The sequence below is a fragment of the Mesorhizobium sp. B283B1A genome, assembly GCF_020165735.1.
GTDB classification, from domain to species: domain Bacteria; phylum Pseudomonadota; class Alphaproteobacteria; order Rhizobiales; family Rhizobiaceae; genus Mesorhizobium; species Mesorhizobium opportunistum.
The window spans coordinates 1-44,922 of sequence record NZ_JAIUIQ010000047.1; the positions used below are offsets into that span (position 1 = coordinate 1).

The window sequence follows — 44,922 nt, forward strand, 5'->3', positions numbered from 1 at the left end:
GCGAGGTCGGATGAGGGGTGTTCCAGGGAACGCCAACGCCTCACTCCGTCACGCACCCCTCATCCGTCTCGGCGCTGTCGCGCCGATCCACCTTCTCCCACAAGGGGAGAAGGAAGAGACGCGCCCCCAACTCATTTGGAGTATCGTCACGATTGCTGCACTATATCCGTGCATAACGGGGTGCTTGGAGAGACGGGCGTTTTGAAGGAAGCAAAAATCCAGAAACCGGAACGGCAGCAGCGCCTGTTCGGCCTGTCGACGCCACTGCGGTCCGCGGTCATTCCGCCGCTGTCGGCGGCGCGCTGGCTGCTGGTGCTGATCGTCGCCGCCGGCGTCTATTTCTTCCACGGCTTCCTGTTCCCGGTGCTGGCGGCGCTCGTCATCGCCTTCGCCAGCTGGCCGCTCTACCGTCGCCTGCTGGCCAGCGTCGGCGGCAACCGCACCATTGCCGCCACCTTTGCCATTCTGTTCATCCTGGCCTTCCTGGTCATACCGATCGCGCTTGCCGGCACCTACGCCATCAACGAGGTGCGCGAGTGGGTCGGCTGGGCGATCGAGACCAATCGGTACGGTGCCACCACACCGCATTGGATTGCCACGCTGCCTGTCATCGGTGAGTGGCTGAACGAGCAATGGACGAACAATTTTGGCCATCCCGGCGGCATCGGCGAGCTGATCCAGTTGATCAGCGGCGCCAATATCGGCAGCATCTATCGCGGCGTGCTCGCCGCCGGCGGCAGTGCTTTCGGGCTGTTGCTGACGCTGCTGTTCATGATGATCGCGCTGTTCTTCGCCTATCGCGACGGCGAACACTTTGCCGGCCAGGTCGACCGGCTCGGCGAACGCATCCTGCCGACCCGCTGGGAGCGGATCTCGCGCGTCGTGCCGGCGACGATCTCCTCGACCGTGACCGGCATGACCGTTATCGCCATCGGCGAGGGGCTGGTGCTGGGCATCGCCTACTGGCTGGCCGGCGTGCCATCCCCGGTAACGCTCGGCGCGCTGACCGGCGTCATGGCGCTGATACCCGGCGGCGCACCGCTGTCCTTCACGCTGGTCTCGATCTACCTCGCTGCCAGCGGTTCGCCGATGGCCGGCCTGGCGCTGTTCCTGTGGGGGGCGGTCGAGCTGTTCATCGTCGACAAGACATTGCGCCCGAAGCTTGTCGGCGGCCCGATAAAGCTACCCTTCCTGCCGACCTTTTTCGGCCTCATCGGCGGCGTCAAGACCATGGGTTTCCTCGGCCTGTTCATCGGACCGGTGCTGATGGCGCTGCTGGTGGCGATCTGGCGCGAATGGCTGCGCGAGGTGGAGCTGGCCGACGAGACGGCCGCCGACTCGGCGGCCGAAATCGAGGCCGGTCCGCAGATCGAAGTCCTGCCGGAATCCAGTGCGGCGAAGAAAGCCAGCGCCTGATAAGGACCGGCTTTGCGCCGTAAGCCGAATTGTCGCTAGACCGGGTGATGCACCGCGAAGTCGACCCGGCGCTTGCGACCGTCATGCAGCTGCCAGAGCGAGTGCGCGACCAGCGTGACGATCAGGATCGCGCCGCCGATCAGGCTGTTGCGGGTCGGTGCCTCGGCAAAGATCATCCAAACCCAGACCGGCGCCAGCACGGTTTCGAGCAGGTAGAACATCGCCACTTCCGGTCCTGAAATGTATTTCGGCCCGGCGGCGAGGCAGAAGAACGAGATCGGCATGATGACGGCGCCGTTGAAGACGATCCACCATGGCGCGTTCACATGGAAGCCTTCGCCTGACACCATGAAGGCCGCCAGCGCGAGCGGCAGAAGGACGCCGACGAGCGAGGTGAATCCCATGTCCTTGCCGCTGGCGCGCGAGATGGTGATGGCCACCGCGATGAAGAAGGCCGAGCACAGCGCCATGAAATCGCCGAACAGCTTGCCGGTGCCGACCGAGCCGCCGACGATGACCAGCACGCCGAGGATCATGGTCGCCATCGCCGCGATGGTCACCAGCCGCGGCCTTTCCCGCAGGAATATCCACGACAGCAAGCCCGCGAACACGGTGTTGAAGGCCAGGATGAACACCAGGTCGGCGGTCGAGGTGTGATAGACGGCGGTGACGAAGGTGATCCCCGTCAGCCCGTAGCATATCGCCACGATCAGGCCGGACCAGCCGGGGATGAGCGGCGGGGCGTTTCGGCTGAGTGCCCGCCAGACCGACCAAATGACCATGGCCGCGACGAAAGTCGTGCCGGTGCGCAGCAGCATGATCGTCCATGCGCCACCGTCGGCGAGGCGGATCAACGGTATGTCGACAGTTAGCGTCAGCCCGCCGATGGCGGTTATCAAGAGACCCTTTTGGTGATCGTAATGAGAGGACATGCAGGAACTTTCGCAATGAAATGCAGGCTGGCGGCCAGCCGGTGCAATGGCGCACTCTCTCCAGCCAACCGGCTGAAAGACCAGCATCCCCTGCCTTGAAACAGTTTAAGGGTGGGCCGTGGAAAAACTCAGCGTGAAACCGCTTCGTTGATGTAGCGTTCCCAGCCCTTGGGGCCGAGATGCTCCTGCGGCATGAAGCGCATCTTATAATTCATCTTGCGCGAGCCATTGACCCAGTAGCCGAGGTAGACATGGGGCAGGCCCATCGCCCTGGCGCGGGCGATGTGGTCGAGGATCATGAACGTGCCGAGCGAACGCTCCTCGAAATCGGGATTGAAATAGGAATAAACCATCGACAGGCCGTCGGCCATCTTGTCGGTAAGCGCCACGGCGATGAGTTCGCCCTGGCCCTTGCCGGTGATGAAGGTATCGGGGCCGCGGCGCCGGTACTCGATCACCTTGGTGTCGACATGGGTATCCTCGACCATCATGGCGTAGTCGAGCACCGTCATGTCGGACATGCCGCCGCGGCGATGGCGGGCATCGAGATAGCTGCGGAACAGCGAATATTGTTCAGTCGAGGGCTCGGCATTATGCATGGCGCCGACGAGGTCGGAATTATGCTGTAGCACGCGCTTCATGTTGCGGCTGGCGGTGAATTCCTGGGCGAGGATGCGCACGGACACACAGGCGCGGCAGGTCTCGCAGGCCGGTCTGTAGGCGATGTTCTGCGAGCGCCTGAAGCCGCCTTGCGTGAGGAGATCGTTCATCTCCGACGCCTTGTCGCCGACCAGATGCGTGAACACCTTGCGCTCGAACTGACCGTCGAGGTAGGGGCACGGCGACGGCGCGGTCAGGAAGAACTGCGGCGACTGGGTCGGGTGCTGCGTCATCGAGCCTTGGAAACACTCCTTCGAGTCGCTCTACCTTTGGCGCGGAAAGCGAAAAATTCAACAGGATTGTGAAGGTGCGGACGAACAGACGCCTTCACATTTGCGCCGATATGGCGGTAGCGCTTCCAGAAAATGCCGTCAACGGCCTGTGCGGCTGACCACGGTGCCGAGCAAAAGGTCATGCAGCGTGCGCTTGCGGTCGGCAAACAGGGTCACCAGCAGGACGAGCGGCGACAGGATGACGTTGCCGGCCCAGAACAGCACGGAATGGACGACCGCGGTGAGGCCGTCGATCGGCCTGCCGTCGAGCCGGTCGAGGCGGATGCCCATCATCTTCATGCCCGTGGTGGCCTGGTCGGTGCTGCCCAACGTGTTCCAGATGTAGAGGATGGCAACGGCCGGCACGAGGACGCCAAACAGCACCCAGCCAAGGCCGAGGGTCAACAGCCCGAGGAAGAACACCAGTATGGCGAACGGAATGCTGAGCAGCGCGACGATGATATAGTCGAGCACGAAGGCCAGGATGCGCCTTGTGCGCACGCCTTCATAAGCCCTGACATCGTCGAGCCTGGTGTTGATGATTTCGCCGTCGAGAACGCGCGCGTTCATGTCATTTCCTCGTAACAGGGCCCGACATAGGGTGCGGGCCGCCCGACAATGAAATGGTGAAGTCCCGTGCCGGAATCAAGATCGGGCTTCATTGCGGGCGCGGGGACGGAACGGCGTCTGGCGCAAGCTGAGCCGGTTGAATTTGCCGCGCGAATGGCATTAGCTTGCTGCGGCGCACCAAAGCGCCGAGGGGCAGGGGAACGGGGCACTATGGACTACGACATGCTGGTCATCGGCAGCGGCCCTTCCGGCCGCCGCGCCGCGGTGCAGTCCGCCAAGCTCGGCAAATCGGTGCTGGTGGTCGATCGGGGCCGGCGTCTTGGCGGCGTCTCGGTGCACACCGGCACCATCCCTTCGAAGACGTTGCGCGAAACGGTGCTCAATCTCTCGGGCTGGCGCGAACGCGGCTTTTATGGACGCGGCTACCGGGTCAAGCAGGATATTTCGGTCGGCGACCTGGTCGAGCGGCTGCACAAGACGCTCGACCATGAGGTCGAGGTCCTGCAGCACCAGTTCATGCGCAACACGGTCAAGAGCGCACGTGCCGCGGTAAAATTTCTCGGTCCAAACAAGGTCAGCCTGACGACCGACAATGGCGACTACAGCGAAGTCGGTTTCGCCAATGCGCTGATCGCGGTCGGCACCAGGCCGCACCGGCCGCGCGACGTGCCCTTCGACAAGACGCGCGTCTTCGACAGCGACGAGATGCTGGAACTCGACCGCCTGCCGCGCACGCTGACGGTGATCGGCGCCGGCGTCATCGGTGTCGAATACGCCACGATCTTTTCCGCGCTCGACGTGCCGGTGACGCTGGTCGAGCCGCGCAACTCCATCCTCGATTTCGTCGACCGCGAAATCGTCGACGATTTCATCCATCAGATGCGTGATCGCGGCATGACGATAAGGCTGGGCAGCGCGGTGAAGGAAATCCGCTCCAAGCCCGAAGCCGCCGAGGTGGAACTGGCCGATGGCCGCACCATTCGCTCCGAGGTCGTGCTCTACGCCGCCGGCCGCACCGGCAATGTCGGCAGCCTGGGGCTGGATGTGGTCGGCATCGATGCCGATACCCGAGGCCGCATCAAGGTCGATCCGCGGACCTTCCAGACCAGCGTGCCGAACATCTATGCCGCCGGCGACGTCATCGGCTTTCCGAGCCTCGCCTCCACCTCGATGGAGCAGGGCAGGGTCGCCGCCTGCCATGCCTTCGGCGTGGCATTGCCGCCGCCGCCGGAAACGTTCCCCTATGGCATCTACGCGGTGCCGGAAATCTCGACCGTCGGCCAGTCCGAGGAACAGGTACGCGAGAGTGGCGCCGCCTACGAGGTTGGCGTGGCGCGCTTCCGCGAGACGTCACGCGGCCACATCATGGGCGTCAACACCGGCTTCCTGAAACTGTTGTTCTCGATCGAAACGCGTCGCCTGCTCGGCGCGCACATCGTTGGCGAGGGCGCTACCGAACTCATCCACATCGGTCAGGCGGTGATCAATCTCGGCGGCACGGTCGACTTCTTCGTCAACAACACCTTCAATTACCCGACGCTTGCCGAGGCCTACAAGATCGCGGGCCTTGATGCCTGGAACAGGATGGGGCGAGGGTAGACGCTGCCTCTCCACGCGGATTCCGCAGGCCGCACGGCCGAGCGCAGATCGACACTCTGACCGTTCGGGACAGAAGCCCTCAGCTTCGCTGTATCGCCGCCGGTCCCGCCAGCCATTGCCTGACGATCGCCGCGTCCGGATCGCCGATTTCATGGCCCGATGGAATGATCCGGGCATCGATCTCGCTGCCGTGGCGGCTGAGCAGCCTCACCAGCGCCGGCGCGAAGGGCCCATAGGTCTCGTCGGCTGCTCCGGCGATGATCAGCGTTCGCGTCCCGATGAGGGTCGCCGCCGGCGCCGGGTCGAGTACAGGCATTTCGGGCTCAGGCATTTCGAGCACGGGCATTGGCCTCAGCAGCGCCGCCCGGCGCACGATGCCCGGATACAGCAGCATCAGGGTTGAAACCAGATTGGCGCCGTTCGAATAGCCGAGGAATGTTGCCCGCGCGAGATCAAGCTCATGGCGCTTGGCCGCTTCGCCGGCGAATGCCGCGAAGGCGGCGGTTTCGGCAAGGATGCTCTGCTGTTCGAATCGCGTCGGGGTGATCCGCTCGAACCAGCGAAAACCGTCCTCCTGGGGGATCCGGCCACGCGCCGCGATCAGCACGGCGTCGGGCGCGATCTGTCTCGCCAGCGGCACCAGGGTGGTCTCGTCGACACCGGAACCATGGAGCAGGAACAGGCATTCACGGCGGCTCCCGCCGGCACCCTGAAGCCGGTAGGGAAAGGCCAGATCCATGAGCAGCGGGCCGTTTTCGACGCTGTCGCCCATCATTCCGCATCCTCTTGATTATATGAGGTTTCGCTGAATTTGCCGGCTTCAAAACGCAATATTTTCATGCTCCGCGAAAGTTGATTGAACCGGGCGCATTCCAGCCCGTTTCTGCGCCGATACACTCCCCTGGGAGGAATCGAAGCGGTGCGCCCCGGGGGTCGCATTGCTGGACATGAACAACCAGCTTTGAGGCCTTTTGTCGATGACCACCCCCATTTCGCCGGCCCCCATTTCGCCGGAGCGCGATACGCGTATCGATGTGCTGCGCGCGCTCGCCCTGCTCACCATCTTCGTCGACCATGTGCCGGGCACGGCTTTCGAGGTCCTGACCTACAAGAATTTCGGTTTCTCGGACGCCGCCGAAGCGTTCGTGCTGATATCCGGCATCTCGGTCGCGCTCGCCTACGGCACGAAATTCCGGCAGGGCGGCCGGCTTCTCGCAACCTTGAAGATGTGGCGGCGGGCGGGTGTGCTCTACGTCACCCACATCGTGACGACCATGGCGGTGATGGCCCTGTTCTGCGCCGTGGCGGTGTTTGCCAGGCGGCCGGACCTGCTGAAGCTGATCAACATCGAGCCGCTGATGAAGAACCCGCCGGAAGTGCTGGTCGGTATCGTCACGCTCGGCCATCAGCTTGGCTACAACAACATCCTGCCTGTTTATGCCGTGCTGCTTTTGATGGCGCCGGCCTTCGTCCTGTTCGTCAGCTACAGGCCCGTCGCCGCACTTGTCGTGTCCGGTGCACTGTGGCTCGTCGCCGGCATCTGGCAGATCGCTCCGCCCAACTATCCCGAGCCTGGCTTCTGGTTCCTCAACCCGCTGTCCTGGCAATTCCTGTTCAACATCGGCCTGGCCGCCATGCTGCATGTCAGGCGTGGCGGTGTCATCCCGGTCAATCGCTGGCTGGTCGGCGCCGCCGCGACCTATGTGCTGACGGCGCTCGTCTGGGTGCACAGTCCGCTGTGGGGGCAGATAACCTGGTTCAAGCTGCCGGTGGTGATCGGCGGCTTCGACAAGACCTTCCTGTCGTTGCCGCGGCTGTTGCACATCCTGGCGGTCAGCTATCTCATCGTCGCCCTGCCGGCGCTCTCCAGCCTGTTCCGGACCAGCCCCGACCATCCGCTGGCGATACTGGGCAAGCGCTCGCTTCCGGTCTTCATCGCCGGCACGCTGATTGCCATGCTCGCCCAGGTGATGAGGCTGATCAATCCGGGCGGGCTCGTCTATGACAGCCTGCTGCTATCGGCCGGCATCGCCATGCAGTTCGCGCTCGCCTTCTATCTCGAATGGCTGTCGACCATCGCAGGCTCGGGCAAAGCCCGTGCGACGCAAAAGGATGTCACGCCGGTCCGCGCGCCGTTCGGCATCTCCGCCGTGGCAAGAGCCAATCGCTGAGCTTGGCCGCGCGGCTCAGCCGCGTGGCGGAGCCGACGAGGCCCGCACGATCAGTTCGACAGGCAGAAGCTGCCGGCTGACCCCGCCGTCGCTGTCCAGGATCGCCTTGACGGCAAGGCGGCCGATCTCGGCGATCGGCTGGGCGATCGTGGTCAAGGACGGTTGGGACGTCGCTGCTTCAGGGACGCCGTCGAAGCCGACGACGGACACATCGCTGGGCACGGCCAGCCCGCGCGCGCTCAGCCATTCGAGCGCCACCAGGGCCGTTCTGTCCGACATCGCCAGGATGGCCGTGGGCGGCTCGCCGGAAGCGAAGATGGCTTCGAGCCCTGCTTTCGTGGTGGCCGCATCGTTGGCGGTCTCGTAGACGGGCACTTTGGATATGTCGACGCCAACCCGAGAAAGCTCCTGGAGATAGCCGGTGAGGCGGTCGCGCGTTCCCGCATAGGTCGCGGCGCGAACCTGTTCTGGCGACACAAGACCTGTCCTGTTGTCGGCGAAAGGCAGCGCCAGGACGGCAAAGCGGCGATGTCCGAGATCGGTGAGATGGCGCGCCGCCAGGCCGGCGCCGGCGATGTTGTCGACGCCGATCGCCGCGACCGAACCGTCCTGCGAATCCAGATCGAGCGCCACGAACGGCAGTTTGCGCTCGCGTGCCAGTTCCACCAGGCGCGAGCCGCCTTCGATGCAGAAGACGATGAAGCCGTCGACCAGCGCGCTCTGGATGTTCCAGGCAAGCTGTTCGTTGTTGGCGGCCGAGACCAGGGAGATCCCGGCCCCGGTTGCGTCGCAGGCCTGCGAGATGCCCGCCATCATGACGCGCGCGAAGGGATCGTCGAAGAAGTAGGAGAGGGGCTCGGCGGTGGCCACGCCGATGGCATTGACCTTGCCGGCCCGCAGCAGCCGGCCCTTCGGATCCGGCCCGCCATAGCCCATCGCCTCGGCAGCCGCCTTGACCCGTTCGCGGACTTCCTCGCGCACGATCTCGGGGCGGCTGAAGACATTGGACGCGGTGCCATGCGAGACACCTGCGGCCTTGGCGATGTCGGCCAGCCGGACGGGTCGTCGATTGCCTGCGGTGAGTGACGCCATTTTGCGCGTGCCTCCTGACATGCATTTAGCACGTTCCGGGCTTGCATCTAGCACTTTCGTTGGATCGATTCAAATTCTGCTTGACCAGCGGCGGCCGACGGCCTATATTTGAATCGATCCAAGTCGGCAGATTCAAGCTGGCGAAACGACCGAAGGGGAGGTGCGCCATGCATCCCGTCAACTATCTTTTTCAAGACATCTATCGCAATGACTGGAGCGTTGCGCCGGCCGCCAGCAGGTCCAGACGTCGAAGTCATGCCGGGCCGTGGATTCGGGACCTTCGCTTTCTGGTGGAGCGCAAGCGGAGCTGATCGGCGCTGCCTTTTTGTGCCTGCCGATTGGATCGATTCAATTCAAGAGAGAGAAAAACCATGCATCCCGTCAAGCATCTGTTCGAAGACATCTATCGCAACTATTGGGGCATCGCGCCGGCCGCCGAGCGGCCCGAGGCGCCGCGCCGGACAAGGCGAGCCTCGCGCCGTCGCGATCTTTGGGTCCGATCCGAACGTCATCGGGACTGACCGTTCGGCATCTCAGGGTCTTGGGCGCGCCAAGGCGGAGGCGGCAATCGCCAGCCAGCCTGCGATGAGCAGGGTGCCGCCGATCGGCGCCGACATCGGAAACAGTCTCGATCCCAAGAAATCGCGGGCGAGCAGATCGCCCGCGAAAAGCACGAGCCCGACAAGCAGGGCCAGGCTGGCGATCCGCAGCAAGCGGTTCGCGCCGGCAAGGCCGACGGCGAGAAACACCGGCGCGTGCATCAAGAGGAACGATGCGGCCGTGCCGGTAAAGGCGCCGCCACGGTGCGCGGCCGCCGCCGACAGTGCCACACCTGCCGCACCGACGAGACCGCCGGCAAGCACCAGGATGCGGTTGGCGTTGGATTCAGCGAGATTCATAATAGCGCCGCCCTTCGACTTTTGACTTGGGCGAATCCCTCAAGGCTCGCCCGCCTCCAGCAGCATATGCCGTGTCCTCCGCGACTGGACAATCCAGTTGTAGACGGCACCGCCGGCCATCAGCGCCGATGTGCCGAGAAACACCGCCGGCATGCCGAAGCGGCCGCCGACGAAGCCGCCGGTCAAGGGGCCGGCGACCTGCCCGACATATTGCGCCGAAATCGCCAGGCCAAGCACGTTGCCGCCGACACCGTCGGGGACGTTGTGGCGGATGACGCTGGTGATGCAGGGCAGCAGGCCGCCGAGCGCCAGGCCCATCAGGAAGCGCAGTCCTATCAACTGCCAGCTGTCGGTGACGAAAGCCTGCGGAATGAGCAGCAGGGCCGAGACGGCGAGCGCACCCACGACGACGTTCCAGTGACCGACGCGGTCGGCGAGCTTGCCGAGCCAGGAGGCCGACAGGATGGTGCCGAGAGCCGCCGCCGACATCACCACGCCGGCGACCAGCGTCACTCGGCTCTGGTCCTCGATGAGCTGCTGGACATAGACGGTGATGATCGGCTCGATCGACATGGTGGCGAACGCAAGCAGCATACCGGTTGTCAGCATCGCCACGACCGGACGTTTGTCCGGGATCTGCGACCAGCCGCTCTTCGCCTTTGCCGACGAAGCGGCTTTGGCTGGCTTCGGGCGGGGCATCTCCTTGATCAGGAAGGTGGTGGCCAGGAAGGCGAGGAAGATGACGCCGCCGGACAACAGGAAGGTGGCGCGGATGCCGATGACCGGCGGTAAGGCGCCGCCGAGCAGGGGGCCGACCAGCGAGCCCGCCGTGATCCCCGCCGACAGGACGCCGAGCGCCCAGCCAGAGCGGTCCTTGGGCGTCTGCATGGCCACCAATATGGTCGAACCCGAGGAATAGCCGCCGGCAAAACCGATCAGCAGGCGCAGCAACACCAATTGCCAGACCGTTTCGACCATGCCTGTCAGCGACATGCAGATCGCCATGCCGAAACTGGCGCGCACCAGCATCACCTTGCGGCCGTAGCGGTCGCCCAGGCGTCCCCACAGCGGCGCAACCATGGCAGCGGCGAAGAAGGTGGCGCCATAGGCGATGCCGGACCACTGCACGATGGCCGCATGTCCCTGCGCGCCGAGCTGTTCGACATAGAGCGGCAGGAAAGGCAGCAGCAGGGTCATGGCGATGAGCGTACTGAACGAGCCAGCGAAGCAGACGGCGAGATTGCGCCGCCAGTGGATGTTGTAGCCGCTTTGTCGGGTGTCTTCCTTCGTCATGTCCTGCCTGCTCGATACCAGCGCTTGTTGCGGATACCGTTTTGGGATACCAAACTGGTATACGTCATGAACTTCAACCCCGCTGCTGTCAATGCGGCTTCGGAAAGGCGAGCGCGATGTCGCAGATGCAGAATGTCGAACGGCGGTTGCGCGAGATGATCCTTGGGCTCGAGGTCGGACCGGGGGAGCGGCTGACGGAGCGTTGGATCGAAGGTCGCTTCGGCGCCTCGCGCACGCCGGTCAGGGCAGCGCTTCTGCGGCTGGAGACCGAGGGGCTGGTCGGCAGGGACGGGCGCGGCTGGACGGTGTCGCCCATCAACCTTGCCGAACTCGAGCAGATCGCGGTCTATCGCGAGGCGGTCGAGGTCGCGGCTCTGCGGCTGACATGCACGCACGTCGACGGGAATGCCATCGATGTCATCGAGGCGATGCTCGATTCCTGCGACGAAAGCACGCTGCGCGAGGAGTGGCATCGCGTTGGCATGGATTTTCACATCGAGCTGGCGCGCCTGTCGGGCAATGAATTCCTGTTCCGGGCCGTTCGCGATGCCATGACGCGGCTGTCGCGCGCCCGCTGGCTTGAGGTTCGCGACGAAGCCGCCCTTGGCCGTGCCTGGGCCGAGCATCGCGCCATCCTGGCGGCAGCACGCCTTGGCGATGCCGATGAAGCGGCCCGCCGGCTTTCAGCCCATATCGTTGGCAGCCGTGACCGACTGGTGACGTCGCTCGCCAACGATAGACGTGGGCTTCGCGCCAGGGGTTTTGCCGTGGTCGCTGCTTAGCGCGGCCTGCACAAGGCGGGGGCAATCGCTGCGAAACGGCGGCGTCCCGACACAAAGCGCACTTTCGGCCTCGCTTCATGGATGCCGATGGCGTAAGAGCGGCGATGGAAAACAACCGATTTGAAACACCCGTGACCGTCAAGTCCGTCACGGCGGGAAGCACTCAGCTCTTGCGTTCGGCCCGGGAGGCTTCCGATTACCTCCTCAACAGCTGGCCCGGCAAGCGCAGCCCCAAGCACCGCGCAGCGCTGCAGGCCTGTCATGACGCGCTGGCCGGCGACAAGCCGGCCATGAATGCCAGGCGTGCCTTCATCGCGGCGGCGCGTGAGGTCGACGTTTTCGTCAGCGACAAGGCGCCCGCTTGACGCAATCCAATCGGATTGAGACGGGCCAATCGGGATTGAGACGGGCCAGCGACGAGGCCCGCATTCGCGGGCCTCTTGCCGTCATTCCTCTGTTTCGGTGTCGGTCTCGGTCTCCGGCTTGGACCGTTCCCGCGCGGCGACCTTGGCGGCCTGCTTTTCGGCCTTCTTGGCTGCTTTCTGCCGGTCGCGTTCCTTGCGTTCCTGATCGTAGTTTGGTGCTCGCGCCATATCGGCTCCTTTTTGACCTGCCTTGCGGCTCAAACCTTGCCTAGGAGCATTAGCCGCCAAACACAACAGCCGACGCAAAAGTACCGCGGCGTTCGCTTCCGCGGTTGGGAGGGCTTGCCAGATGCGCAGCACAATGGTGTAGGAAGCGTCGGGGCGCCAACGAATTGAGAGCTGCCTGTTTGTTTTGATCAAGTGAACCATGGCCACAATTGCGCGGACGACGGCGAGGGTGTTCTATTATGCGCGAAACGTCGCGCGCGACATCATTCCCCAAGCCCTGTTTCGACGCAGGCTGGCCGCTCGTCTCGAAACGGCCAGGCTTTCCGGCGAGCCGGCGCGCCGGCGGCTGAATTACTACAACAAGCTGCAGGATGATTTCACGCCAAGCGCAAAGGCCGTGCGCATCAGCGAGCTGCCCTTCACTCCGACCATGTATTATTACGACCTGAAGGAGTTTGCCCGCTACTTCGATCCCGGCCTGCTGATCGACGTCGAGTTCGGAGACGTCATGAAGGTGCCGAAGGTGCCTTCGATCGTCAAGGATCGGCCGATCCGTGACGACGACGGCAACGCGGTCATCATGAAGCTCGACAAGTTTCGCCATTTCCAGATGCCGGCCGATACGATCCCGTTCGCCGACAAGCTGCCGGCCGTGGTCTGGCGTGGCGATCTCAACAATCCGATCAGGACACGGTTTCTGGAAGCAGCGCGCGACCTGCCGTTCTGCGACGCCGGCTCGCACAAGCCCAACGCGCCGGCAGAGTATGCCAAGCCCTTTCTCACCATCGCCCAGCACCAGCGCTATCGCTACATCGTTTCGCTCGAAGGCAACGACGTGGCGACTAATCTCAAATGGATATTGAACTCGAAGTCACTCTGCTTGATGCCGCCTCCGACATACGAGACATGGTTCGCGGAGCGGCAGCTCGAAGCCAACGTCCACTATGTGCCGCTCGCAGCGGACTTCTCCGACCTTGCTGAACATGTGGCCTTTTTCGAGCGGCACCCGGCGAAGGCCGAACGCATCGTCGCAGCCGCGAACGCCTATTGCCGGATATTCGACAATGAGCAGACCGAACAGGCGATCTCCCTGCTGGTGCTCTACAAATATTTCGTGCTCAGCGGCCAGATCAAGCCGGATGCCGATGTCTGGCGCTACATAACGGGATAGTTGCCGGCGACATAGCCGGCCCCTGTGGCCAAACGCGCCGTTGCCATTTGGAGGCGCCGCCTATTTTTGCGAAATCTCTGACACGACCACGCGGGAGCGCGCGAGGAACTATTTCGGCTGTCGTGCGTTTGCTGGCGCTTGTTTTGATCAGAGAACGATGGCCACCATACAGCGAACGACCCAAAAGGTTTTCTACTATGCGCGAAATGTCATCCGCGATGTCGCACCACAGGCAATCTTCCGACGACGGCTGGCAGGTCGCCTCGAGCAGGCCAGGCTCTCCGATGAGGCCGTCCGCCAACGATTGAACGACTACAACAAGCTTCACGACACGTTCTCGCCCAGCCCCGATGCCGTCCGTATCGACAGCCTGCCGTCGACACGCAGCATGTATTACTACGACCTGAAGGAATTTGCCCGTTACTTCGATGCCGGACTGCGCCTCGACCTGGAGTTTGGCGACGTCATCGAGGTGCCCAAGGTGCCGTCATTCGTCAAGGATCGCCCGATCCAGGCCGACAACGACAATGCGGTGCTCATGAAGTTCAACAAGTTCCGCCACTTCTACATGCCTGTCGACACGGTTGCCTTCGCCGACAAACTGCCGGCCGTGGTCTGGCGTGGCGATCTCAACAATCCGCTCAGGACAAGGTTTCTGGATGCCGTGCGCGACTTGCCGTTCTGCGATGCGGGCTCGCACAAGCCGAACGCGCCGGCAAAGTACAGCAAGCCCTTTCTCAGCATCGCCCAGCACCTGCGCTATCGCTACATCGTCTCGCTGGAGGGCAATGACGTGGCGACCAATCTGAAGTGGATCATGAATTCGAACTCGCTCTGCCTGATGCCGCCGCCGACCTACGAGACGTGGTTCAGGGAGAGCCAGCTCGAGGCCAATGTCCACTATGTGCCGCTCGATCCGGATTTCGCCGATCTGGCCGAAAAAGTAAGCTATTTCGAACGGCACCCGGCCGCGGCGGAGCGCATCGTCCTCGCGGCCAATGCGCATTGCCGCAAGTTCTCCAACCAGCGAGACGAGCAGGCGATCTCCCTGCTCGTGCTCTACAAATATTTCGTGCTCAGCGGCCAGCTCGAACCCTATCCCGAACTCTGGCGGTTCATCGGGGGTTAGATCCTGATGTCCGTCAGATGGCGCTGCGGTCGAGAACCGTGTCGGCGGGGCTGAAGCGATCCTTTGCCGTCAGTTGCTGGTGCCAGTAGGGGTAGAGCAAAGGCGGCCGGCTGACCGCGTCGAGGCGCTGGCGTTCGTCGGCACTGAGTTCCAGGGCTGCGGCTGCGAGATTATCCTTGAGCTGGGCATCGTTGCGGGCGCCGATCACCAGGGAGGAGACGGCGGGGCGGCCGAGCAGCCAGGCAAGGGCCACCTGCGCCGCGGAAACACCCCGGGCCTTGCCGATTTCGACCAGCACGTCGACGATCCGCCAGAGCCGGTCCTCGTCCCGGATCGGCGGCTCGGACCAGCCGGCGAGCTGTCGGGCGGTGGGGCTGTCGCGGCGGTATTTCCCGGACAGCAAGCCGCCGGCGAGCGGGCTCCACACCAGCACGCCGAGCCCCTGGTCGACCGAAATCGGCAGCAATTCATACTCTGCCTCGCGTGCCTCCAGCGTGTAGTGGATTTGCTGGGTGACAAAACGCGGCTGGTGATGGCTGTCGCTGACGGCAAGCCCCTTCATCACCTGCCAGCCAGAGTAGTTGGAGCAGCCCACATAGCGGATCTTGCCCTGGCCGACCAACGTGTCGAGCGCGGCGATGGTTTCCTCAAGTGGCGTCAGGCCGTCCCATTCGTGCAGGAAATAGATATCGATGACATCGGTCTTGAGCCGCTTCAGGCTCCTCTCGCACTCGCGGATCAGGTGATAGCGCGACAGGCCTTCGTCGTTAGGACCTTTGCCGATCCGCATCCTCGCCTTGGAGGCGATCAGCACGTCGTTCTTGCGCTTGCCGCCGAGTGCTTCGCCAATGATCTCTTCCGAGATGCCGTTCGAATAGACATTGGCGGTGTCGAGAAGATTGATGCCGGCATCGATGCACATGTCGATCATCCGTTTGGCTTCGGCGAGATCGCTGTTGCCGACAGCGGCGAACGGGCCGGCGCCGCCGAAGGTCATGGTGCCCATGGTCAGTGTCGAAACCTTCAGGCCGGAACGGCCGAGAGTGCGGTATTCCATGTCAGTCCTCGCGATTGTGTTGAATTGGGGCCGTATTGAATTGGGCCGTGTTGAACTGGGGCTGAGTTGAATTGGGGCGGCGCGAAAGGGCAGCCCGGAATGCGACCGGAGATTTGTAGGACAATTCGGTCCGCTTGTCGCCATGCCAGGACGACGATCGATCATATCTCGCGGGATTTGCAGCGCCGGCGATCGCGCTCGGGCTGCAATAAAACCGTCACTGCCGGCCTATATTGAATTCGGCTAAGGTGTTCCGTTCCAGGCCGCGGGCCAGCAGGGACGTGAACCGACAGGCTTGCAAGCGGAGCAACTGATATGACCGAGGTGAGACAGAATTCCCCTGCAAAAGACTGGCTCGAAGCCGAGCTCGCCGACACGCTCGACGAAGACTATGAGCTCGAAATGTCGGAACCGGCGCTGTCGATGGAGATCGCCAAGATCTACAAGAACTCGCATCCGCCATCGATCGACCGCATGCAGTATTTCCGCGACCTGATCACCTTGCAGTCGGAGCTGATCAAGCTGCAGTCGTGGGTCGCCTATCACAGGAAGAAGCTGGTGGTGATCTTCGAGGGCCGCGACTCCGCCGGCAAGGGCGGCGTCATCAAGCGCATCACCCAGCGGCTCAATCCGCGCATCTGCCGCGTCGTGGCACTGCCGGCGCCGACCGAACGCGAGAAATCGCAGTGGTATTTCCAGCGCTACGTCCCGCATTTGCCGGCCGGTGGCGAGATCGTGCTGTTCGACCGCTCCTGGTACAACCGTTCCGGCGTCGAACGGGTGATGGGTTTTGCCGGACCGGAGCAGGTCGAGGAGTTCTTCCACGACGTGCCGGAGTTCGAGCGCATGCTGGTGCGCTCGGGCATCACCGTGGTCAAATACTGGTTCTCGATCACCGACGAGGAGCAGCAGATGCGCTTCCTGATGCGCATCCATGACCCGATGAAGCAGTGGAAGCTGTCACCGATGGACCTGCAGTCGCGCGTGCGCTGGGAACAGTACACCAAGGCCAAGGAAGAAACCTTCGCCCGCACCAACATTCCCGAGGCGCCCTGGTTCATCGTCGAAGGCAACGACAAGAAGCGCGCGCGGCTGAACTGCATCGATCATCTGCTGAAGCAATTGCCGTATGAAGAGGTACCGCACGAGGAGATCACGCTGCCCGAGCGCGTCTTCAATCCGGAATACGAGCGCCAGGTTCTGCCGCGCGAACTCTACGTGCCGGAGAAGTATTGAGGCGGATGAGGCTGCGGTCTCCCCCACGTGGGGGGAGATTACGCTCCCCACCTACGCTCGATCGATGATCACATGCGTGGCAAGCGCTGTCGCCACCTGCTCCGTGCATCGATAGCCAAGCTTCACCATATCCAGGCCCGCTAAGAGATGCTCGCCTGTTCCCAGCAGCATCGGCGAGATCGCTAGGTGCATGGTGTCGATAAGTTTTTCCTGGAGATATTGCCGGACGGTCGAGACACCGCCGCCGACCCGCACATCCTTGCCGCCAGCCGCCGACCTTGCCTGCTCGAGCGCCGAATGGATCCCGTCGGTGACGAAGTGGAAAGTGGTGCCGCCCTCCATCGTGATCGGCGCTCGCTTGAAGTGTGTCAGCACGAAGACCGGCACATGGTAGGGCGGGTTGTCGCCCCACCAGCCCTTCCAGGTCTCGTCGGGCCACTCACCGCGGATCGGTCCGAACATGTTTCGCCCGAGGATCCACGCGCCGACATTCTCGAAGCTGCGTGCCGCGAACGCCTCGTCGGCGTCAGTGGTGCCGCCGTCTTGCCCGAGCACCATCTTGCGGAAGGTGCGGGTGTCGACAAACCACTTGTGCAGGGATTCCCCACCAATGCCGAGCGGATTTTGCAGATCCTGGTCGGGACCGGCGCCATAGCCGTCGAGCGATAGGGTGAAAGCGTTGACACGCAGCTTGGACATGAAAACCTCCTCGATAACCAGTTGTATTTTGCAAGTGGTTGCCTTGTAGCAAACCGATTGCGAATTGCAAGTGGTATTTTCTACGGCGAAGAAACACGTACCCGGACCTCTCCGCCAGCAGCGGGAAGTCCTTGCCTGTAAGTTCCTTATGGAAGTCGCGGATGCCGTTCATGGACGACCACGTCGCTGACTGGCCGGGGGAGGGCGAGAACCTACCCCTTCAGCATCGTCGCCACTTCAGGTGCGAAATAGGTCAGGATGCCGTCGCAGCCGGCGCGCTTGAAGGCAAGCAAGCTCTCCAGCATCGCTTTCTCGCCGTCGATCCAGCCATTGGCGCCCGCTGCCTTGATCATCGAATATTCGCCCGACACCTGGTAGGCGAAGGTCGGCATCTGGAATTCGTCCTTCAGCCTGCGGATGATGTCGAGATAGGGCAGGCCGGGCTTGACCATCAGCATGTCGGCGCCCTCGGCGATGTCCTGTTCGGCCTCGCGCACGGCTTCGTCCGAGTTGGCATGGTCGATATAGTAGGTCTTCTTGTCGCCCTTGAGCAGCCCGGCGGTGCCGACCGCCTCGCGATAGGGGCCGTAGAAGGCCGAGGCGAATTTGGTCGCGTAGGACATGATCGCCACGTCCTGAAAGCCGTTGGCGTCGAGCGCGTCGCGGATGGCGCCGATACGGCCGTCCATCATATCGGACGGCGCGATGATGTCGGCGCCGGCCGCCGCTTGGATGACGGCCGCCGCCGCGACCTGATCGACCGTCTCGTCGTTGACGATGATGCCGTCGCGCAGGATGCCGTCATGGCCGTGGCTGGTGAACGGGTCGAGCGCGGCGTCGGTGATGATGCCGATCTCGGGCACCGCGTCCTTTATGGCGCGGGTCGCGCGGTTGATGACATTGTCGGGGTCTAGGATGTGCGAGCCGGTCTGGTCGCGTAAGGCCAGATCGACATTGGGGAAGGTGGCGAGCGCCGGAATGCCGAGCTTGGCGGCGCGTTCCGCCTCCCTGACAGCCAGATCGATCGACAGGCGGAAGACGCCCGGCATGGCCGCAATCGGCTCGCGCACATTTTTGCCCTCGACGACGAAGATCGGCCAGATCAAATCATCGACGGCGAGCCGGTTCTCCTGCACGAGCCGGCGCGACCAATCGGCCTTGCGCATGCGGCGCAGGCGGCGGCTGCCGGTGACGTCGTCGACGCTGCGCGCGCCGGCTGGCTTTGTCGGGGTGAATCTGTTCATTGCCAAAACTCCGGATCAACGGCTTTTACCACGAGCCCTCGATGCTCACCAATGCGACACGTTTGTGCCAGCGGTCGAAGCTGCCAATTTCCCCCCTTGTGGAGAGATGCCCAGCAGGGCAGAGGGGCGCGCTATCCCTCCTGCCTATCCAGTCAAGGCTGCCCATTACCCGAAAGAATCTGCACCGCGCCTCTGATGGCCACACGAAACGCCTCGTCGAAGCTGACGCCACGCGCCTGCCAGCGATAGGTCTTGCCGCGGTCGGCTAGCCGCCAATCGGCGATCCAGCCGAGCTCCTTGTCGCTCCATACGATGCTGCCGGCGAGCGCTTGCGCGCCACCTACTTGTTTGGCTTGCCGATCCAGCCTCGCCATGTCGGCGGCGCGCAGCGCTTTTTCACCCAGGCCGGCAAGCTGCGCAGCCTTCGGAAATGCGACGTGCATCAGCATTGGACCGGCAGCATTGACGAAGGATTCGCGCATCGTTTCGCCACGCTGCTCCTCGGCGCTTAGGACGAAATGTCGGGCACCCTGTTCGGCAACGAGAAAGACCGCGAGCGTCGGCCGGTCGCCCAGCCAGGGCCTGCTGCCCAGCGACGCCAGCACCTTGTCGATCACGTCAGGCTTGTAGAAGCAGGTCAGATCATGCGGCCGGTCATGCGTGCCTTGCTCGTCATGGATCGGAATGCCCTCCAACCGGTCATGGTAGCGGAAAGCATCGACGAAACTGCCGGCTTTGTCGCGCAGATCCGCTATCTCTGGTTTGTCGAGCAACCGCTGATCGCCCGAAACCCTGACCAGGACCCTGTCCAGGCAATCCCTGAAGCCTGTCTGGCGGTTCTCCTCGCCTTGGCCGGTGACGATGGTCTGCGACTGGTAGATCTCGTCCAGCGTGGTTGCCAGCACAGGATGGGCGGCCAGGCATCGACCGATCAGCCCAATTGCCACCAGCGCAAGGCGTAAAAATCGAGCCATGAACAACGTCCGCCGTCCAGCATTTGCCGGTCGATTTCTAACATCGACCACGGACGCGAGCCAAGAGGCGGTACCGGCCGTGTGGCGTTGACGCGTCCTTGCGGCACGCTAGGTCCGCATGGCGACGGAAGGAGCAAGCCATGGTTTTCGTCTGGTCCATCTATGCCGCCTGGCTCGTGCTGATCGTCTACCTGACCGTTTCGGCGTTCGGTGTGAAACGGGACACCGAGGAGCACATCGCGCAGCGACTGGGGCTGATGTTCGCCATGATCCTCGCTTTCCTGCTTCCGCGTGTGCCGATGTTCCGGTTCGTCAACTTCGCACCCGTGAACGCCGTCTTGAGCAGCATCGGTGTCATCGTGGCCGTTACCGGGATGGCCTTCCTGGTCTGGGCGCGGCAAACCCTTGGCAGCAATTGGAGCCAGATCGTCTCCGCCAAGCAGGGCCATGAACTGGTGACGTCAGGCCCTTACCGCTATGTCCGCCACCCCATGTACACAGGCGGCCTCGTCGCATGCATCGGTTCGGCGATCGTGGTGGGCGGTGGTTTCGTCTTTCTGCTGATCCTGCTGGGCGTGATCTTCCTATGGCGTGTCGGTGCGGAAGACAGGCTTCTGGCACGGCAATTTCCCGACGAATTCCCAGACTATGCGCGTCGCACGAAGGCGTTGATCCCGTTCGTGTGGTAGCAATTCCAACCGATCATGCTTCTTGTCCCGGCACACGACAATTGACGTTCGCCCGGTCGCCGCTTAGCACTTCAGTCCCGCAGGCGCGGGGGAGGGATTCTCTGGCGATGGATTTTGGTGGAGGCGACGAAATTCGCTTCGAACGGTTGGGCAGGGCTGGTGTCGTCACGTTGACGCGGCCGCAGGCGCTCAATGCCGTCACCCATCGCATGGTCAAGGCGCTGGGCAAAGCCCTGCGTTCCTGGGAGCGCGACGACGGCGTCGACGTCGTAGTCCTCAAGGCCGAGGGCAGGGCGTTTTCGGCCGGAGGCGACATCCTGGATATCTACGAAGCCGGCCGGGCCGGAGAGCCGCCGGTCGCATTCTTCGCCGACGAGTACCGGCTCAACGCCTACATAGCGCGCTTCAAGAAACCCTACGTGGCGCTCATCGACGGCATCGTCATGGGCGGCGGCGTCGGCATTTCGTTCCACGGCTCGCATCGGGTGATGACCGAGAATGCCCAGTTCGCCATGCCGGAGGTCGGCATCGGGTTTTTCCCCGATGTCGGCGCCAGCCATCTGCTGCCCGATCTTGGCGGCTCGTTCGGCATGTATCTGGCGCTGACCGGCAACCGCATCCGCTATGGTGACGCGCTGTGGTCGGGGCTGGCCACTCACACCATCAAGGCCGAGGACCAGGCGAGCTTCCTCGATCGGCTGGTACTGACCGGCGATCCGGAATCGGTGCTGCGCGGTTTCTTCGTCCAGGCAAAGCGGGAGACCGACAGGTCGATCCTGGAAGCGATATCGCGTCATTTTGCTCAACCGTCGCTGCAGGATGTCGTCGACAGCCTGGAACGCGCGGCGGGCACGGACGAATTCGCGGCAAAAACGTTGGCGACGATCCGCATGCGCTCGCCGACCAGCCTTCGTGTCACCTGGCGGCAGATCAACGCCGGGCTGACATTGTCGATGGACGATTGCATGAAGATGGAGTTCCGCATTCTCAACCGCATGCTAGCCGGACACGATTTCTATGAAGGCATCCGCGCCGCCATCATCGACAAGGGGTCAAAGCCGCAATGGCGGCCGGCAAGTCTCGACGCGGTCAGTGAGGCCGATGTCGAGGCCTATTTCGCCCCGCTCGGTGAACGGGAACTCCTGGCATGAGCGAGGTGACCTCGAGACGCGTGGTGCTTCAGCCCTCGACGGTCGAGGTCATCTTCGCCTGGTTCCAGCGCGTCATCGCCGGCTACTGCCTGCTGTTCGGCATCCTGTACTGGGTCAAGCTGATCGGCTTCTATCCAGGTTCGCTGTGGCGCTTCGACCTCATGCCGGTGCATTGGCAGGTGGCGGCGGTGATGCTCGCCGTGTTCTTCCCCTTTGCCGCGGCGGGGCTGTGGATGCTGGCCTCCTGGGGGCCGGTGATCTGGTTCATTTGCGCAGTCACCGAGACCGTCATGTATGCCGGCTTTCCCGAGCTTTTCGGCCATCGATTGCTGATTGTCGTCTCGCATGCGGCGGTGGCGCTGCTCTATATCGTCTTTCGCGTCGTCATCTGGCTGCAGAAACGCCCCGTACGGCACTAAGCCGTTGAGGGCATTGATGACTTCGTGACAGCCCCGAACCGGCCCCGCGACAAGCGCCTAAGCCTTTAGGTTAATTATCCTTACTCGGGTGACCGTTCGTTAAGCCTCTTCCGAAACCTATTACCGGTAAGCTCTTGTTAGCCCTAGCGTTTAAGTCGAATTTTATGAGTATTCGATAGTGTCGCAATCAAGGTGAAAAACAAAAAATCACCAGGGCGACAAACGAGAGGCAAAGACAATGATCAATTCGCGTCCGGCGGCGAAGACCGCCAACGTATCCGACGATCGCCGCGAGGCTATCCGTTCCCTGTACATGGAATCGCTGCAGCTTGTTGAGCGGCTGCACCGCCGGCTGCTTGATGTCATCAAGGACGAATTCGACCGCAACGGCCGTTCCGACATCAATGCCATCCAGGCGCTGCTGCTGTTCAACATCGGCAATTCCGAACTGACCGCCGGCGAACTGCGCTCGCGTGGCTACTATCTCGGCTCGAACGTGTCCTACAATCTGAAGAAGCTGGTCGATCTCGGCTTCATCAACCACCAGCGTTCGCGCATCGATCGCCGTTCGGTCCGCGTCTCGCTGACGCCGAAGGGCAACGAAGTGGCCGATGTGGTCGCCGGTCTCTATGAGCGCCATGTCGGCTCGATCGAGCAGGTCGGCGGCATCAACACCGACGAGTTCAAGCAGATGAACCGTGCCCTGCAGCGGCTCGACCGCTTCTGGAACGACACCATCGCTTACCGGATGTAAGGCATCCGCCGCAGCGGATCTGGCCCGCGCCAAAGAAGCGCGGCCGCACGAGCGACCTTCAGTCAGGGCCGGTGCCGAAAGCACCGGTCCATTTTCTTGTGGCGCACGGCCGTCCCGGCCCAAGCTTTGCTTTCGCCTCCGCAGTGCCTAATGTCACCACACGAGGGAGGCATGATGGGACGAGAGGGGCGTTTCAGGATCTGTTCTGTCGCTGCGGTGCTTGCGATGGTGTCGCAAATGGCTTTCGCCGAGGACTGGTGGAAAGATTCCTTCGCCACCGAGGGCAGCAGTCCGTGCGACAACAATGACTCGATCGTGACAATTACCGACAAGTCCGTGGACATGTGGGAGGTCGGCTGCAGGCTGGACAAGGTTCAGAAGATCAATCGCCTGGATGCCGTCATTCTGGACATGACCTGTACGGACGATGAGCAGGGCGCTGAAAAGAGGCGGGAATTGCTGCTCAAACTGGACAACAAAGTCCTGCGTTATCCTCAAAACGAAGTGTTGCAGCGCTGCTCGGAACTGAAGGCGCAGCCAGGTCTGACGCCAAAGCCAGGTCTGGATCCAAAAGCACGTCCGGACCCAAAAGGCTGAGGCTTCTCGCACGACGGTGATGGTCGAGGACGAGACTGGCTTCGGACTGGATATCTGCGGATCGGGATATCTGGATTGTCACCGGTGCCGAAAAAGCACCGGTTCTTTCTTTTCGCGGTGTCGCCCGAAGCATATTGCGGGCCAAGGCCACGTTGCCGCCATAATCGCGGTGGAAGCGAGGATGCGGGTGATGCTGCCGGCCAGCGCTTGCGCTCACTTGAACCCGCATCGCGACAGCGCCTTTGACGCCTGTGCGATGCAGGTCATGGTTGGCTAATTCTTAACATTGCCAACCCTAGACTGCGGGCTCAATCGCCCGTTGAGAGCAAACCGAGCGAGATCGAACACAGCAAGAATGTCTGGAACGTCCATGAGAACCAGCCGCCGTTTTTTCCTTTCTGGAGCCTCAGCGCTCGCCGCCGCCATGGTGGCCGGCCGCGCGAGTGCGCAGGATGTGATTGGGGATATCCTGAAATCCTCGGCTCGCGGCAATTGGGATGATCAGTTCGACGCCCGCGCCAGCGAAGGCGGCAAGGTGGCCTCGACACTCCCGATCTTCAGCCTGCAGACCGTTGCATTCACCGAACAGGCTGTGGCGCAATACCAGAATATTGTCGGTCAGGGCGGCTGGGTAGATGTTCCCGCCACCAAGAAACTGGAACTCGGCGTCGATGACCCGGACGTCGTGCCGCTGCGCAAGCGCCTGATGATTGCGGGCGACCTGTCGCAGAGCGCCGGCATTTCGACGGCCTTCGATTCCTATGTCGATTCCGCGGTCAAGCGCTTCCAGTTGCGCCACGGTCTTCCGGCGGACGGCTCGATGGGCAAATACACCTATGCCGCGATGAATGTTTCGGCGCAGATCCGGCTCGGTCAGTTGCAGACCAATCTGCAGCGGCTGAAGGAGAAGGCTGGCACGCTCGGCAGCCGCTATGTGCTGGTGGACATTCCGGCGGCGCAGATCGAAGCGGTCGAGAACGACCGCGTCGTGCTCCGCCACACGGCAATCGTCGGCAAGATCGATCGCCAGACACCGATCGTCAATTCCAAGATCAACGAGATCATCGTCAACCCGTACTGGAACGCGCCGGTCTCGATCGTGCGCAAGGACATCATTCCGCTGATGCGGAAGGATCCCGACTATCTGAAGAACAGTCATATCCGCCTGTTCGCGCCGGATGGCAGCGAAGTCGATCCGATGAACGTCGACTGGTCGACCGACGATGCCGCCAAGTACCGTTTCCGCCAGGATCCCGGTTCGGAAAACGCCATGGCGTCGGTGAAGATCAATTTCCCGAGCCCGGATGGCGTCTATATGCACGATACGCCGCAGCAGAGCCTGTTCGGCAAGATGATGCGTTTCGATTCCTCAGGCTGCGTGCGCGTCCAGAACGTGCGCGACCTCGTCACCTGGATCCTGCGCGACACACCCGGCTGGGATCGCCAGCATTTCGAGGCGGCGATCAAGACGGGACAGAACACGCCGATCCAGGTCACCAACCCGGTCCCGGTGCACTTCCTCTATCTGTCGGCCTGGTCGACCGGCCCCGGTGTCGTCCAGTTCCGCGACGACGTCTATGCGCTCGACGGCAACAGCGAGCTGCAGATCACGTCTTCGCTCTAAGCGCCTGATAATTTGACGAAAAGCCGCCTTCGAGGCGGCTTTTCTGTTTGCGGCGCAGCCGCTGATTGGCCAGCGGCGCCAAAGCTTCCGCACGATTGACGGCGCCGAGCTCGGGGCTGGCCTTTGGTCATCTCGGTGCCGGCGCGGCCTGGCTGGACGCGGCGCCGGCGATTGCGCATGGTCCCCCGACAGCCGGAATCGCGCCATGCAAACCGCCATCTTCATCCTTGTCGTGCTCGTCTTCGTCGCCGTTTCCGGCGCGCTGGTGCGCCTGGTGCGGGTACCGCTGCCGGTGCTGCAGATCGCGATAGGCGCAGCACTTGCCTGGCCGGTGCGCGGCATCCATGTCGAGATCGATCCGGAACTGTTCCTGCTGGTGTTCATTCCGCCGCTGCTGTTCAGCGACGCCTTTGGCGCGCCCAAGCGCGAACTCATCGCCTTGCGCCGGCCTATACTCGATCTCGCCATCGGCCTCGTCTTCTTCACCATCGTCGGCTTCGGCTATGCCTTGCACTGGCTGGTGCCGAGCATTCCGTTGGTCGTGGCCTTCGCGCTCGCCGCGGTGCTGTCGCCAACGGATGCGGTGGCCGTCTCCTCGATCGTCGACAGGAACGTGGTGCCGGCGCGGCTGATGCACATCCTGGAGGGCGAGTCGCTGCTTAACGACGCGTCGGGCCTGGTGATGTTCCGCTTCGCCGTCGCGGCGGCATTGACCGGCAGTTTCTCCTTCGCCGCCGCTTCGTTGAGTTTCCTCTATGCCGTGGCGGTCGGCATCCTGGCCGGGGTGGCGGCACTGTTCGTCGCCGCCAAGATGCTGCAACTCTTGAACCGCATTGGCGGCGTGCCGGCCGAGGCACAGGTGCTGATCACCATCCTGCTGCCCTTCGTCGCCTATCTCGCGGCCGAGCATTTCGGGGCTTCGGGTATCCTGGCCGCGGTCACCGCCGGCCTTTTGACCGGGAGCACGGGCATATTCCGCTTCCTTGGCGTCTCGGCGCGCATGCAGACCATCTCGCTGTGGACGACGTTTTCCTTCGTCTTCAACGGCGCGCTGTTCATTGTGCTCGGCCTGCAGCTTCCCGAGATCGTCCGCAAGGTGCCGGCGGAGCTCACCGGCCACGATCCCATCATCCAGCCGGTGCTGACCGTCCTGGCGCTGACGCTGTGCCTGATCGCGCTTCGCTTCGTCTGGATCTGGATCGGCGACATCACGGCGGGGATCGCGGCCCGGCTCGGCAAGCGTGAGGCCGAGCCGTTCGGCCTGCGCGTGCGGCTCGCCGGATCGGTGGCGGGCGTGCGCGGGGCCATCACGCTGGCCGGCATCTTGTCGCTGCCGCTGGCCTTGCAGGACGCCTCGCCATTCCCCGCGCGCGACCTGGTCATCTTCCTCGCCGCCGGCGTCATCATCTGCTCGCTGGTGATCGCCAGCCTTGCCTTGCCGGTGATCGCGCGCGGGCTGGTCGAGCCGGGAGAAGATGCCGGCGCCGCCGAGGAACGCATGGCGCGCGTCGGCGCGGCGAAGGCGGCAATCGCCCACCTCGAGAGCATCACGCAGACGGACGAGGAGGAGGGCGACGTGCCTGGCATCAGGCTCGCCGCCGCCAACGGCATTGTCGCCGCCTATCGGCGGCGCATCGCGGCGGCCGACGAGGCCGACGAGGCGCGCGCCGAAGTGCGGGAGGCTGGCAGGCTGGAGATCGACCTCAGGCTTGCTGGCATCGCCGCCGAGCGCGATGCCCTGCGCGCCATGCTGCGCCGTGGAGAGATCAACGACCACACGGCGCGTGCCTTGTTCACCGAGATCACCCTCACGGAAGCCCTTTTGAACGGCAGACAGACACGGAAGTAGGAATTGCGGAAGCCTGACGCCGCGGATTTGCAGGCTCTGCCGCAAAACGGCCAGCAAATTTCGCGCTGCAAACGTGGCGAGGCCAAAACAACTGTGTTAATGGCGCGGCAATGCGTGTCGCCCGGAACTGCGCAGCGATTTTGGGGCAACGACATGCAGAAACAAATTGCCCCGAACCAGAGGATTTTTCAGGCCATGGCAACTGCAGCGGCAGCGTCGAACAAATTCGAATCTTTCTTCGAGACCACGCTTGCCGATGCCGATCCGGAGATTTTCGGCGCCATCCGCAGCGAACTCGGTCGCCAGCGCCACGAGATCGAACTGATTGCCTCGGAGAACATCGTCTCCCGCGCGGTGCTTGAGGCGCAGGGCTCGATCATGACCAACAAATACGCCGAGGGCTATCCGGGCAAGCGCTACTATGGCGGCTGCCAGTTCGTCGACGTGGCTGAGGAACTGGCCATCGAGCGGGCGAAAAAGCTGTTCGGCTGCAACTTCGCCAACGTCCAGCCCAATTCCGGCAGCCAGATGAACCAGGCGGTGTTCCTGGCGTTGCTGCAGCCCGGCGACACCTTCATGGGCCTCGACCTCAATTCCGGCGGCCATCTCACGCACGGCTCGCCGGTCAACATGAGCGGCAAATGGTTCAAGGTCGTGTCCTATGGCGTGCGCAAGGAAGACCATCTGCTCGACATGGACGCGATCGAAAAGACCGCGCACGAGACCAAGCCGAAGCTGATCCTGGCCGGCGGCACCGCCTATTCGCGTATCTGGGACTGGAAGCGTTTCCGCGAGATCGCCGATGCGGTCGGCGCCTATCTGATGGTCGACATGGCGCACATCGCGGGCCTCGTCGCCGGCGGCGTGCATCCCTCGCCGCTGCCGCACGCGCATGTGGTGACGACCACCACGCACAAGTCGCTGCGCGGCCCGCGCGGCGGCATGATCCTGTGCAATGACGAGGACATCGCCAAGAAGATGAACTCGGCGGTGTTCCCCGGACTGCAGGGTGGACCGCTGATGCATGTCATCGCCGCCAAGGCGGTCGCCTTCGGGGAAGCCCTGAAGCCGAGCTTCAAGATCTATGCCGAGAGCGTCGCCGCCAACGCCAAGGCTCTGGCCTCCAGCCTTCAGGAGACGGGCCTCGACATCGTGTCCGGCGGCACCGACAACCATCTGATGCTGGTCGACTTGCGCCCCAAGAACGCCACCGGCAAGCGCGCCGAGGCAGCCCTTGGCCGCGCCAACATCACCTGCAACAAGAACGGCATCCCCTTCGATCCGGAAAAGCCCTTCGTCACCTCGGGCGTGCGGCTCGGCACGCCCGCCGGCACGACGCGTGGCTTCGGCAAGGCCGAATTCCGCGAGATCGGCAAGCTGATCGCCGAGGTGCTGGACGGGCTCAAGGTCGCCAATTCCGACGAGGGCAATGCCGCGGTCGAGGCGGCCGTCAAGGCCAAGGTGGTGTCGCTGACCGATCGTTTTCCGCTCTATCCTTATCTTGGTTGACCATCCTTATCTCGATTGACCAGCCCCTTATCTCGATTGACCAGCCCCTTATCTCGATTGACCAGCCCCTTATCTCGATTGACAAGACCCTTATCTCGATTGACCGGACGCGAAGCGTCATCTTTTATCCGCCGGCAGCGGGCCACCCCTGGTCGGGTGGCGCATGGAACTGGAGAATTGATGATGCGCGATTTTCGTCTTGCCTCACTCGGCGCTCTGGGCTGGCTGGCTGCTTGCGGGTCCGCCTTGGCGCAGACGCAGCCGGCCCCCGACATGCCTGCCACCAGCACGTTCGGTCTATGGACAACCATGGTCGATACGCTCGACACCGGCCAGGATGCGCGCAAGACCTGCGCGGCTTCGACGGCGTTCTACGATGCGGGTGGCAATTCGGGCACGCTGACCTTGTCGATCTCGAACGGCGATGCGCTGCCGCCGGATGCCTATCCGGCCGTCATGATCACCATCGACAACAGGAGCCTGCAGACCGGCAAGAAGATCGCGGCGATTTTCGGCGATCCCGGCGTCAAGGTTTCGACGACTGTCTATTCCAACGACGCGGTCAACGGCCGTCCGACCTGGACCGTCGACAATCAGCCCAAGACCAGTCTCGCGCTGCTGCGTGCCATGCGCCAGGTCACCTCGCTCGACGTGACCTTCGGCAAGCAGGCTATCGCCAGCATCCCGATGGACGGCTTCACCAAGGCCTATCGCAGCCTCGGTGTGTCCTGCGGTTTCCCGACCAAGGACGTCGCGCCGTGACGCGGTCGACCGGATCGGCATAGGCGCCGCTGGCAATCTTCCTCGTGCCTCGCTATCTCTGGTGCGGCGGGCCGTCGAAGACACGGAACCGCTTCAATCCCGGCCGGAAAGGCTCTAAGCCTTTCGCCTCACCAGATTCGCGAACCCAAGGCTCTCCATGCGCTGTCCCTATTGCCAGTCCGAAGATACGCAGGTGAAGGATTCGCGCCCCGCAGAGGACGGCGCGGCGATCCGCAGGCGGCGTGTCTGTCCCGATTGCGGCGGCCGGTTCACCACCTTCGAGCGCGTGCAGCTGCGCGACCTCGTCGTGGTCAAGAAGTCGGGGCGAAAAGTGCCATTCGACCGCGACAAGCTGCTGCGCTCGGTCGAGATCGCGGTGCGCAAGCGCAATGTCGATCCCGAGCGCATCGACCGCGCGGTGACCGGCATCGTGCGCCAGCTCGAGAGCTCCGGCGAGACGGAAGTGGCCTCGGGCGAGGTCGGCCGCCTGGTCATGGAGGCGCTGAAGTCGCTCGATGATGTCGCCTATGTGCGGTTCGCCTCGGTCTACCGCAATTTCCGCGAGGCCAAGGATTTCCACGAGTTGCTGGGCGAACTGAAGGGCGACGAAGACAAGAGTGAAGAGGAAGCCGGCTGAGCATGGCAGGATCGCGACAGGGCGAGGCCGCACAAGCGGCCCTTGATCACCGTTTCATGGCCGCTGCGCTACGGCTGTCGCGCAGGAATGCCGGCAGAACCTCGACCAACCCTTCCGTCGGCACGCTGATCGTGCGCGATGACGGTGCTGGGCCGATGATCGTCGGCACCGGCGTCACGGCAGTCGGCGGCCGGCCGCATGCCGAGACCGAGGCGCTGGCCGAAGCGGGCGAACTCGCCCGTGGTGCCACGGCTTACGTCACCTTGGAACCCTGCGCCCATCACGGCCGCACGCCGCCTTGCGCCAGCGCGCTGGTCAATGCCGGCGTCGCGCGTGTCGTCGGTGCCGCCAGCGATCCTGATCCGCGCGTCTCCGGCAAGGGCTATGCTATTCTGCGAGCCGCCGGTGTCGAGGTGATCGAAAAGGTGCTGGCGGCGCAAGCCGCCGAGCAGATGGCCGGCTATCTCATCAGATCGCTGAAAAAACGTCCGGAAGTGATTCTGAAGCTTGCGCTTTCCAGTGACGGCAAGATCGGCAGGGAGGGCGCCGGCCAGGTCGCGATCACCGGCGAGATGGCCCGCCGCGAAGTCTATCTGATGCGGGCCGAGGCTGACGCCATCCTGGTCGGCATCGGCACGGCGCTGGAGGATGACCCAGCGCTGACGGTCCGCTTGCCGGGGCTCGAGAACCGTTCGCCGGCGCGCATCGTGCTCGACCGGCAGATCAGGCTGCCGGAGGCTTCGAAACTGGTTTCGGGCGTGGATCGCGTGCCGCTTTACGTTGCGGCTTGCCTGGAGGCCGATCCGCAGCGCAGGGCGGCCCTCGAGCGCGCCGGCGTGCGCTTCATCGGCACCGAAACCCATGAAGGCGGCGTCGCACTGCCGGAGCTGCTCGAGGATCTGGCGGCGCTCGGCATGGCAAGCGTGCTGGTCGAGGGCGGCGCCAGGGTGGCGAGCGCCTTCCTGGCCGACGGGCTGGTCGACCGCATCGTGCTGTTCCAGGGACCGGAAGCGATAGGTGAGGGCGGCATTGCATCGCCTATCGACGCTGACCATATCCCGGCAGGCTTTCGCAAGCTGCGCGAGATGCGTTTCGGCGAAGACGGTTCCGCCGAGTGGATAAGAGACCTCTAGACCATGATGCCGAAAAGTGGGACCCGGTTTTCGGACAAGGTCATGGTCAAACGGGATAGACCATGATGCCGAAAAGTGTCACCCGGTTTTCGGGCAAGATCATGGTCAAACAGGAAGACAACATCGATGTTTACCGGAATTGTCACCGATATTGGCACCGTCGCGGCGATCAAGTCGCTGAGCGAAGGCGTCGGCTTGCGCATCGACACCGCCTATGATCCCACGACCATCGCCATCGGCGCGTCGATCTCCTGCGGCGGCGTTTGCCTGACGGTCACGGCTTTGCCCGACAGCGGCTCGAACGCGCGCTGGTTCGAGGTCGAGGCGTGGGAAGAAGCCTTGCGGCTGACCACCGCCTCTGGCTGGAAATCCGGCACCAAGGTCAATCTCGAACGGGCGCTGAAGATCGGCGACGAACTTGGTGGCCACATCGTTTCGGGCCATGTCGACGGCACCGCCGAGATCGTCGAGCGCAAGGATGAGGGCGACGCGGTGCGCTTCACGCTAGAAGCGCCGCGCGGGCTGGCGAAATTCATCGCGCCGAAAGGCTCCGTCGCGCTCGATGGCACCTCGCTCACCGTCAACAAGGTCGAGGGGACCCGCTTCGACGTGCTGCTGATCCACCATTCGCTGACCGTGACCACCTGGGGCGAGCGCAAGGTCGGCGACCGCGTCAATCTCGAGATCGACACCATGGCCCGCTATGCCGCGCGGCTGGCCGAAGCGGCGAAAGAGGGACTTTGAGTGCTGCCTGCTTGAACCTCGACTTAGTCAGTATTAATCGCTATGATTAAGTCTGATTGTGAGGCTCAGATGGACACAAAAGTAATCACCGCTCACGTTCCGCTGCCGCTAGCAGAAAAGGTGGATCAGCTAGCTGCTCGCCTCGATCGCCCGCGCGGCTGGATCGTCAAACAAGCTCTTTCCGCGTGGGTGGATTTGGAGGAGGAGCGCCGACGTCTCACGCTTGAAGCACTGGCCGATGTGGATGCAGGACGGGTCATCGATCACCAGGCCGTGCAGGCGTGGGCTGAGAGTCTTGGCACCGACAAGCCACTACCGGTGCCTCGTTGATGGAGCTGAAATGGACCAATAAGGCTTTGTCCGACTTGGTCCGGCTCCACGATTTTCTCGCGCCAGCAAATGGCCCGGCGGCCGCACGCGCCGTGCAGGCGCTTGCTGCCGCGCCGGCACGGTTAGTCGAGTATCCGCGCATCGGTGAGAGACTAGAAGAGTTCGAGCCACGAGAAGTGCGCCGCATTTTGGTAGGCAGCTACGAAATTCGTTACGAAATACAGAACGCGACAATTTCTGTGTTGCGCCTGTGGCATACGCGAGAGGATCGATAGGCCCGGCGGCCCTCCGCCAATCTTCCGCTTGCGATCAACCCGGCTTCGGCCTAAGTCACCGGCAACCCCCCGGAGACTTTTATGGCTGGCACATCCCAACACGGCAAAGCCTTCATTCGTCCGAAGACGAAGGCGCACTTGCTTATCATCGAAGCGCGCTTCCACGATGGCCTTGCCGACGCGTTGCTTGACGGCGCGACAAACGCGCTCGATGAAGCGGGCGCGACCTACGACGTCGTCACCGTTCCAGGCTCGCTGGAGATTCCCGCGGTCATCACCTTCGCGCTGGATGGTGCGGCGGAAGGCGGCACAAATTACGACGGCTTCGTTGCGCTCGGCACCGTCGTTCGCGGTGATACATATCATTTCGACATCGTCGCCAACGAATCCAGCCGCGCGCTCATGGACCTGTCCGTGCAGGATTCGGTCTGCATCGGCAACGGCATCCTGACCACCGAGAACGATGCGCAGGCGTGGACGCGGGCCAAGCGCTCGGAAGGCGACAAGGGCGGCTTTGCCGCGCGTGCGGCGCTGACCATGATCGCGCTCAAGGAAAAATTGGGAGCGCAATCGTGAGCGAGCCCGCTTCGCCCGGCCAGCCGGCGGTGCGCCACGCCAACAAGCGCGGGGCTGCCCGTCTTGCCGCCGTGCAGGCGCTCTATCAGATGGATGTCGCCGGCAGCGGCGTCTTCGAGATCACCGCCGAATATGAGGCGTTTCGCCTTGGCAAGGAAGTGGACGGCGCGCTCTACCGCGAGGCGGATGCCCAATGGTTCCGCGCCATCCTGACGGGCGTCGTAGAGGACCAGAAGACCATCGATCCGATCATCCGCCAGTCGCTGACCGAGGACTGGCCGCTGTCGAGGCTGGATTCGACGCTGCGCGCCATTCTGCGCGCCGGCGTCTATGAACTGATGAAGCGGGAAGACGTGCCGGTGGCGGTGATCGTCTCGGAATATGTCGACATCGCCAAGGCCTTCTACGAGGAAGACGAGCCGAAGCTGGTCAATGCCGTGCTCGACCGCGTGTCACGCCGGGTGCGCGGCGAGGGACGCGGCAAGGACGCATCGTGACAGCCATCGCCGTCGAGGTGGGCAAGGGTGGGCGGCGCACAGCGCTGATCCTCGCCGCCTCGCAGGCGATCATCGGCTCGGCGGCACCCATTGCCATCTCCATGGGCGCGCTGGCCGGGCAATATCTGCTCGGTGCCGACAAATCGCTGGCGACGGCGCCGATCACCGGCTTCAACCTTGGCGTGGCGCTCGGCGCTCTGCCCGCCGCGGCCATCATCCGCAAGATGGGCCAGCGCGGCGGCTTTATGACCGGAACCGTCGTCACCGCGCTTGGCGGCCTGGTTGCCACCTTCGCGCTTTTCCATGGCAGTTTCTGGCTATTCGCGTTCGCGCTGCTGGTGATCGGCATCGGCGGTGCCTTCGTCCAGCAGTTCCGCTTCGCCGCCGCCGACAACGCACCACCGGAGTTCAAGGCGCGCGCCATCTCCTTCGTGTTGGCAGGCGGCATCGTCACCGCCATCCTTGGGCCGCAGATCGTCATCTTCACCCGCGAACTGTTCGCGCCGGTGATGTTTGCCGGATCGTTCGCCGCCATCCTGCCGCTTGCCGCGGCCGGCGCCATCATCCTGTCCTTCCTGCAACTGCCGGCGAGGGCGCCCGGCAGGGTGGAAATCGTCGACAGCGACGCAAGACCGTTGGCGGAAATCGTGACCAAGCCGCGTTTCGTCGCGGCGCTGTTCTGTGCGGTCGGCAGCTATGCGCTGATGAGCTTCGTCATGACCGGCGCACCGCTGGCCATGGTCGGCTGCGGCCTGTCGGAGGATGATGCGACGCTGGGCATCTCCTGGCACGTCATGGCGATGTTCGCGCCGAGCTTCTTCACCGGCTCGCTGATCCATCGTTTCGGCGCCGAACGCATTGTCGCCATCGGCCTGCTGCTGCTGATCGGCTGTGGTGCCGTAGCTTTGTCGGGCCTGGCATTATGGCAGTTCTGGACGGCGCTCATCCTGCTTGGCCTCGGCTGGAACTTTGCCTTCATCGGCGCCACCGCGATGGTGGCGGCCAGCTACCAGACGTCGGAAAAGGGCAAGGTGCAGGGCTTCCACGACTTTGTCCTGTTCGGCTCCGTCGCCTGCGCTTCGCTGATGTCGGGCATGGTCTACAACGCCTGGGGCTGGACCATGCTGAACTGGATGATCTTCCCGGTTGCCGTGCTCTGTTTCGTGGCGCTGGGCGCGCTGAAGATGACGAGCGCGCGCCCGGTTTGACGCCAAATCTATGCGTCCGGCGGCAGAACCTGAAGCACCCGCGCTATGAACATGTGGAACTCGGCCATGTAGTTGCGCAGGAAGTCCTCGGTGGATTCGACTGTCACTTCGCCGTCGTCCGTTATCAGTCCCGGGGTGAACTGGATGTAGGCCTCCGGGGCATTCATCTGGGGTGAGTTGCAGAAGCTCAGAACGCTGCGCAGGCTTTGTTGGGCGACAGCGGTTGCGATGGCGCCCGGCGATGTTCCGATGACGGCGGACGGTTTGCGTGCGAATGAATTCTTTCCATAGGGGCGGCTGGCCCAATCGATCGCGTTCTTCAATCCGCCAGGGATCGAGCGATTGTACTCCGGCGTGACGAACAGCACGGCCTGGACGGACGCGATCGCCTTCTTGAAATCCTGGGCGACCTGCGGGAAATCGGCGTCGTAGTCGTAGCTGTAAAGGGGCAGATCCCTGAAGGGGATTTCGGTCATTTCAAGTTCCGGAGGAGCCAGTTGAACGAGCGCCTTCGCGAGCTTGCGGTTGATGGATCCCCGGGCAAGACTGCCGATGAGGTAACCGACTTTGTGTATGGCCATGACACGCACTCCGTGTTTGCCACCCGCACCCTCACTGCATTATCCGTCAGATGGCGCCAGATCGCCAGCGTCGCCTCGAAATTGAACTTCCCAACAAAAATATTGCGCCTGTGCCCATTGTTATGAAACCGTGTACCCCGACTGGCCGTTGAAGCCATGCTCATATGCGGCGGCCGCATTACGGTTCACAGCAAGGGATTTTCACGATGTTTTCAGTCAAGGTTCTGGCCGGCGCGGCATTGGCGCTCGGCATCACCATGGCATCCGCCAGCGCCCAGGTGGTTGTCTCCTCGAAGATCGACACCGAGGGTGGCGTGCTCGGCAACATCATCCAGCTCGTCCTCAACGCCAACGACATCAAGACGACCGACCGCATCCAGCTCGGCGGCACGCCGGTGGTGCGCAAGGCGATCACCGCCGGCGAGATCGACATCTATCCCGAATACACCGGCAACGCCGCCTTCTTCTTCGAGAAGGCCGACGACCCCGCGTGGAAGGATGCCGCCAAGGCCTATGAGACGGCCAAGAAGCTCGACTACGACGCCAACAAGATCGTCTGGCTGTCGCCGGCGCCCGCCAACAACACCTGGGCGATCGCATTGCGCAAGGAAGTGGCCGACACCAACAAGCTCGCCACGCTCTCCGACTTCGGCAAATATGTCGCGGGCGGCGGTCAGGTGGTGCTGGCGGCATCCGCGGAGTTCGTCAATTCGGCGGCAGCCTTGCCGGCCTTCCAGACCACCTACGGCTTCAAGCTGAAGCCCGAGCAACTGATCACGCTCTCCGGTGGCGACACGGCGGCGACCATCGCCGCGGCCGCCAACCAGACCAGCGGGGCCAACGCCGCCATGGTCTACGGCACCGACGGCGGCATCGCGCCGTCCGGTCTTGTCGTGCTCGAGGACGACAAGGGCGTGCAGCCGGTCTACCAGCCGACGCCGATCGTCCGCGAATCCGTGCTCAAGCAACATCCCGAGATCGAGACGCTGCTGAAGCCGGTCTTCGCCAAGCTCGATCTCGTCACCCTGCAGGAACTGAACGGCCGCGTGCAGGTCGGCGGTGAGCCGGTCAAGGGCGTCGCCGAGGACTTTTTGAAGAAGAACGGGTTCTTGAAGTAGTCAGCGCACCCGGAAGCGACGTTGGTGCGAGGCGCCCCTCTCTGTCCTGCCGGACATCTCCCCCTCAAGGGGGGAGATTGGCAGCATCGGCGTCGGCACTCACCTTGCATCGCTGGAGATTGGCGAAAGCCGTTAGGATATCCGATCTCCCCCCTTGAGGGGGAGATGGCCGGCAGGCCAGAGGGGGGCGCCTCGCGCAAAGGGGCCGCCGCTCTGCACGGCCGCGTATCATGACCCTGCGCTTCGACAAGCTCGGCGTGGTCATTGCCGCGATCGCGGCCTGCGCGGCGTTCCTTGCCCCCTTCGCCACGTTCCGCGCCAACCGCATCGTCCCCGGCCAGGCGCGCTCGATTCTCGAGGCGCTGCCGGCAATCACCGGTCCATTGCTTTTGGCAATCGTGGTCGCGGCAGCGCTCATCGCACTGTTCAGGACGCCGCTCGTGCTGCGTCTTGCCGCCAGCGTGGTGGCGCTGGCCGCGCTCGCGGTGCTTGTCGGCGTCGCCGGCACGTTTCTCACGCCGGCCGGCAACACGTTTGCCAGGGTGTCGCCGGCCTCCGGTTTCTGGATACTCATCTTCGCCTTCACGCTTTTGCTGGCGGACGTCCTGACGCGCCTGAACCTGTCGCCCTCGGCCCGTGTCGGCGTGCTGGTCGCCGCCGCCGCGGCCATTGGCCTGCTTTTGGTGTCGGGGGCCTGGAACGACCTTTCCATCCTCAAGGAATACGCCAACCGCGCCGACAGTTTCTGGGCCGAAGGCTCCAAGCATGTGACCCTGGCGCTCGGCTCCCTGCTTGCCGCGGTGGTCGTCGGCCTGCCGCTCGGCATCCTCTGCCATCGCGTCGAAAGACTGCGGGCCGGCGTGCTCAACGTGCTCAACATCATTCAGACCATTCCCTCGATCGCGCTGTTCGGTCTGCTGATCGCGCCGCTCGGCTGGGTCGCCACGCATGTGCCGGGAGCCGCCGCGCTCGGCATCCGCGGCATCGGCACCGCGCCTGCCTTCGTCGCCCTGTTCCTATATTCGCTGCTGCCGGTTGTGGCCAATACCGTGGTCGGCCTCGCCGGGGTGCCGCGAGCCGCCCACGATGCGGCGCGCGGCATGGGCATGACCGAACGCCAGCGCCTGTTCGGCGTCGAGTTTCCACTGGCCTTTCCGGTGATCCTGACCGGCATCCGCATCGTGCTGGTGCAGAACATCGGCCTCGCCACCATCGCCGCACTGATCGGCGGCGGCGGCTTTGGCGTGTTCGTCTTCCAGGGCGTCGGCCAGACGGCGATGGACCTTGTGCTGCTCGGCGCGGTGCCGACCGTGGCGCTCGCCTTCGCCGCCGCCATCGTCCTCGATGCGGTGATCGAAATGACCGCCACCAAGCGCAGGGTTGAAACGGCATGATCGAGATCGAAGGCATTACCAAGCGCTACGACGCGACAACGGTGGTCGACGATGTGTCGATGGTCATCGAGCCGCGCACCATCGCGGTCATTGTCGGCACCTCCGGCTCCGGCAAGACGACGCTGCTGCGCATGATCAACCGGCTGGTCGAACCGACCGCCGGCATCATAAAGCTCGACGGCGCCGACAATCGCTCGGTGCCCGGCTACGAACTGCGCCGCAGCATCGGCTATGCCATCCAGGGCCATGGCCTGTTTCCGCACCGAACCGTGGCCCAGAACATCGCCACCGTGCCGGTGCTGCTCGGCTGGGACAAGTCCCGTATCGATGCGCGTGTGGACGAGTTGATGACGCTCTACCAGCTCGATCCGCGGGAATTCGGGCCGCGCTACCCGCACGAATTGTCCGGCGGCCAGCAGCAGCGCGTCGGCGTTGCCCGCGCGCTCGCCGCCGAACCCAACGTGCTGCTGATGGACGAGCCGTTCGGCGCGCTCGACCCGATCATCCGCACCAAGGCGCAGGAAGACCTGCTGGCCATCCAGAAGCGCTTCGGCACCACCATCATCCTCGTCACCCATGACATGGAGGAAGCCGTGCATATGGGTGACAAGATCGCCGTCATGGATGCCGGCAAGCTCGTCCAATACGCCAAACCCGCCGAGATCCTGGCAAACCCGGCCAGCAGCTTCGTCGAGACCCTGGTCGGCGCCAGCGAACGGCCATTCAGGCTGTTGTCGCTCGGGCGGGTGCGCGACGCCGTGGAGAAGGGCGCCGCCGATGGCGAGGCGATCCCCGGCGATGCCAGCCAGCGCGATGCGCTGGCTGAACTCCTCTGGTCGGGCCGGCTGGCGCTGCCGGTGAAAGGCGCCGACGGCAAGCCGCTCGGCCGCGTCACGGTGGACGGGCTGGTCAAGCGCGCGGCGAGGCCGGCATGAAGGCCTGGCTGCCTTTGCTGCTCAGGCTTGCGCTGGTGGTGCTGCTCGTTGCTTTCGTTACCAATCCAGGCTGGTTCGAGCCGCTGCTGAAGCCGTTGACCGAAAACAATGCTCCCGCAATCTACAATCAGGGCAGCCTGCTGACGCTGACGCTTTTGCATCTGCGTACCGTGCTGATCGCCACCGTCGCGGCGACCATTGTCGCGGTGGCCCTGGCTATTCTCGTCACCAGGCCGGCCGGTGCCGAATTCCTGCCCTTGTCGCGCAGCCTGGTCAACATCGGCCAGACCTTTCCGCCGGTGGCGGTGCTGGCGCTCGCCGTGCCGGCTGTCGGCTTCGGCGAGAAGCCGACGCTGATTGCGCTGTTTCTCTACGGCTTGCTGCCGATCTTCGAGAATGCGCTGACCGGGCTGACGACGCTCCCAGCCAACGTCGTCGAGGCGGCGCGTGGCGCCGGTATGACCGGCTGGCAGCGGCTGACCAAGGTCGAACTGCCACTCAGCGCGCCGATCATCCTTGGCGGCATCAGGCTGTCGGTGGTGATCAGCCTGGCCACGGCCACCATCGGTTCGACCGTGGCCGCCAGGACGCTGGGGGAGGTCATCATTGCCGGCCTGTTGTCGAACAACCTGGCCTTCATCCTGCAGGGCGGCCTGATCGTGGCCGCACTGGCCGTGCTGATCTATGACGGCCTGTCGGCCGTCGAGCACTACGCGGCGCGGCGCATGGGACGCGAGGCGGAGTAGCTCTTGAGGGCGCTGGCGGTCTCGTCGGAATGATTCCCTTGCGTCATTTCAATCGATCTAAATGAAAGACCGCACGGGCAGGACCGTCGCGGCTTTTGTCTTTTGGGCGAAAGCCGGGCAAAAAACGAACAATATCTTGACGTTCGCGACCCTGTTTCGCATACACCGCTGCGAAGAGGCGGATTCCGTTCGCGGATCCGGTCTTTGTCTCAACGGCCCAGGGAGGGGTTCTTTTGGGCCATCAATCGAGGAAAATCCGGCAATGACAATTATTTCCGCCGTCATCGCCTGCGGTCTGCTTTCTGTCCTTTACGCCATCTGGGCGACACGTTCGGTTCTCGCGTCCGATCAGGGCAATGCACGCATGCAGGAAATCTCCGCCGCCATCCGCGAAGGCGCGCAAGCCTATCTGGCACGCCAGTACACAACCATCGCCATCGTCGGCGTGGTCGTACTCGTGCTCGCCTGGTGGCTGCTTTCCATCACCGCCGCGATCGGCTTCCTGATCGGCGCCGTGCTGTCGGGCGCCGCCGGCTTCATCGGCATGCACGTTTCGGTGCGGGCCAATGTGCGGACCGCGCAGGCGGCATCCAACAGCCTCGCCGCCGGCCTCGACATCGCTTTCAAGTCGGGCGCCATCACCGGCATGCTGGTTGCGGGCCTCGCCCTGCTCGGCGTCTCGATCTACTATCTCATCCTGACCCACTTCATGGGCCTTGAGCCCAACGACCGTATCGTCATCGACTCGCTGGTCTCGCTCGGTTTCGGCGCGTCGCTGATCTCGATCTTCGCCCGTCTCGGCGGCGGCATCTTCACCAAGGGCGCCGACGTCGGCGGCGATCTGGTCGGCAAGGTCGAAGCCGGTATTCCCGAGGATGATCCGCGCAACCCGGCCACCATCGCCGACAATGTCGGCGACAATGTCGGCGACTGCGCCGGCATGGCCGCCGACCTGTTCGAAACCTACGCGGTGACGGTCGTCGCCACCATGGTCCTCGGCGCCATCTTCTTCGGCGGCACCGCCATCCTGGGTGCCGCGATGCTCTATCCGCTCGCCATTTGCGGCGCCTGCATCCTGACCTCGATCGTCGGTACCTTCTTCGTCAAGCTCGGCTCCAACGGCTCGATCATGGGCGCGCTCTACAAGGGCCTGATCGTCACCGGCCTGCTGTCGATCGTCGGCCTCGCCGTCGCCACCTCGGCAACGCTCGGCTGGGGCGAGGTCGGCACCGTCGCCGGCATGACCATCACCGGCAAGAACCTGTTCATCTGCGGCCTGATCGGCCTCGTGGTGACCGGCCTTATCGTGGTGATCACCGAGTACTACACCGGCACCAACAAGCGCCCGGTCAACTCGATCGCCCAGGCGTCGGTGACCGGCCATGGTACCAACGTCATCCAGGGCCTTGCGGTCTCGCTGGAATCGACGGCGCTGCCGGCCATCGTCATCGTCGGCGGCATCATCTCGACCTACCAGCTCGCCGGACTCTATGGCACGGCGATCGCCGTCACCACCATGCTCGGTCTTGCCGGCATGATCGTCGCGCTCGATGCCTTCGGCCCGGTCACCGACAATGCCGGCGGCATTGCCGAAATGGCTGGCCTGCCCAAGGAAGTGCGTCATTCCACCGACGCGCTCGACGCGGTCGGCAACACCACCAAGGCGGTGACCAAGGGCTATGCCATCGGTTCGGCCGGCCTCGGCGCGCTGGTGCTGTTCGCCGCCTACTCGAACGACCTGAAGTTCTTTGCCGCCAATGGCGACAAATATCCTTACTTCCAGGGCATGGGCGAAATCTCCTTCGACCTCTCCAACCCCTACGTGGTCGCGGGCCTCATCTTCGGCGGCCTGATCCCGTATCTGTTCGGCGGCATCGCCATGACGGCCGTCGGCCGCGCGGCGGGCGCCATCGTCGAGGAGGTGCGCAAGCAGTTCCGCGAGGATCCGGGCATCATGGCCGGCACCTCCAAGCCGAACTACGCACGCGCGGTCGATCTTCTGACCAAGGCGGCGATCCGGGAAATGATCATCCCGTCGCTGCTGCCGGTGCTGGCGCCGCTCGTCGTCTATTTCGGCGTGCTGCTGATCTCGGGTTCGAAGGCGTCCGCCTTCGCAGCTCTCGGCGCTTCGCTGCTCGGCGTCATCGTCAATGGCCTGTTCGTGGCCATCTCGATGACTTCGGGCGGCGGCGCCTGGGACAACGCCAAGAAGTCGTTCGAGGACGGTTTCACCGACAAGAACGGCGTCAAGCACCTGAAGGGCTCCGAGGCGCACAAGGCCTCGGTGACCGGCGATACAGTCGGCGATCCCTATAAGGACACCGCCGGCCCGGCGGTCAATCCGGCGATTAAGATCACCAACATCGTCGCCCTCTTGCTGCTGGCCGTGCTCGCGCACGGCTGAGCGGCCGGCGTTTTGAAATGAAGATCCGCGGGGAGCGATCCCCGCGGATTTTTATTGGGAGAGCCTGTCGGGTGTCACGGTTTGCCGATTGGGTGTGCGGGTGGGCCATCCAGCCGTCTGGTGCTTGCCCGGTTGCTGGCAAGCCGGCTTGCCTTGGCCGTAACAAAAACCCGCAGGATCGCTCCCGCGGGCTTTTGGTCGCCTGAGATGGTGCTGCCCTCCAAGGGAAGGCAGGATCTGAAGATCAGGGAGTACCGCCGCCGGGAATGCCGGGCGCCAGCTTGCTGGCGCCGTTGATGATCTGGCTGAGGAAGTTCTGGTCCTTGCCGCCAGTCGGCGTCGTGCGGGAGATGAAGTCGAAAACCTTGCCGTCCTTCAAGCCGTAATTGGCGATCTGGGTGACGCGGCCGTCATCGCCGAAATAGACCGCCAGCACTTTCTGGTCGATCAGTCTCGGCTTGTCGAAGGCGACATAGCGTTTGCGGGTTTGCGAGATGTAGTAAAACGCCTCATTGTCGAAAGTGGCCGTGGTCGACGGCGTGCCAAGCGCCAGAAGCACCTGCTCGCGGCTGGACCCGACGGGCACCGAATCGACCGCCTGCTGGTCGTAGACATATCCTTGCGTCAGCGTCTCGCTCGGACTGAGATCGCCAATCATCTTGTTGGTGTGGCATGCCGACAATGCCGAAACGACAAGCAGCAGCGAGATCGCGCCGGCGGGCCTGGAAGTGAAGGTCGACTTGAAATTCAGCGCGCGCAACAACAATTCTCCATTACATCGCCGCAACTTGCGCTGGGCCGCAAAACCGGTAAACCAGCTTGCTTGCCGTTGCAACAAGGCCATTCAACAAACGGTCCCCGGAGACCATCCCCATGTTCCAGCGCCTTTTTGGCCGCGAACGCCACGCCAACCGCGCCATCACCGACGCGCTTTACGCACAAATCGTGGCGGCGGCGCGGCAGACTGCATTTTATTCCGAGTGGAATGTGCCGGACACGCCTCTCGGCCGGTTCGAGATGCTTTCGCTGCACATGTTCCTGTTCCAGCATCGGCTGCGCGGCGAGGGCGGCGCGGCGCAAGAGGTCGCGCAGGTGCTGATCGACGAGTTCTTCCTCGACGTCGATCATTCGCTGCGCGAACTGGGCATTGGTGATGTCGGTGTGCCCAAACGCATGAAGAAACTGGCCAAAATGTATTATGGCCGCACCGCCGCCTATGACGATGCGCTGGAGAGAAACGATCACGACGGGCTGACCGCGGCACTTGCCCGCAATATCCGGCCCGATGCCGGCGCGTGGCCGCAGGCATCGCAACTGGCCAACTACGTCGCCGATGTCCGTCGGCAACTGGCCGCGCAGCCGTCCGAATCAATCGTTTCCGGCACGGTGGCTTTTCCGCTCGCAAGGGAGGTTGATCGATGAAACATGCCGATCCGCAAAGCCCGGTTTCCTTCCGCGCAAATGTCGCCCGTCTGCCGCATAAGGGGCTGCCCGTGGTGATAGACGCCGACGCCGCGCAGCGCGCCGCGCTCGCCGAGGAGCACGGGCTGCTGTCCGTCGAAGCCTATCGCGCCGAGCTACTGGTCGTCTCTTGGAAGCGCAATGGCGTGAAGGTCAGCGGCCGTGTCGAGGCCGACATCACCCAGGCCTGCATCGTCACGCTCGAGCCCGTCGAGGCCCATATCGATGAGCCGGTCGAGGCACTGTTGCTGCCCGAGGACTCCAAGCTTGGACGGCAGGGATTCGAAGGCGGCGGCGAAATACTGCTCGATGCGGACGGACCCGACAGTCCCGAAACGTTTTCCGGCGACACCATCGATGTCGGGGCTCTCGCCGAACAGTTCTTCGGCCTGGCGATCGACCCCTATCCGCGCAAGTCGGGCGCGGCGCTGGATGCCGGCGGCGATACCGAACCGGCGGAGAACGAATTTCAGCAAAAACTGCGATCCTTGCTGGGAAAATCCTGAAAACCGCGACGGCGACGGAAAAGTCGGTTGTGTGAAAGCCCAAAACCGCTATTTTCGCCGAACCTTTGCGACCACTAAAGCGACCTGCCGGATAACCGTGAGATGAATAACGCGTGATCAGGATTTCCATCGATGCCATGGGCGGCGATCACGGACCAGCCGTGGTCATTCCGGCGCTCATGACGGTCGCGACCCGCCGTCCCGACATCCGTTTCGTCATCTACGGGCGTGAGGAGTTGGTGCGTCCCGAACTGGCCAAATTTCCCAAACTGGCCGAGGTCAGCGAGTTCATCCACTGCGAAATCGCGGTCAGGATGGACGACAAGCCGAGCCAGGCGTTGCGCCATGGCCGCTGGAAATCGTCGATGTGGAAGGCGGTCGAAGCGGTCAAGTCGGGCGCCGCGGACGCCTGCATCTCCGCCGGCAACACCGGTGCGCTGATGGCGATGTCGAAATTCTGCTTGCGCACCATGGCCACCATCGATCGCCCGGCGATCGCGGCATTGTGGCCGACATTGCGCGGCGAAAGCGTGGTTCTGGACGTTGGCGCCACCATCGGCGCCGATGCGCACCAGCTCATTGATTTTGCCATTCTGGGCACCGGCATGGCGCGTTCCGTGTTCGGCATTGCCCGGCCGACGGTTGGCCTGCTCAATGTCGGCGTGGAAGAGATCAAGGGCCAGGAAGAGGTCAAGGAAGCGGGGCGCATGCTGCGCGAGGCCAACATGGCCTCGATGAACTATCATGGCTTCGTCGAAGGCGACGATATCGGAAAAGGTACGGTCGACGTGGTGGTGACGGAAGGCTTCGCCGGCAATATCGCGCTGAAGACGGCCGAGGGCACCGCGCGCCAGATCGCAGGCTATCTTCGCGCCGCCATGAGCCGTACCCTGATGGCCAAGATCGGCTACGTCTTCGCCAAGGGCGCCTTCGATCGGCTGCGCGAAAAGATGGATGTCGGCCGCTCCAATGGCGGCGTTTTCCTGGGCTTGAACGGCATCGTCGTCAAAAGCCATGGCGGTGCTGATTCGGACGGGTTCGCCGCCGCGATCGAACTCGGCTATGACATGGTCCGCAACAATCTGCTCGACCGCATCGAGGCCGACCTGGACCTGTTTCATGCGCGCAACCCGCATGCCCTGACATCTAGGAAATCCGACGTCGTTATCGACGCGAAGGAATAGGAAAGAACTTTGATCAGATCAGTCGTGGGGGGGGGGGGGGGGGGGGCGGG

General features: G+C 63.4%; 48 protein-coding genes. 34 read left to right on the forward strand and 14 right to left on the reverse strand.

Annotated elements, in window-relative coordinates; genetic code table 11:
• Positions 1 to 201: 201 nt before the first annotated feature.
• The gene (locus tag LB577_RS28175) at positions 202 to 1,416 is read left to right on the forward strand and encodes an AI-2E family transporter (protein WP_224689801.1); all 1,215 of its coding nucleotides are present in this window, start codon (positions 202 to 204) and stop codon (positions 1,414 to 1,416) included.
• 35 nt (positions 1,417 to 1,451) lie between these two features.
• Here the strand turns inward: LB577_RS28175 and LB577_RS28180 are convergent, their stop codons facing one another.
• The 3 genes from LB577_RS28180 to LB577_RS28190 all read right to left on the reverse strand — a co-directional run bounded on the left by LB577_RS28180 (position 1,452) and on the right by LB577_RS28190 (position 3,850).
• A complete protein-coding gene (locus tag LB577_RS28180; protein ID WP_224689802.1) occupies positions 1,452 to 2,348 on the reverse strand; it encodes a DMT family transporter in 897 nt (298 codons plus the stop codon).
• A gap of 128 nt (positions 2,349 to 2,476) precedes the next feature.
• A complete protein-coding gene (locus LB577_RS28185; RefSeq protein ID WP_023769376.1) occupies positions 2,477 to 3,241 on the reverse strand; it encodes an arginyltransferase in 765 nt (254 codons plus the stop codon).
• A gap of 138 nt (positions 3,242 to 3,379) precedes the next feature.
• A complete protein-coding gene (locus LB577_RS28190; protein ID WP_023780308.1) occupies positions 3,380 to 3,850 on the reverse strand; it encodes an RDD family protein in 471 nt (156 codons plus the stop codon).
• A gap of 210 nt (positions 3,851 to 4,060) precedes the next feature.
• Here LB577_RS28190 and sthA point away from each other — a divergent pair, with 210 nt between their 5' ends.
• The gene (gene sthA, locus LB577_RS28195; RefSeq protein WP_224689803.1) at positions 4,061 to 5,449 is read left to right on the forward strand and encodes a Si-specific NAD(P)(+) transhydrogenase; all 1,389 of its coding nucleotides are present in this window, start codon (positions 4,061 to 4,063) and stop codon (positions 5,447 to 5,449) included.
• 79 nt (positions 5,450 to 5,528) lie between these two features.
• On the opposite strand, the gene LB577_RS28200 is transcribed toward sthA, so the two are convergent.
• Positions 5,529 to 6,224, reverse strand: a complete 696-nt coding sequence (locus LB577_RS28200) for an alpha/beta hydrolase (RefSeq protein WP_224689804.1) — start codon at positions 6,222 to 6,224, stop codon at positions 5,529 to 5,531.
• Between the two features lie 202 nt (positions 6,225 to 6,426).
• On the opposite strand from LB577_RS28200, the gene LB577_RS28205 reads away from it, so the two are divergent.
• Positions 6,427 to 7,620, forward strand: a complete 1,194-nt coding sequence (locus LB577_RS28205) for an OpgC family protein (protein ID WP_224689805.1) — start codon at positions 6,427 to 6,429, stop codon at positions 7,618 to 7,620.
• A gap of 15 nt (positions 7,621 to 7,635) precedes the next feature.
• Here the strand turns inward: LB577_RS28205 and LB577_RS28210 are convergent, their stop codons facing one another.
• Positions 7,636 to 8,712, reverse strand: coding sequence for a LacI family DNA-binding transcriptional regulator (locus tag LB577_RS28210; protein WP_224689806.1), 1,077 nt, complete (start codon positions 8,710 to 8,712; stop codon positions 7,636 to 7,638).
• 371 nt (positions 8,713 to 9,083) lie between these two features.
• Between LB577_RS28210 and LB577_RS28215 the strand changes: the two genes are divergently transcribed.
• The gene (locus LB577_RS28215) at positions 9,084 to 9,233 is read left to right on the forward strand and encodes a hypothetical protein (protein ID WP_224689807.1); all 150 of its coding nucleotides are present in this window, start codon (positions 9,084 to 9,086) and stop codon (positions 9,231 to 9,233) included.
• Positions 9,234 to 9,245: 12 nt separating this feature from the next.
• Here the strand turns inward: LB577_RS28215 and LB577_RS28220 are convergent, their stop codons facing one another.
• Both LB577_RS28220 and LB577_RS28225 read right to left on the reverse strand, forming a co-directional pair.
• Complete coding sequence (locus LB577_RS28220; RefSeq protein WP_224689808.1) at positions 9,246 to 9,611, reverse strand: DUF423 domain-containing protein; 366 nt, start codon at positions 9,609 to 9,611, stop codon at positions 9,246 to 9,248.
• A gap of 39 nt (positions 9,612 to 9,650) precedes the next feature.
• Positions 9,651 to 10,904 carry an MFS transporter gene (locus tag LB577_RS28225; protein ID WP_224689809.1) on the reverse strand — a complete coding sequence of 418 codons (1,254 nt, stop codon included), beginning with the start codon at positions 10,902 to 10,904 and terminating at the stop codon, positions 9,651 to 9,653.
• A gap of 116 nt (positions 10,905 to 11,020) precedes the next feature.
• Here LB577_RS28225 and LB577_RS28230 point away from each other — a divergent pair, with 116 nt between their 5' ends.
• A complete protein-coding gene (locus tag LB577_RS28230; RefSeq protein ID WP_224689810.1) occupies positions 11,021 to 11,686 on the forward strand; it encodes a GntR family transcriptional regulator in 666 nt (221 codons plus the stop codon).
• A gap of 104 nt (positions 11,687 to 11,790) precedes the next feature.
• Complete coding sequence (locus LB577_RS28235; protein ID WP_013896014.1) at positions 11,791 to 12,051, forward strand: DUF982 domain-containing protein; 261 nt, start codon at positions 11,791 to 11,793, stop codon at positions 12,049 to 12,051.
• A gap of 81 nt (positions 12,052 to 12,132) precedes the next feature.
• Here LB577_RS28235 and LB577_RS28240 read toward each other — a convergent pair whose 3' ends face one another.
• On the reverse strand, positions 12,133 to 12,279 hold the full coding sequence (locus tag LB577_RS28240; protein ID WP_023780317.1) for a hypothetical protein: 147 nt from the start codon (positions 12,277 to 12,279) through the stop codon (positions 12,133 to 12,135).
• Between the two features lie 199 nt (positions 12,280 to 12,478).
• On the opposite strand from LB577_RS28240, the gene LB577_RS28245 reads away from it, so the two are divergent.
• Positions 12,479 to 13,450, forward strand: a complete 972-nt coding sequence (locus tag LB577_RS28245; RefSeq protein ID WP_224689812.1) for a glycosyl transferase family 90 — start codon at positions 12,479 to 12,481, stop codon at positions 13,448 to 13,450.
• Positions 13,451 to 13,607: 157 nt separating this feature from the next.
• Positions 13,608 to 14,579, forward strand: a complete 972-nt coding sequence (locus tag LB577_RS28250; protein ID WP_224689813.1) for a glycosyl transferase family 90 — start codon at positions 13,608 to 13,610, stop codon at positions 14,577 to 14,579.
• Positions 14,580 to 14,592: 13 nt separating this feature from the next.
• Here LB577_RS28250 and LB577_RS28255 read toward each other — a convergent pair whose 3' ends face one another.
• On the reverse strand, positions 14,593 to 15,636 hold the full coding sequence (locus tag LB577_RS28255) for an aldo/keto reductase (protein ID WP_224689814.1): 1,044 nt from the start codon (positions 15,634 to 15,636) through the stop codon (positions 14,593 to 14,595).
• Between the two features lie 315 nt (positions 15,637 to 15,951).
• Between LB577_RS28255 and ppk2 the strand changes: the two genes are divergently transcribed.
• Positions 15,952 to 16,872, forward strand: coding sequence for a polyphosphate kinase 2 (ppk2, locus tag LB577_RS28260; protein ID WP_224689815.1), 921 nt, complete (start codon positions 15,952 to 15,954; stop codon positions 16,870 to 16,872).
• Positions 16,873 to 16,923: 51 nt separating this feature from the next.
• Here the strand turns inward: ppk2 and LB577_RS28265 are convergent, their stop codons facing one another.
• The 3 genes from LB577_RS28265 to LB577_RS28275 form a co-directional block, all read right to left on the reverse strand.
• Complete coding sequence (locus LB577_RS28265) at positions 16,924 to 17,571, reverse strand: dihydrofolate reductase family protein (RefSeq protein ID WP_224689816.1); 648 nt, start codon at positions 17,569 to 17,571, stop codon at positions 16,924 to 16,926.
• A gap of 212 nt (positions 17,572 to 17,783) precedes the next feature.
• Complete coding sequence (gene hemB / locus LB577_RS28270; protein WP_224689817.1) at positions 17,784 to 18,815, reverse strand: porphobilinogen synthase; 1,032 nt, start codon at positions 18,813 to 18,815, stop codon at positions 17,784 to 17,786.
• 152 nt (positions 18,816 to 18,967) lie between these two features.
• Entirely contained in the window at positions 18,968 to 19,789 is an 822-nt protein-coding gene (locus tag LB577_RS28275) for a DUF2066 domain-containing protein (protein WP_224689818.1), read from the reverse strand.
• 140 nt (positions 19,790 to 19,929) lie between these two features.
• Between LB577_RS28275 and LB577_RS28280 the strand changes: the two genes are divergently transcribed.
• The 17 genes from LB577_RS28280 (at position 19,930) to LB577_RS28360 (ending at position 34,543) form a co-directional block, all read left to right on the forward strand.
• On the forward strand, positions 19,930 to 20,478 hold the full coding sequence (locus tag LB577_RS28280) for a methyltransferase family protein (protein WP_224689819.1): 549 nt from the start codon (positions 19,930 to 19,932) through the stop codon (positions 20,476 to 20,478).
• Between the two features lie 107 nt (positions 20,479 to 20,585).
• Positions 20,586 to 21,629: an enoyl-CoA hydratase/isomerase family protein gene (locus LB577_RS28285; RefSeq protein WP_224689820.1), complete on the forward strand. Its 1,044-nt coding sequence runs from the start codon at positions 20,586 to 20,588 to the stop codon at positions 21,627 to 21,629.
• On the forward strand, positions 21,626 to 22,048 hold the full coding sequence (locus tag LB577_RS28290; RefSeq protein WP_013896003.1) for a DUF6163 family protein: 423 nt from the start codon (positions 21,626 to 21,628) through the stop codon (positions 22,046 to 22,048). The genes LB577_RS28285 and LB577_RS28290 overlap by 4 nt, the downstream gene beginning before the upstream one ends.
• A gap of 238 nt (positions 22,049 to 22,286) precedes the next feature.
• Complete coding sequence (gene ldtR / locus LB577_RS28295) at positions 22,287 to 22,802, forward strand: transcriptional regulator LdtR (protein ID WP_013896002.1); 516 nt, start codon at positions 22,287 to 22,289, stop codon at positions 22,800 to 22,802.
• Between the two features lie 171 nt (positions 22,803 to 22,973).
• A complete protein-coding gene (locus LB577_RS28300) occupies positions 22,974 to 23,399 on the forward strand; it encodes a hypothetical protein (RefSeq protein WP_051410526.1) in 426 nt (141 codons plus the stop codon).
• Between the two features lie 370 nt (positions 23,400 to 23,769).
• Positions 23,770 to 25,023: a murein L,D-transpeptidase gene (locus LB577_RS28305; RefSeq protein WP_023764065.1), complete on the forward strand. Its 1,254-nt coding sequence runs from the start codon at positions 23,770 to 23,772 to the stop codon at positions 25,021 to 25,023.
• Between the two features lie 205 nt (positions 25,024 to 25,228).
• Positions 25,229 to 26,872: a Na+/H+ antiporter gene (locus LB577_RS28310; protein ID WP_224689821.1), complete on the forward strand. Its 1,644-nt coding sequence runs from the start codon at positions 25,229 to 25,231 to the stop codon at positions 26,870 to 26,872.
• 195 nt (positions 26,873 to 27,067) lie between these two features.
• Entirely contained in the window at positions 27,068 to 28,381 is a 1,314-nt protein-coding gene (glyA, locus tag LB577_RS28315; protein ID WP_224689822.1) for a serine hydroxymethyltransferase, read from the forward strand.
• Between the two features lie 183 nt (positions 28,382 to 28,564).
• Complete coding sequence (locus LB577_RS28320; RefSeq protein ID WP_023780329.1) at positions 28,565 to 29,143, forward strand: hypothetical protein; 579 nt, start codon at positions 28,565 to 28,567, stop codon at positions 29,141 to 29,143.
• 157 nt (positions 29,144 to 29,300) lie between these two features.
• The gene (nrdR, locus tag LB577_RS28325; RefSeq protein WP_013895995.1) at positions 29,301 to 29,780 is read left to right on the forward strand and encodes a transcriptional regulator NrdR; all 480 of its coding nucleotides are present in this window, start codon (positions 29,301 to 29,303) and stop codon (positions 29,778 to 29,780) included.
• A 2-nt stretch (positions 29,781 to 29,782) separates the two neighbouring features.
• The gene (ribD, locus tag LB577_RS28330; RefSeq protein ID WP_224689823.1) at positions 29,783 to 30,913 is read left to right on the forward strand and encodes a bifunctional diaminohydroxyphosphoribosylaminopyrimidine deaminase/5-amino-6-(5-phosphoribosylamino)uracil reductase RibD; all 1,131 of its coding nucleotides are present in this window, start codon (positions 29,783 to 29,785) and stop codon (positions 30,911 to 30,913) included.
• A 126-nt stretch (positions 30,914 to 31,039) separates the two neighbouring features.
• The gene (locus LB577_RS28335; protein WP_224689824.1) at positions 31,040 to 31,657 is read left to right on the forward strand and encodes a riboflavin synthase; all 618 of its coding nucleotides are present in this window, start codon (positions 31,040 to 31,042) and stop codon (positions 31,655 to 31,657) included.
• 69 nt (positions 31,658 to 31,726) lie between these two features.
• Positions 31,727 to 31,987: a CopG family ribbon-helix-helix protein gene (locus tag LB577_RS28340; protein ID WP_013895992.1), complete on the forward strand. Its 261-nt coding sequence runs from the start codon at positions 31,727 to 31,729 to the stop codon at positions 31,985 to 31,987.
• Positions 31,987 to 32,262 (forward strand): type II toxin-antitoxin system RelE/ParE family toxin, encoded by a 276-nt coding sequence (locus tag LB577_RS28345; RefSeq protein WP_013895991.1) that lies wholly within the window; start codon positions 31,987 to 31,989, stop codon positions 32,260 to 32,262. Before LB577_RS28340 ends, LB577_RS28345 begins: the two co-directional genes overlap by 1 nt.
• Before the next feature lie 81 nt (positions 32,263 to 32,343).
• Positions 32,344 to 32,838, forward strand: a complete 495-nt coding sequence (gene ribH / locus LB577_RS28350) for a 6,7-dimethyl-8-ribityllumazine synthase (protein WP_224689825.1) — start codon at positions 32,344 to 32,346, stop codon at positions 32,836 to 32,838.
• Entirely contained in the window at positions 32,835 to 33,335 is a 501-nt protein-coding gene (gene nusB, locus LB577_RS28355; RefSeq protein WP_013895989.1) for a transcription antitermination factor NusB, read from the forward strand. The genes ribH and nusB overlap by 4 nt, the downstream gene beginning before the upstream one ends.
• Entirely contained in the window at positions 33,332 to 34,543 is a 1,212-nt protein-coding gene (locus tag LB577_RS28360; protein ID WP_224689826.1) for an MFS transporter, read from the forward strand. Before nusB ends, LB577_RS28360 begins: the two co-directional genes overlap by 4 nt.
• An 8-nt stretch (positions 34,544 to 34,551) precedes the next feature.
• Here LB577_RS28360 and LB577_RS28365 read toward each other — a convergent pair whose 3' ends face one another.
• Positions 34,552 to 35,124 (reverse strand): NADPH-dependent FMN reductase, encoded by a 573-nt coding sequence (locus LB577_RS28365; protein WP_013895987.1) that lies wholly within the window; start codon positions 35,122 to 35,124, stop codon positions 34,552 to 34,554.
• 206 nt (positions 35,125 to 35,330) lie between these two features.
• On the opposite strand from LB577_RS28365, the gene LB577_RS28370 reads away from it, so the two are divergent.
• From LB577_RS28370 to LB577_RS28390, 5 genes are all read left to right on the forward strand, one after another.
• Positions 35,331 to 36,242 (forward strand): ABC transporter substrate-binding protein, encoded by a 912-nt coding sequence (locus tag LB577_RS28370; protein WP_224689827.1) that lies wholly within the window; start codon positions 35,331 to 35,333, stop codon positions 36,240 to 36,242.
• A gap of 230 nt (positions 36,243 to 36,472) precedes the next feature.
• Positions 36,473 to 37,636 carry an ABC transporter permease gene (locus LB577_RS28375; protein WP_224689828.1) on the forward strand — a complete coding sequence of 388 codons (1,164 nt, stop codon included), beginning with the start codon at positions 36,473 to 36,475 and terminating at the stop codon, positions 37,634 to 37,636.
• Entirely contained in the window at positions 37,633 to 38,571 is a 939-nt protein-coding gene (locus tag LB577_RS28380; protein ID WP_224689829.1) for an ABC transporter ATP-binding protein, read from the forward strand. The genes LB577_RS28375 and LB577_RS28380 overlap by 4 nt, the downstream gene beginning before the upstream one ends.
• Positions 38,568 to 39,317: an ABC transporter permease gene (locus tag LB577_RS28385; RefSeq protein WP_023776355.1), complete on the forward strand. Its 750-nt coding sequence runs from the start codon at positions 38,568 to 38,570 to the stop codon at positions 39,315 to 39,317. Before LB577_RS28380 ends, LB577_RS28385 begins: the two co-directional genes overlap by 4 nt.
• 262 nt (positions 39,318 to 39,579) lie before the next feature.
• On the forward strand, positions 39,580 to 41,721 hold the full coding sequence (locus tag LB577_RS28390; protein ID WP_013895982.1) for a sodium-translocating pyrophosphatase: 2,142 nt from the start codon (positions 39,580 to 39,582) through the stop codon (positions 41,719 to 41,721).
• A 244-nt stretch (positions 41,722 to 41,965) separates the two neighbouring features.
• Here LB577_RS28390 and LB577_RS28395 read toward each other — a convergent pair whose 3' ends face one another.
• Positions 41,966 to 42,481 carry an outer membrane protein assembly factor BamE gene (locus LB577_RS28395; protein ID WP_224689830.1) on the reverse strand — a complete coding sequence of 172 codons (516 nt, stop codon included), beginning with the start codon at positions 42,479 to 42,481 and terminating at the stop codon, positions 41,966 to 41,968.
• Between the two features lie 113 nt (positions 42,482 to 42,594).
• Between LB577_RS28395 and LB577_RS28400 the strand changes: the two genes are divergently transcribed.
• The 3 genes from LB577_RS28400 to plsX all read left to right on the forward strand — a co-directional run bounded on the left by LB577_RS28400 (position 42,595) and on the right by plsX (position 44,872).
• Positions 42,595 to 43,143: a ubiquinol-cytochrome C chaperone family protein gene (locus LB577_RS28400; protein WP_224689831.1), complete on the forward strand. Its 549-nt coding sequence runs from the start codon at positions 42,595 to 42,597 to the stop codon at positions 43,141 to 43,143.
• Positions 43,140 to 43,688, forward strand: a complete 549-nt coding sequence (locus tag LB577_RS28405) for a YceD family protein (RefSeq protein WP_224689832.1) — start codon at positions 43,140 to 43,142, stop codon at positions 43,686 to 43,688. The genes LB577_RS28400 and LB577_RS28405 overlap by 4 nt, the downstream gene beginning before the upstream one ends.
• A 113-nt stretch (positions 43,689 to 43,801) precedes the next feature.
• Positions 43,802 to 44,872: a phosphate acyltransferase PlsX gene (gene plsX, locus LB577_RS28410; RefSeq protein WP_224689833.1), complete on the forward strand. Its 1,071-nt coding sequence runs from the start codon at positions 43,802 to 43,804 to the stop codon at positions 44,870 to 44,872.
• Positions 44,873 to 44,922: the final 50 nt, after the last annotated feature.

Bases quoted from the DNA above. Each gene is read 5' to 3' on its own strand.
- LB577_RS28275 (WP_224689818.1), bottom strand. From the start codon at position 19,789: ATGGCTCGATTTTTACGCCTTGCGCTGGTGGCAATTGGGCTGATCGGT.
- hemB (WP_224689817.1), bottom strand. From the start codon at position 18,815: ATGAACAGATTCACCCCGACAAAGCCAGCCGGCGCGCGCAGCGTCGAC.
- LB577_RS28385 (WP_023776355.1), top strand. From the start codon at position 38,568: ATGAAGGCCTGGCTGCCTTTGCTGCTCAGGCTTGCGCTGGTGGTGCTG.
- LB577_RS28345 (WP_013895991.1), top strand. From the start codon at position 31,987: ATGGAGCTGAAATGGACCAATAAGGCTTTGTCCGACTTGGTCCGGCTC.
- LB577_RS28215 (WP_224689807.1), top strand. From the start codon at position 9,084: ATGCATCCCGTCAAGCATCTGTTCGAAGACATCTATCGCAACTATTGG.
- LB577_RS28235 (WP_013896014.1), top strand. From the start codon at position 11,791: ATGGAAAACAACCGATTTGAAACACCCGTGACCGTCAAGTCCGTCACG.
- LB577_RS28245 (WP_224689812.1), top strand. From the start codon at position 12,479: ATGGCCACAATTGCGCGGACGACGGCGAGGGTGTTCTATTATGCGCGA.
- LB577_RS28255 (WP_224689814.1), bottom strand. From the start codon at position 15,636: ATGGAATACCGCACTCTCGGCCGTTCCGGCCTGAAGGTTTCGACACTG.
- LB577_RS28285 (WP_224689820.1), top strand. From the start codon at position 20,586: ATGGATTTTGGTGGAGGCGACGAAATTCGCTTCGAACGGTTGGGCAGG.
- LB577_RS28390 (WP_013895982.1), top strand. From the start codon at position 39,580: ATGACAATTATTTCCGCCGTCATCGCCTGCGGTCTGCTTTCTGTCCTT.
- LB577_RS28265 (WP_224689816.1), bottom strand. From the start codon at position 17,571: ATGTCCAAGCTGCGTGTCAACGCTTTCACCCTATCGCTCGACGGCTAT.
- LB577_RS28240 (WP_023780317.1), bottom strand. From the start codon at position 12,279: ATGGCGCGAGCACCAAACTACGATCAGGAACGCAAGGAACGCGACCGG.
- glyA (WP_224689822.1), top strand. From the start codon at position 27,068: ATGGCAACTGCAGCGGCAGCGTCGAACAAATTCGAATCTTTCTTCGAG.
- LB577_RS28335 (WP_224689824.1), top strand. From the start codon at position 31,040: ATGTTTACCGGAATTGTCACCGATATTGGCACCGTCGCGGCGATCAAG.
- LB577_RS28290 (WP_013896003.1), top strand. From the start codon at position 21,626: ATGAGCGAGGTGACCTCGAGACGCGTGGTGCTTCAGCCCTCGACGGTC.
- LB577_RS28185 (WP_023769376.1), bottom strand. From the start codon at position 3,241: ATGACGCAGCACCCGACCCAGTCGCCGCAGTTCTTCCTGACCGCGCCG.
- sthA (WP_224689803.1), top strand. From the start codon at position 4,061: ATGGACTACGACATGCTGGTCATCGGCAGCGGCCCTTCCGGCCGCCGC.
- LB577_RS28365 (WP_013895987.1), bottom strand. From the start codon at position 35,124: ATGGCCATACACAAAGTCGGTTACCTCATCGGCAGTCTTGCCCGGGGA.
- ribH (WP_224689825.1), top strand. From the start codon at position 32,344: ATGGCTGGCACATCCCAACACGGCAAAGCCTTCATTCGTCCGAAGACG.
- LB577_RS28340 (WP_013895992.1), top strand. From the start codon at position 31,727: ATGGACACAAAAGTAATCACCGCTCACGTTCCGCTGCCGCTAGCAGAA.
- LB577_RS28400 (WP_224689831.1), top strand. From the start codon at position 42,595: ATGTTCCAGCGCCTTTTTGGCCGCGAACGCCACGCCAACCGCGCCATC.
- LB577_RS28300 (WP_051410526.1), top strand. From the start codon at position 22,974: ATGATGGGACGAGAGGGGCGTTTCAGGATCTGTTCTGTCGCTGCGGTG.
- LB577_RS28210 (WP_224689806.1), bottom strand. From the start codon at position 8,712: ATGGCGTCACTCACCGCAGGCAATCGACGACCCGTCCGGCTGGCCGAC.
- LB577_RS28230 (WP_224689810.1), top strand. From the start codon at position 11,021: ATGTCGCAGATGCAGAATGTCGAACGGCGGTTGCGCGAGATGATCCTT.
- ribD (WP_224689823.1), top strand. From the start codon at position 29,783: ATGGCAGGATCGCGACAGGGCGAGGCCGCACAAGCGGCCCTTGATCAC.
- LB577_RS28190 (WP_023780308.1), bottom strand. From the start codon at position 3,850: ATGAACGCGCGCGTTCTCGACGGCGAAATCATCAACACCAGGCTCGAC.
- LB577_RS28370 (WP_224689827.1), top strand. From the start codon at position 35,331: ATGTTTTCAGTCAAGGTTCTGGCCGGCGCGGCATTGGCGCTCGGCATC.
- LB577_RS28200 (WP_224689804.1), bottom strand. From the start codon at position 6,224: ATGATGGGCGACAGCGTCGAAAACGGCCCGCTGCTCATGGATCTGGCC.
- LB577_RS28375 (WP_224689828.1), top strand. From the start codon at position 36,473: ATGACCCTGCGCTTCGACAAGCTCGGCGTGGTCATTGCCGCGATCGCG.
- LB577_RS28180 (WP_224689802.1), bottom strand. From the start codon at position 2,348: ATGTCCTCTCATTACGATCACCAAAAGGGTCTCTTGATAACCGCCATC.
- LB577_RS28320 (WP_023780329.1), top strand. From the start codon at position 28,565: ATGCGCGATTTTCGTCTTGCCTCACTCGGCGCTCTGGGCTGGCTGGCT.
- LB577_RS28405 (WP_224689832.1), top strand. From the start codon at position 43,140: ATGAAACATGCCGATCCGCAAAGCCCGGTTTCCTTCCGCGCAAATGTC.
- ppk2 (WP_224689815.1), top strand. From the start codon at position 15,952: ATGACCGAGGTGAGACAGAATTCCCCTGCAAAAGACTGGCTCGAAGCC.
- LB577_RS28280 (WP_224689819.1), top strand. From the start codon at position 19,930: ATGGTTTTCGTCTGGTCCATCTATGCCGCCTGGCTCGTGCTGATCGTC.
- LB577_RS28380 (WP_224689829.1), top strand. From the start codon at position 37,633: ATGATCGAGATCGAAGGCATTACCAAGCGCTACGACGCGACAACGGTG.
- LB577_RS28310 (WP_224689821.1), top strand. From the start codon at position 25,229: ATGCAAACCGCCATCTTCATCCTTGTCGTGCTCGTCTTCGTCGCCGTT.
- nrdR (WP_013895995.1), top strand. From the start codon at position 29,301: ATGCGCTGTCCCTATTGCCAGTCCGAAGATACGCAGGTGAAGGATTCG.
- LB577_RS28220 (WP_224689808.1), bottom strand. From the start codon at position 9,611: ATGAATCTCGCTGAATCCAACGCCAACCGCATCCTGGTGCTTGCCGGC.
- LB577_RS28250 (WP_224689813.1), top strand. From the start codon at position 13,608: ATGGCCACCATACAGCGAACGACCCAAAAGGTTTTCTACTATGCGCGA.
- LB577_RS28225 (WP_224689809.1), bottom strand. From the start codon at position 10,904: ATGACGAAGGAAGACACCCGACAAAGCGGCTACAACATCCACTGGCGG.
- ldtR (WP_013896002.1), top strand. From the start codon at position 22,287: ATGATCAATTCGCGTCCGGCGGCGAAGACCGCCAACGTATCCGACGAT.
- LB577_RS28205 (WP_224689805.1), top strand. From the start codon at position 6,427: ATGACCACCCCCATTTCGCCGGCCCCCATTTCGCCGGAGCGCGATACG.
- LB577_RS28305 (WP_023764065.1), top strand. From the start codon at position 23,770: ATGAGAACCAGCCGCCGTTTTTTCCTTTCTGGAGCCTCAGCGCTCGCC.